Genomic DNA, 56,997 nt, shown 5'->3' on the forward strand with positions numbered 1-56,997 from the left:
TACGCCTCGATCAGCGCGGCGTCGTTCTTGAGATCGAGCAGTAAGCAATGCCACATGTCTTCAGCCTGTCGTTCGGTCGTACCCGGCGCCGATAGACCGCCGGTGACGCGGCTCCAATACCATGAGCGCCGACGCGCTGATCAAGCGGCACGGCGCAGCGTGATCCGCGTGATCTCGGGCGGCCGCCCCAGCCGGAGCGCAAAGCCGGGCCACAGGCCGGTGCCGTTGCTGACATAGAGCGTCATCGCCCCGACGACGTAGCGACCCGAGACGAAGCCGCCATTGGGGGCACGGAACAGCCGGTCCAGCCCGACGATCAGCCCGCCATGGGTATGACCCGACAGCTGGAGCCCGACCCCGCGTGCGGCGGCGGCGGGCGCGTTGCGCGGCTGGTGATCGAGCAGCACGATCGCCGCCCCCGGCGGCGCGCCGTCAAGCGCGGCGGCGAGATCGGGGCCGGCCTCGCCGGCGCTGCGCGCGGAAAGATCGGTGACGCCGACGATCACCAGCGTATCGGTGCCGCGCTTCATCACCGCATGCGCATTGGGCAGCATGCGGATGCCAAGCCCGCCAAGGTGCCGCATCCACGCCGCATAGTCGAAGAAATATTCGTGGTTGCCGGGGATGGCAACGACGCCGTCGGGCGCGCGAAGATCGGCGAGCGGCGCGACATCGGCGCGGCGCATTGCCACCGACCCATCGATGAAATCGCCGGTGATCACGATCAGGTCGGCGTCACTCGCATTGGCGCGGTCGACGACGGCGCGCGCCCAGCGTGCCGGGAACAGCCGGCTGATGTGGAGATCGGTGAGCTGGAGCAGGCGGTAGCCGTCGAACGCCGGCGCCAGCCCGGGGATCGCGACCTCGACATCCCGCATCGCCGGCACGCGGACGGCGCCGGCCACGCCGATCGCCGCGAGCAGCGCCGCGAGCGCGGCGGCAGCATAGCGGACGCCGTCCGGCAGTCCGATGGTGTCGCGATGGATGAGCATCGTCGCCAGGGTGACGAGATCGATCAGGATCTGGAGCAGCGCGAGCAGCATCACCGCGCCGAACGCCCAGTTTGCCAGCATCACGATCGGCCGTGGGAATTCGGGCGCGAACACCGAGCCCGACGACAGCCGGCTCCAGAAGTGGAATTGCGACGCCGCCAGCAGCAGCACCGCGATTCCCCCCTTGCTCCACAGCGGCAGGGACAACGGCAACAGCCAGCGGACGATGACGTAGAGGCACGGCGTCGCAAAGATCAGGTGGAAGATCATCATTCTCCTCGCGGTCGCGATACTGCCGCTGGCCACCGCGCCGGGTCGGCGGGGTGGAGATAGCCACGAGCGGGCGCCTTTCACACCGCCGCCGTTGAATAATCGGGATCGCAGCCTGCCGGAACAAAAGGCTCGGCGAGCGATTAAAAAGGGTCGGTCTTCTGGCCGGTAAAAACAGGGGTAATCACCAATGAAGAAGATGTTCGCTATCGGTATCGCGGCCGGTCTGGCCAGCCTGTCGGCCTGCCACTCCACCCCGCGCGAGCAAACCGCCGACAACATCGAGGCGAACACCGAAGCCGTTGCCGACAATCTCGAGGACGCTGCGGACAACGCCACCCCCGCTGGCGCAGCGGCGCTCGAGAATCGTGCCGACGCGGTCCGTGCGACCGGCCAGAACCAGGCCGAAGACATGCGCACCAACGACCCCGACACCAATCTCGCCAACGGCATGTAACGCCACCGCGATTTCGAGGTCAGGCTGAGCTGCTCCCAAGCGCGGCTCGCCTGGAGGGGGCGTTCGGGGCAACCCGGACGCCCTTTTACTGTGATCGTCGCGCTGACCTTCCGATGCGCCAGCCCCGTGCGGCCGTGGGCCGGCGGTCAGCCAGGATGTGCGTGGTGGATCGCCGGCAGGCTGTTCAGCGCCGGGCGCGCATACCAGAATCCCTGATGGTAGCGGACACCAAGATCGCGCAGCACCGCCGCCTCGCCTGCCGTCTCGATGCCTTCGGCGATCACCAGCGTCTCGAGCTCTTGGCACATGTTCACTACCGCGCGGACGATCGCGCGGCGCCGCGGGTCACGATCGATGCCGCGGACCAGTTCCATGTCGAGCTTGATCTCGTCGGGCACGAACCGCGCGAACATGTCCAGGCCGGAATGCCCGGCACCGAAATCGTCGATCGCGACCGAAAAGCCGATCTGCTTGTAGGTGTCGATGATCGACGCGACATGCTCGGGCGAGCCCATCTGCTCGTGTTCGGTAAATTCGAAGATCAGCCGGTCGATCGGCAAGCCGACGGTCCGGGCGGTCCGCAAGGTCAGCTGGATGCACGCCAGCGGCGAGTAGACCGCATTGGGCAGGAAGTTGATCGACAGGCGGGCGTCACCCTCCATCAGCCCCGCCGCGAGCGCGCTCTCGATCGCCTTGACCCGGCAGGCCTGGTCGAACGAATAGCGGTTGGCCTCGGTGACGCGCGACAAGACGGTGGCAGCACCCTCCCCGTCGACGCCGCGGATCAACGCCTCATAGGCAAAGGGCGTGCCGGTCTCGGTGTCGACGATCGGCTGGAACGCCATGGCGAAGGGCATCTCGAAATCAGCCCCGTCTTGGCATCCACGGCAAATGTTCTGCATCTCCATGGGTCGATGATGGCGGCAAATCTTTAACATTAGGCCACGCACCAGTACTTAAATGGATCAGTATGCAGCCATATCGCGGCGGGATTGCGAAGCGGCTCGGCGGCGGTCGAGCGCTGGTGTAGGGATGCCGGCCGCGGCGGCCACGGTGGCCGCCGCCCAGAGCAGGTCAGGCATGGCGCGCAAGCATCCGAAACACGGCCCCTATGACGAGATTCAGCCCGAGGAAGACGCGCCGGCACCGGCCGCGCCCTGCTGGCTATGCGGCCGCCCGACCGGCAAGACCATCGTCTGGCACCACCCCATACCCAAGAGCCGCGGCGGCCGCGATGTCGTGCCGATGCATCCGATCTGCCAGCAGACGGTGACGGCGAGCTTTACCAATTCCGAGCTGCAGCGCCACGGAATGGATGTCGAGGGCCTGCTCGCCGACCCGGCGGTGCGCAAGTTCGTCGACTGGGTGGCGAAAAAGGACCCCGATTTCACCGCCACCATCACCAAGAAACAGCGCTGATCGAGGCAGGCAGACACATGACCATCACCACCAAGGCGATACCGGCCTGGGACGGCGCACTGGTGCGCAAATGGCTGGAGGCCCGCATCGTCGCGTCACGCTCCGCGCAGGTCGCGGCGCAACGCGGCGGCTATCGCGAGCAGGACGATTGCGACAAGGCGACCGCGGAGGAAATGGTCTGCACCATCCTGCAGGGCAAGAATTCGGCGGACGACCCGACTGCCTTTACCGCGGAACTGCGCGCGCTGCTCGACCGCGACGACTATATCTGGGGCGGCGTCTACGACGACACGCGCTTCGACCGTCATGTCCGCACCTATCTGCGCAAGCTGATCAAGATGACCAAGACCAACGAGGGGTTCGAGAAGACCGGCCGCTTCCAGTAAGCGGATTCACCGGACGGCATGCTTGATCGCCGCGCCGCAACATGGTCTCTGCTGCGCTGATGACGCCTCTGGCCCTCGCCACCCCTGGTCCATTCTGGTGAAGGGCACACCTTGCTCATGAAAGTCGTTCCGATGCGCTATCTGCCCTGCCTTTCGCTCGCGCTGTTGCTCGCTGCGGCACCTGCCGAGGCCAAGACCGTGGTCGTCACGGCCGCGCACCTGATCGACGTGCTCGCCGGCAAGCGCGTCGACGATGCCGAGGTGGTGATCACCGACGGCCGCATCGTCAGCGTCGGCCGCCGCGGCGCGACCGTTCCCGCCGGCGCCGAGCGGATCGACCTTGGCAATCGCACGCTCGTCCCGGGGCTGATCGACATGCACGTCCATCTCACCAGCGATCCGACGCTGAGCGGCTACAAGTCGCTGGAATTTACCGACAGCTATTGGACGGTGGTAGGAGTTGCCAATGCGCGGCGGACGCTGAATGCGGGCTTCACCACGGTGCGCAACGTCGGCTCGGCCAATTATGACGATGTCGGCATCAAGCAGGGCATCGAGCGCGGCGACATCCCCGGGCCGCGGATCGTGCCCGCCACCTATGCGCTCGGCGCCACCGGCGGCCATTGCGACGCCACCGAATTCCCGCCGTCAGTCTCGGTGCCGGCACCGCAGATCGCCAACTCGCCGGACGGCTTCCGCGCCGCGGTGCGCACCGTGCGCAAATATGGCGCGCAAGTGATCAAGGTGTGCATGACCGGCGGCGTGCTCTCCAAGACCGACGCGGTCGGCGCCCAGCAGCTGAGCTACGACGAGATCAAGGCGATCGTCGACGAGGCGCACATGCTCGGCATGCGCGTCGCGGTTCATGCCCATGGTACCGAGGGGATCAACGTCGCGCTGCGCGCCGGCGTCGACACCATCGAGCACGCCAGCCTCGCCGATGCGACCTCGTTCAAGCTCGCCAAGGAGCATGGCGCCTGGTTCGACATGGACATCTATGACGACGACTATATCCTCGCCGAGGGCGCCAAGAACGGCGTCTTCGCCGAAAGCCTCGAGAAGGAACGCGTGGTCGGCCGCAAGCAGCGCGAGACGTTCCGTGCCGCCCATGCCGCGGGGGTAAAGATGCTGTTCGGCACCGATGCCGGCGTCTACCCCAATGGCAATAACGCGCTGCAATTCGCCAAGATGGTGGAATGGGGGATGACGCCAATGGAGGCGATCCAGGCCGCGACCAGCAGCGCCGCCCAGGCGCTCGACCGCACCGCGGACGTCGGCGCGATCGCGCCGGGCCGCTATGGCGATCTGGTCGCGGTCGACGGCGACCCGCTAGCCGACATCCGCCTGCTCGAACATGTCACCTTCGTGATGAAGGGCGGTGAGGTGGTGAAGGCGCCGGTCGGAATGCGCTGACCGATAGCGCGCCGCGCGGTACAGGGCGGCGCGCCTTTCCTCTGGCACCTAACGAAGGTAATCGGCCTCTCACCGGACGCCCGACGCTCACAATTTGACAAACAACTTTGTTTTTTAAATACTGCGGGGGTGGGCAGCGAGACGCTTGATCAAGCGCAAGGCCCGCGGAGGAGTGGATATGACGCCAGGGTCAGCAGCTGATCGACGCACAGGCGCCGATGCCCGTGGATTGCGCCGCCGCTGGGTGATGACCGCAGCCATCGTCGCGCTGTCGCTGCCGGTCCACGCACAAACCACCGCGCCCACGATCGCCAAGGCCCCAATCGACGAGGCCAATCCATTGGTCGGCACCGCACCACTCGACCGCCCCGAACTGATCGGCAACGCGCCGCCGCCCGGCGAACCCGTCTACTCGGGCATCACCTCCGCCGGCGCTCGATTGCCGCACAGCGCGACCGAGGCGGCGCCGGTCAACGTCAACCTCGATCTCAGCTACCCCAACGGCGTTCCCGCGCCGTACAATTATCCCAACCCGACGATGATCGGCTTCACCGGCGGCGGCGGGCCGTCCTATGGCGGCCGCGCACAACCGATGATCATGCCCGTGGTCGGCGACTGGACGGTGCCGCCGGCCTACAGCCAGGCCTATTACGACAAGAACCGCGAGATCGCCTCGCCGGGATATTATTCGGTGTTCCTCAACACCTTTCACACCCAGGTGGAGCTGACCGCGACCCGCTCGGCCAGCCTGATGCAATTCACCTACCCGGCCAGCGAGCGATCCAGCCTGATCGTCAACCTGCGCCGCGCCGGCGGCGAGGTGGAGGTGGTGGGCGACCACACCGTCCGCGGCATCGCGCAGGAGGACAGCGATCGCGAGCGCGGCCGCTATTTCGTCGCCGAATTCTCCCGCCCGTTCGCGCGGTTCGGCACCTTCCGCGGTCTCACCGATCGACCCGGCTGGGGCATCGGCGACGCCGATGTCGAGGCCGGCCGGCGCAGCATCAGCGGTGCCTTTGCGGGGAGCTATCTGACCTTCGCGACCAGGCAGGGCGACAAGGTGCTGATGCGCATCGCCCATGGCACCAGCTATGCCGATGCGGCCGCGCGGCTCCACGCCGAACTACCCAATTGGAACTTCGATGCCGTTCACCAGGCCGCGCGCTGCGACTGGGCGGGCCTGCTCGACAAGGTGCAGGTTACCGGCGGCACCGCCAAGCAGCGGATGCTGTTCTATTCGACGCTGTTCCAGTCGTTCGGCAGCCCGCGGCTGGTCGCCGCCAAGGGCGAGACCTTCACCGATCGCAACGGCAAGCTGCGAACGGCAAGCTACGATCGCTACGGCCCGGTGCCGTTCTGGGATACTGGCCGCAACCAGATCGTGCTGCTCCAGCTGATGGAGCCCGCGGTGATCCAGGACGTGATGCGCTCCGAGCTCGATATGGCGCGCGAGCGCGGCTACATGAACACCTCGTTCCACGGCGACAATGCCGTGTTCCTCTACCTCGGCGCGTGGAAGCGCGGCATCGCGTTCGATTACCCCGCGGTCTACGAGTATCTCCGCCGTAACGCGACCGATCCCAAGGGCCCGCGCGGCTATCTTGCCGAGTATCAGCGCCAGGGGTGGATCAGCGACGAGGTGCCCGCCGGCAACCCCAGCCCGCCCTATGCCGGCGGCAAGGCCGGCGCCGCGACGACGCTGGAATATGCCTGGGACGATGCGGCGATGGCCGAATATGCCGAGCGGCTCGGCAAGACCGACGACGCCCGCCTGTTCCGTGCCCGCGCCGCCAATTACCGCAACGTCTTCGACAAGAGCATCGGCTTCGTCCGCGGCCGCACCGCCGACGGCAAGTGGATCGCACCGTTCGACCCGCAGGAGCCCTATTACAACTTCATGATGAAGGAGGCGTCGGGCTGGTCGACGCTGTGGCTGGTGCCGCAGGACGTCGCCGGTCTCGAGACGCTGCTCGGCGGCCGCGCCCGGTTCAACGCCAAGCTCGATCACTTCTTCGCCACGCCCTACAATCCCAAGGGCATCTGCCGCGACTGCACCGGCATGGTCGGTCAATATGTCCAGGGCAACCAGCCTGACCAGCATGCCGCCTATCTCTATGCCTGGAGCGGCCAGCCGTGGAAGACCCAGGTGCTCACCCGGCGCATCCTCGATTCGCTCTATGGCAGCGATTTCTCCGGCTACGGCTATCCCGGGATGGATGATCAGGGCGCGACCTCGTCCTGGTACACGATGAGCGCGATGGGCTTCTATCCGGTCGATCCGTCGAGCGACGTCTATGTCCTCGGCAGCCCGGTGTTCGACCGGGTCAGGCTCGCGCTCGGCAACGGCAAGACCTTCGAAATCGTCGCGCGCGGCAATTCACCCACCAACGTCTATATCCAGTCGGCGACGCTCAACGGCCGGCGATGGACGAAGCCATGGTTCCGCCATGCCGACATCGCGGGTGGCGCGACGCTCGAGCTGGTGATGGGCGCCAAGCCCAACCCGGCCTGGGGCAGTGCCCCTAGCGACGCGCCGCCATCGCTTTCCGGTTCCGTCCACTGACGGGAAAGCCTGCGAGGATTTTCCTCCCCTGCTTTCCAGCCTCGCGGGAAGAATAACGCCCCGGGATCTGCATCCCGGGGCGTCTTTTTTGTCGGCAGCCGATCAGGCCGCGCCATGCCCGTAGGATGGCGGCCGGTCCTGCTTGGCGACGCCGAACCGTGATGGCTTGTCGCCCATCACGAACACCAGCTCGCCGCCGCGCACCAGATCGGCATGCGCGATCCAGTTCTTGGTCCAGGGCTTGCCGTTCCACCGCACCGATTGGACATAGGGGCGGTCGGGTGCATTGCCCTCCGCGCGCACCCGCAAGCTCTTGCCCTCGCCCACCCGCACCTCGGCGGCGTCGAACAGCGGCGAGCCGAACACATAGACGCCGCTGACCGGGTCGACCGGGTAGAAGCCCAGTGCCGAGAGCACGAACCAGGCGCTCATCTGGCCGCAATCGTCGTTGCCGATCACCCCGTCGGGTGCCGCCTTGTACATCTCGACGAGCAGCCGCCGCACCATCGCCTGCGTCTTCCAGGGCGCGCCGGCAAAGGCATAGAGATAGGCGACATGCTGGTCCGGCTCGTTGCCATGGGCATATTGGCCGAGCAGTCCCGAGATGTCGGGCGGCGCGTTCTTGGGCAGCGTCGAGGGCGCCGAGAACAGCGCGTCAAGTTTGGCTTCAAACGCCGCATCGCCGCCGAAATGCTGAATCAGCCCATAAGTGTCGTGCTGGTTGAGGAAGGTCGCCTGCCAGCCATTGGCCTCGGTATAGTCGCGCTGCTTCTCGACATTGTGGCCAAGCTCGATCGGATCATAATCTTTCCACCAGCTGCCATCGGCAAAGCGCGGCCGCGCGAAGCCGATCGCGGGGTCGATGACGTTGCGGTAATTGAGGCTGCGCTTGCGCAGCACGGCGGCATCGTCATGCGCGCCCGCCGCCTCGGCGAGCACCGCCATCGCCCAATCGTCATAGGCATATTCCTGGGTGCGGCTGACCGACTCCCAGACCTTGTCGGCGGGAATGTAGCCGAGGTCGTAATAGAAACCGCGGCCGAGCGTGCTGTCGATATCGGGGAAGTCGCGATCGAAGGCGCGGCGGCGGATCTGCGGCCAGGCGGCGGCATAATCGGCCTTGATGCCCTTGGCGCAGGCCTCGGCCAGCACCGACACGCCGTGCCAGCCGATCATGCACGCCGTCTCGACGCCCTGCAGCGGCCACACCGGCGGCCCTGCCGGGCTCTGCACCGTCTGGCGCACCAGATCGCGCACCAGCAGGCCGGCCTGCTGCGGCTGGACCAGCGTCAGCAGCGGGTGCAGCGCGCGATAAGTGTCCCATAGCGAATAGGTGCTGAACGCCGACTCGCCTGCCGGCACCTGGTGGACCTGGCGATCGAGCCCGACATAGCGGCCGTCACGGTCGGTGAAGAGCGTCGGCGACAGGAAGGCGTGGTAGAGCGCGCTCGCCATGATCGTGCGCTGGTCGGCGGTGCCGCCCTCGACGCGCACCGCATCGAGATAGGTCGCCCAGCGCCGCGCCGCCGCGGTGCGGGCGCCGTCGAAGTCCCAGCCCGGCGCTTCCGCCGCCAGCGCCGCCTTGGCCCCGTCAACGCTCACCGCCGAGATGCCGGTCTTGATCAGGATCGGCGCGCCACCCGCGGCATCGAAGAAGAAGGCGACCTTGACGCGATCGCCCTGCACCGCGGACGCGCCCTTGGCGGCGGGCTTGTCGGCGTCGCCGAAGAACACGACCCGGTCGGGCTTGCGCGACAGCCGCATCGCGAAGTGGATGCGGCGGCCCTTGGCCCAGCGATGGACGCGCCGGCTGCCGGTGAGCACGCCATCGGCATCGAGGCTGAGCGAGGATTCGTCGATCAGCTTGCCCTTGTCCCACGGGTCCTGGACCATATGGGCGAGATCGATGAGGATATGCCCCTCGCCCGCCGGGAAATGGTAGCGATGCAGCCCCGTGCGCTCGGTGACGGTCAGCTCGGCGAGCACGCCGGATTCGAGCTTCACCCGATAATAGCCGGGCTCGGCCAGTTCCTCCGAGAAGCGCTGGCGGTAGCCTTCTTCGGGGTGCTCGAGCGAACCCGGCACCAGCTTGAGCGGCCCACGCGTCGGTACCACCAGCACGTCGAGCATGTCGCCGATCCCGGTGCCCGAGAGATGGGTGTGCGAAAAGCCCATGATCGAGGTGTCGTCGCGATGATAGCCCGAGCAGGCATCCCAACGCGCGACATCGGTGTCGGGGCCGAGCTGCACCATGCCGAACGGCAGCGTCGGCCCGGGGAAGGTGTGACCATGACCACCGGTGCCGACGAACAGATCCGGCCTCCCCGCCGCAGGGCGCTGCGCCCAGCTTGCCGCCGGCAGCGTGGAAGACAGCGTCGCGAGGCCGGTACCGACCAGAAGCTGCCGGCGGGTGGCGGTGGTCATCACGTGGTTCCTTGAAGCTAGATACAGGTAAGAAGACCGCTCAACCGGCAGCGCTGGAGCTTGAAGCCTCAATAACGCTGCGCGAGCAAGGCCGGCTTGCGCTTGGCGAGATCGACGATCAGCTCGCCGAACAGGCCGTTGGTCCAGGCGAACCAGGTTCGCGTGAACGTGCTCGGATCGTCCTTGTCGAAGCTTTCGTGCATGAAGCCGGTATGCGCGTGGGTTGCCTTGAGCCAGCGCAGGCATTGCGCGATCGTCGCATCGTCGTCGCTGTTGCGCGCGTGGATGATGATCGACATCGGCCAGATCTGTCCCTCGCCCACATGCGGCCCGCCGATGCCCTTGGCGGCGCTGCCCTCGAAGAAATAGGGATTGCGCGTGCTCCACGCCGCCGCGGCGGTGCGGCGGAACAGCGGGTCGTTGCGGTCCGCGGCGCCGAGCTCGGCGAGGCCCGACAGGCTCGGCACATTGGCGTCGTCCATGAAGATCGCATTGCCGAAGCCGTCCACCTCATAGGCCCAGACCTCGCCGCCCTGCCCGTCCGCCATCTTGCCATGCGCGTTGAGCGCGGCTTCCACCTCGCTCGCCAGCGCCAGGCAATCCTGCGCCGCGGCGGCGTCGCCGCGCGCTTCGCGATGCACCTGGGCGATCTGGCGCAGCGCCGAGACCGCGAACAGATTGGATGGGATCAGGAACGGCAGCGTCGTCGCATCGTCCGACGGGCGGAAGCTCGAATGGATCAGCCCCACCTTGCGGGTCGGCGCGCCATAACCGTCCTGCAGCGTCTCGCTCGGCTGCGGCGCGCTGCGCTGGAAGCGATAGGGGCCGCGGCCGCCCTTGCGCTGCTGCTCGCGGAACGTCGCCACCGCGCGCGCCATTGCCTGGGCCCAAGTGTCGTCGAACGGCGCCTTGTCGCGCGTCGCCGTCCAATAGCCGTGCGCGAGCCGCATCGGATAGCAGAGCGAATCCACTTCCCACTTCCGCTCGGCGACGCCCGGCTTCATCTCGGTCTTGTCGGTCTGCGACCAGTCGAGATCGGTCTTGGCGGCGGGATCCTCCATGAACGCATTGGCGTATGAATCGATCAGGATGCAGCGCGCCTGACGCTGGATCAGCCCGTGGAACAGCCGCCTCAGCGGCGCATCCTGCGGTGCGAGATGGACATAGGTCTGCATCTGCGCCGAGCTGTCGCGCAGCCACAGCGCCTTGATGTCGCCGGTGATCACGAAGGCATCGGGCTTGCCGTCGATCTCGCCGACCTTGACCACGGTGGTGTCGAGCGTGTTCGGGTAGCAATTCTCGAACAGCCAGGCGATCTCGGGATCGGCGATCTTCGCCTTTACCGCCCTGATCTCCGCCTCCACCGCCTTGCTGACGAAGCGCCGCGCGCTCACCGGCGGCCGCTTGGAGGCAAAGCCTCCCGCCCCTGCCCCCACCTGCGCCGCCGCCGGCACCGCCGCCGCTACCGCCAGCGCGCCTGCGCCATTCATCACGTCCCGCCGGTTCAACATGGCTTTCCTCACTTGGCTGCCGGTGCGCTCATCGAGAAAGGCGCATTCGCCTTCGCCGTCGCCCAATTCGTGTTGGGCGTCGAGCCCATCACAAAACGTAACGTGCCGCCGGCCTGGAGCATCTCGCGCGACAGCCACGGCTTGTTCTGCGGCTTGCCATTGTAGCTCAGCGACTGGACATAGACGTTCTTCGCGCTGTTGTTCGCCGCCTCGATCGTCAGCGTCTTCCCGCCCGGCATCGTCACCCGCACCGAGCGGAACAGCGGGCTGCCGATCGCATATTGGCCGACGCTCGGCGTCACCGGGTAGAAGCCCAGCGCCGAGAACACGTACCAGGCCGAGGTCTGGCCATTGTCCTCGTCGCCGGGATAACCGTCGGGCGTCGCCGAATAGAGCCGCGCCATCACGTCGCGGGCGTGCGCCTGCGCCTTCCACGGCTGGCCGGCCCAATCGTACAGATAGATCATGTGCTGGATCGGCTGGTTGCCATGGGCATACTGGCCCATGTTGACGATCTGCATCTCGCGCGTCTCGTGGATCACCGAGCCATAATAAGCATCGTCGAACAGCGGCGGGCGTGTGAAGACGGAATCGAGCTTGTCGGTGAACGCCTTGTCGCCGCCGCTGAGGTCGATCAGCCCCTGCACGTCCTGCATCGCCGAGAAGCTGTAGTGGATCGCATTGCCCTCGGTGAAGGCATCGCCCCAGGCGTAAGGGTTGAACGGCTGCATCCAGCTGCCGTCCTTGTTGCGACCGCGCATCCAGCCGGTGCTCGCATCGTAGATCTTGCGATAGTTCTGCGCCTGAGCAGCATATTTCCTCGCATCATCGGTCTTGCCGAGCGCGGCGGCGAGGCGCGACAGCGAGAAATCCGCCGTGGCATATTCCAGCGTGCGCGCCGCGCTTTCGTTGATGCCGGCGTCATAGGGCACATAGCCGAGCTGGTTGTACAGCTCGACGCCCTCGCGACCGACGGCGCTGATCACATTGCCCTTCTTGTCCTTGGGGCGACCTTGCGAGGTGGTCGCGTTCTTGACCATCGCCTCGTAGAGCGTCGCGACGTCGAAGCCGCGCACCCCGTTCAGATAGGCGTCGGCGATGATGTTGGTCGAGTTGGACCCGATCATCACGTCGCGCTGGCCGGGGCTCATCCATTCGGGCAGCCAGCCGCCTTCCTTATACGCATTGGCGAGGCCCTGCATGATCTGCCCGTCGAGATCGGGGCGGACCAGCGCAAAGAACGGGAACACCGCGCGCCACGTGTCCCAGAAGCCGTTGTCGGTGAACATCGGGCCGTCGTGCACCTTGCCGTCATAGGGGCTGTAGTGGACGGTCTGGCCGCGCGCGTCGGTCTCGTGGAACATGCGCGGGAACAGCAGCATGCGGTACATCGCCGAATAGAAGGTGCGGCGATTGTCGAGGCTGGGATCGCTCACCTGGATGCGGCCGAGCTCCTTCTCCCACGCCGCCTTGGCCTTGGCCTCGGTCTGCGCATAGCTGTCGGTGCCGATCTCGCTGTCGAGGTTGCGCGCCGCCTGCTCGGCGCTGATGAACGACGAGGCGACCTTGACGCCGACCTGCTCGCCGGCCTGGGTCTTGAAGCTTACCACCGCGCCGACATGACCGCCCTCGCGGCTGGTCTCGGCGGTCATCTGCCAATTGTCGTCCCAGGTGCGGCTGACGGTGAAATCGTGGTCGAACTGGGCGACGAAGTAATTGTGGAAATTGTCCGGCACGCCGCCGTGGTTGTTGCGGACATAGCCGCTGATCCGGCGATGGGCCGCATCGATCGTGACCATCGAGCCGCCGGCTAGGCCATCGAGCAGGATGTGGGCGTCGTCGCTCTTGGGGAAGGTGAAGCGGAATTGCGCGGCGCGGTTGGTCGGCGCGACCTCCGCAGTGACGTCATAGTCGGCGAGATAGACCTTGTAGTTGTACGGGTGGCTCTCCTCGGCCTTGTGGCTGTACCAGCTCGCGCGCTCGTCTTCCTTGAGCTTGACCGGGCCGGTCTCGGCAAACAGCGAGAAGGCCGCGTAGTCGTTCATCCACGGGCTGGGCTGGTGGGTCTGCTTGATGCCGTTGATCTTGAGATCATGGTACATATAGCCCCAGCCGCTGCCGGGCTTGCCGGTCACCGGCGTCCAGAAGTTCATTCCCCAGGGCACCGCCACGGCGGGATAGGTGTTGCCATAGGACAGCTCGTAGGTGGAATCGGTGCCCATCAGCGGGTTGACCAGATCCGCGACCGACACGTCCGCCGGTGCCGTCGGCCGGGCGTCGCGGGCGAAGGCCGAGGTGCCGAGCAGCGCCGTGCTCGCCAGCAGCGCAACCGTGCCGCGCAGCGCGGGAACGAGAGTCTTCAACGCATGTCTCCCTTGGAACTCGTGGAATAGCTTGTCACGGCCGCGCAGCCCGTCACCGCGCCTGGCGCAGCGGCCGCGGCGCAATGCCGGCATCGGTCATCACCACCGGCTTGATCGTGCCATCGGCGGCAAAGGTCATGCGGTCGATCGCGACCTGGCGATGCTCGCCGATGTCATCGGTGAGCGGCCGGCGATGATAGACGATGTACCAGTCGTCGGTGCCCGGCACGTTGACCACCGAATGGTGCCCCGCCCCGCGCGCGATCTTCTCGTCCTGCGCGAGCACGGTGCCCATCGGCTTGAACGGCCCGGTCGGGCTCGGCCCCATCGCATAGGCGACGCGGTAATCCGCCCCGGTCCATTCGCCTTCGGACCACATCAGATAATAGACGCCGCGCCGCTTGATCATGAACGATCCCTCGACATAGCCAGGCGGCGTGATCTCCTTGTAGGTCGTGCCATCAGCGAACGGCAGCACATGGCGCAGATCGGCGCTCAGCCGCACGACGTTGCAATGCCGCCAGCCGCCGTAGAACAGATACACCTGCCCATCGTCGTCGCGGTAGACGAACGGATCGATCGGCTGCGCGCCATTGTGGAAGGCACCGATCAGCGGCTTGCCAAGCGCATCCTTGAACGGGCCGCCGGGACGATCGCTGACCGCAAGGCCGATCCCGCCTTGTTCGGCATCGCTCTGGACATCGTTGGCGGCGAAGAACAGATAATATTTGCCGCCCGCCTCGATCGCCGATGGCGCCCACACCGCATAGGCCGCCCAGGCGACATCGGCGACGTCGAGCACATGCGAATGCTTGGTCCAATGGACCATGTCGGGCGAGGAGAAGGCGTTGAAGAAGGTCTGCTTGCCATAGGATGGCCGCACCGTGTGGCGGGTGCGTGCCTTGGCCTGCGCGGCCGAGAAATGCGGCGACACGTCGGGCGTCGCGGCATCGTCCGAATAGGTCGGGTAGATCCAGTAGTTGCCCGCGAAGATGCGGATCTCGGGGTCGGCATACCAGCCGGGCAGCACCGGGTTGCGGGCGTAGACGGCACCCGCCGCCAGCAATGCGGCAGCGGTGGCGAAAGCGGTCCGGATCCTGTTCATCACGCTCCGCTTACATGCTGTTTGGTAATGCTGCATATCAACCAGGGGATTCCCCCGTCACCCCGGATGTGGTCCGGCATGACGGGGGGATGCAAGCCCGACTTAGGTCGGTCAGCAGCTCAGAACTTGAACGCTGCGCCGAGATAGAAGCGGCGTCCCGAATAGACGTTCGAGATAAAGCGATCATTGGTGTCGTTGCCGAGGTGCGCTCGCTGTTCAGACTTGGTGAGGTTGACGACCGAGCCGGTGATCTGGAAGTTCTTGAACACGTCGAACGCCGCATTGAGATCGACCTGCTGGTACGGATTCTCATAGACGTTGAGCCCCGAGGAAAGCCCGTCCACCTGCTGGCCCTTGCGGTTGTACGAAGCGCGCAGCAGCACCGGCCCATGTTCGTAGAACACCGAGGCGTTGACCTGAGTCTTGGCGCTGCCCACCAGCGGCGAGGTGCCGAGCTTGGTGCCGTTCAGCGACACGTCGGCCTGTGAGGTGTCGTTATAGGTGAAGTTCACCTGCACGCCGAGACCGAAGTCCAGCGTGTGCTGGGCATAGACTTCCACGCCCTGCGACACCGCCTTCGAGCCGTTAGCCTGGGTGGAATATTGCTGCACCGTCACCGTCTGGCCGGCAACGTCCTGCGGCAGATCGACCACCACCGGGACGATGAAGTCTCCCACGTCCTTGCGGAACAGGGTGAACCCGACCACCGAACCCGGGTGGAAGTAATATTCCGCGCCCACGTCATACTGCCAGGCATTGAACGGCTTCAGCTCGAAGTTGCCGCCACCGCCAAACCAACCGGGCAGCGCGCCGAACTGCGCGCGATCGAACACGAACGGATCAGCGTTGAATGTCAGCGATCGCGCGCCGGCCAGATCGCCATAGCCCGGACGGGAGATGACTTTCGACGCCGCGGCCCGTAGCAACAGCTTCTCGGTCACGTCCCACGAGATGTTGAAGCTCGGCAGGAAATCGGTGTAGCTTTTCGCCTCACGATTGGGACTGAAGACGCGAACTTCGCGCTGGTTCTGTGGAATAACCGAGCAATTGCCGTCTTCCCCCCGCGGCACGTTGGGATCGAACGCCCCGCCGGGGCCATTCAGGCAGTAGTCGTTCTCGTAATACAGCGTGTCGGTCGACGTACCGTCCTGCTTGGTGTTGACCACGCGTAGGCCGATGTTGCCGCGGATGTTGTCATGCTTGTAGTTAAGCTGCGCATAACCTGCCCAGATCCGCTCGGTGATGTTGTACAGGTTTTGCGGCTGAGGCACCCGGATCGGGCCGTTATAGGTCTGATTCAGATAATCGATGTAGTTGGAGATGTTGATCGCCGGGAAAGCGGTCGTCTGGAAGCCACCGGCGATGTTGCCCAGCGAATTGGGATAGAAGATCTGCGGCAGTGCCAGCGCGCCACCGGGCGTGTCCTGGAAACGCAGCGTGTTGGCGGCATCCGAATACCAATCGAACTCGCCGGTCTCGCGATGCACATAGGCGTCGCGCCACTTGGCGCCGAGCTGGATCGAGTCGAGGATTGGCGAATCGAAGTGCCGGGTCAGGTCGACTTGGGCGTAGCGCTGCGAGAGCGTGCTGTTGGTAAAGCCGGACCCGGTCGAGCCGAGATCGATCTGCGCGATGCCGTTCAGCATATTTTGGATGATGTTGGGCGAGAATTGCATCGCCAGCGACTGGTTGGTGAAGTTCCAGGCGCTGAGCATGTTGCCGTTGACGCTGCCGTTGCGCGGTTTCGCCTGCGCGTAGAACTGGAAGGATGGACCGCCGGTTGCCTTCGTCTTGCCGAAGACGAAGTCGACATCCAGCCGGCCGACTTTCCAGGCACCATGGACGTCGTAGGTGTTGGAAATGCTCTTCTGGCGGACATAGGTGTCCTGCGGTGCCGGGGTCTCCATCGTGCACAGATTGCCCGGCACGCGGCAGCCGGTGCCTTCCGGCGGGACCTGGAAGGTGGCGCCGGTCAGCACCGTGCCGCTCTTGTCGAACGTGGCATCGGTGAAGAAGTTGCCATAGCCCCATTCCGGCACCTTGATGGTGCTGCTGAACGCATCGTTGTTCAGCTGGAACCGGAAATAGTTCGCGGTGATCTCCAGATTGTCGAACGGCTTGGCCTGCAACGTGGCCTGGATGCCGAGGCGCTTGCGCTTCTCGTCGGTGATGTTCTCGCCGACCGACTGGGGCGCCCAGTAACCGCTGTAATGCGTACCGCTGCGGGTGGTGGTACCGCCGCCATTACCATCGTTCCAATAGTCGATCGCCGAATCGTTGGCGAAGGTCTTGCCGTTGACATCGGTGGCCGGCTGAGTGGTCTTGTCGTCGGTCCACCAGTGCCAGCTGTCGGCCGACGCGCTGAGCGAACGGTTGGTGCGCACCTGATAGGTCCCGCCGACCAGGAAGCCCAGCGTCTTGTCCTCGTTGTGCCACGAGATCAGCCCGGACAGATTGGGCTCGACCTTCTTGGTGACATCCGCATCGGTGCCTTCGGCAGAGACGCTGCCCGACCAGGGGTCTAGATCGAACGGCACCCGGGTGTGGTTGATGATCACACCGCCGACGCCGCCTTCATCCAGGCGGGCCTCCGATGACTTGAACACCTCGACCCTGCCGATCAGGTTCGATGGCAGCAACACATAGTTGAACGAACGCGACGGATCGCCGCTGTCGGCCGAGGCGATGAAGTTGCCGTTGAGTTCGGTCAGCGTCAGATCCGAGCTGAGGCCACGGATGCTGACCCGGCTGCCTTCGCCGCCGTCGCGGCTGATGATGACGCCCGGCACACGCTGCAACGAGTCAGCGACGTTCTTGTCCGGGAACTTGCCGACATCTTCGGCAGTGATGACATCGATAAACGCATTGGCTTGACGCTTCTGCGACAGGCTCTGCTCGATCGACTGGCGATAACCGGTCACGACGATGTCGGCGGCGTCGGCCTGTAGCTGCCCGGGGCTGGCGAGCGTTTCATTGGCAGCCGGCACCGACACGTCGCCGGCAGTACCGCTATTGTTCTGCTGGGCATCGGGCTGCCCCCCGGCCGTCTGGGCCGCCGCGGCAGTGGAAGGGCTGGTCTGCTGTGCCTGGGCATTGCCGGCGATGCCGGCAATCAGGCTGGCGGACAGGAGTAGCCGCGCAAGGGTGTGACAACGGCGCGATGCAATACCACGCTCAACGTAACGAGCAGCCATTTCTTCCTCCTCCTATGGGTTGGATACCTGCCGGCTCCTTCCCTTTTTACCCCTCGTCATCCGGTGTAGGTCCCAGCCGATGGACTGCTGCTGCCGTGATAACCCGCATATTTCGCAATACAGAAAACAAATTGTCAATTGAAATGTCCGCGGTGTATCTGAATGTTGCTGGCGCGCCTCTGTGATACAGCGATGAGGCGGTAGAATTGCGGGATAGCCGGAAGAGAACCATAGCTTGCAATGGTTGATCCCGGAACGTGGCAGGAGACCTGGTCGGCGAAACCATGCTGCGTCCGTTGAATTAGCCAAATTGATGTAATAACAAGCAGCATGACTACAGCAGGTGTGACCGAGCTCGAGTGCGGGCCGGTACGGAGGGGAGAGGGGCAGTGTTGGAACAACTGACAGCAACAGCGGACGCCCTCATGGCGGGAGTCGAACTGGGCGGCACCAAATGCGTCTGCACCCTCGCCGCCGGGCCTGGCGCGATCGTCGATCAGCGCGTGATCCCGACCACGACGCCCGGGGAAACCCTTCCCGAGATTGTCGCGACGCTGCGGGCGTGGGACGAGGCGCACGGCTTCGAGGCGATCGGCATCGCCTCCTTCGGCCCCCTCTCCCTGAACCCCGCCGATTCGCGGTTCGGGCGGATTCTCGCGACCAACAAGCCGGGCTGGCGCGATGCCGATATCGTCGCCGCGATCACGCAGCCGTTTGATCGCCCCTTTGCCCTGGACACCGATGTCAACGGCGCGGCGCTGGCTGAAATGCGCTGGGGATGTGCGCAGGGACTGCAGGATTTCGCTTATGTGACGGTCGGCACCGGCATTGGCGTCGGCCTGATCGTTCATGGCCAGCCCACCCGCGGCATCGGCCACAGCGAAGTCGGCCATATCCGCGTGCCGCGCCTGCCCGGTGACACCGTCGCCAGCGCCTGCCGCTACCATGATGACTGTGTCGAAGGGCTGGCGTCCGGCAGCGCGCTGGTCGCGCGGCTGGATGGCCGGGCAATCGACACGCTGGCGCCCGATGATCCGGTCTGGGCGCCGATGGTCGCGGCGCTCGCGGCGATGGCGCATGCGCTGATCGCCACCACGGGGCCGTGGCGGATCGCGATCGGCGGCGGCGTGGTCACGCGCCAGCCGCATCTGCTCGCGCAGATCGAGGCCGAGCTCGAGCGAAGCCTCGCCGGCTACATGGCGCTGCCCGACGGGCCGATCATCGTCGCGCCCGCGCTCGGCGATCTCGCCGGGCCGCTCGGCTCGATCGCGCTGGCACTCGAGGCGCGCGCGCGGCAATGATCCGGGCGCGTCGGCAGGCCGGCGCCAGCTCGCCCCTTGCGCCGCCTGGATCGGCCGCAGCCGCCAGGCTTGAGCCGTCCACCACTGCAAGGAGAAGGTCATGACCATCACCGCCTGGCGCCACGCCGTCCTGCCGCTCGCGGCGCTGCTCGCCGGCTGTGCGCCGTCGCTCAAGGTGATGACCTTCAACGTTCGCTATGCCTCGGATCAGCCACCCCATGCATGGCCCGAGCGGCGGCCGGTGATGATCGACCTGATCAGGCGGGCGCACCCCGATGTGATCGGCACCCAGGAGCTGCTGCAACGGCAGGGCGACGATCTGGTCCAGGCCCTCCCCGCCTATCGCTGGTTCGGCCGCGACCGGCACGGTGGCCATGCCGACGAGCATATGGGCATCTTCTACCGTCCAGATCGGCTGCGCATCGTCGACCAGGGCGACTTCTGGCTATCCGACACGCCAGACGTGCCCGGCAGCATGAGCTGGGGCACCGATCTTGCCCGCATGGCCAATTGGGCGGTGTTCGAGCCGCTCGGCCATCCGTCGCGTCGCTTCCTGTTCCTCGATACGCACCTGCCCCACCGCGACACCGACGACGACGCCCGCGCCAAGGCCGCCGCGCTGATCCTCGCGCGGCTGCCGGCGCTCGCCCATGGCCTGCCGGTGATCCTCGCCGGCGACATGAACGCACGTCCGACCACCAGCGCCTACGCAACGCTCGCCGCCGCATTGACCGACGTGCGCGAGCAGGCGACGCGACGCCGGGGCCCCGACAACACCTTCCACGATTTCACCGGCACCGCCGACCGGCGGATCGACTATCTGTTCGTCCGCGGCTTCCACGCCACCGCGGTGGAAACAGACACCTATCACCGCGGTGCCACCTACCCGTCGGATCATTTCCCGCTGTGGGCGAAGCTGACCTACGACCGCGCCGGCACGCCCTAACGACGCCGGCGCAGCCTCGGCCGGCCTATTTGTGCGCCGCCCACTTTCGCCACATCGCCGGATCCGCAAGCATCTTCATGTAGACGCCGCCGACCACCGCGCGCGCCTGGAAACCGACCTGGGTACCGTCCTTGGTCTCATACCAGTCGCTCAGCGGCACGCGGGTGGGTGATTCCAGCATGTAGCGGTGGAGCGGCGCGATCAGCTGGGCGAAGGCCGCCTTGTCATCGGTCAGCGTCGCGCTCCAAGTGATCCAGTCGAGCTTGGTGTAGGTCTTGCGGCTGTCGAGCGGCAGGCCGTAGGGACCCTGCTGCGTGAGATAGAAGCTCACCTCGTCGCGCAGCAGCGTCTGGGGGAACAGGTGGTGGCCGAGCACCTTGTCCCAGACCAGATTGTACTTCTGGCTCCACGTGCCCGGCCGGTCGAAGGCGAGCTTGGTATGGTCGCCGTCCTTGGCCATCACCAGCCACTTGGCCGCCATCTGCCGCGCCGCCGCGCCGTAGCGCGCCGCCTCGTCCTTCTTGCCGAGCATCCGCGCCAGCTCGGCATAGCCGTCGAGCGCGCTGATCGCCTTGACCGAGAGATTGCTGTTGTGGGCGAGATGGCCGGCGAAATCATCGGTGCTGAGCTGGTTCTCCGGATCCAGCCCCTTCTCGCGCAGGTAGCTCGCCCAGCGCTGCAGCAGCGGCCAGTAATGGGCGGCGAAATCGGCATTGCCGCGGATCTTGGCGAGCGCGTCGATCATCAGCAGCATGTTGCCGCTCTCCTCGACCGGCATCTGATCGTCCTCGGTGCGCTCGCCGCCGCCGTACACCTGGCCATTGGCCTGCGGATAGGTGCCGAGATCGTGTGGCGCGAACGGGAAGCGCCAGCGCGGCATTGACGCATAGTCGAGGATCGGGCGCATCTGCGCTTCGAGCAGATTGGGGTTGAACAGCAGGAAGAACGGCGACGTCGGGTAGGTGATATCCACCGTGGCGATGCAGCCGTTGCTGAAATTCTCCTTGGAGAAATACAGCGGGGTGCCATCGATGTCGGCGACGAGCTTGTGTGCCGCCAGCGTCTGCCGATAGGCGGCGATCGCGAGCTCGGCATAGTCGCGCCCGCCGACCCGCTCGAGATCGGTGATGAGCTCGCGATCGAACGCCGCGCCGCGCTGGCGCAGCGCGCCTTCCTCGGCCTCCGCCTTCACCAGCAGCTCGGCCATCGTCATGCCGTTGCGGCGCCAATAGGCGGGCAACCGCCGCTTGAAATACTCGATCGCGTCGATGTCGTCATAGGCGAGCATCGCCCGCCGCGTCGCGGCATCGGCGCCGACGCTGCCGAAATCGGCCTGCATCGTCATCAGCGGGCGGTCCTGATGCGCGAGCCGCGGCATGGCGAGATCGTCCGCCACCGGCAGCACGCCCTTGTCGAGCAGCACGCCGTGCGCACGGTCGCCGATGATCGCGGTCGTCGTCCCGGGCTGGGCGGGCACGGCCAGCTGTGCCCATCCCCAGTCGATCCGGACATTGTCGCCGACCTTCTGCAGCACCTGCTGGCTGTTGGTGCCGAGCCGCATCACCGCCATGTCGCCGACCCGGCTGGTGCCCCAGACGACGCTCTGCTGGTCGTTGTCTACCGCGAGCTGCGCGCTGGCGTCGAAGTAGAGCTGGACGGCATGACGGCCGCCGTCGATCGCCTGCACCGTCCAGCTGAGGTAGGTCACCGGCCGCGACAGTACGTCGAGATCCTGCGGCAGCGCCGGCGTGAAGAAGGTCGCCGTCAGCCGGATTCCCGCGCCTTCATAGGTATAGGCGGTCCGCGTCGGAGTCAGCGCGCGCGCGCGCTGCGGCAGCACATCGCCACGCCCAGAGCCCATGAACCGCAGCAGCTTGCCGTCGATCCGCACCCAGCCGTTCATCTGCTGCTCGGCGCCGGTCCAATGCTTGGTCGGCTGGTCGCTCAGCGTGTCGCCCATGCTCCAGATGCTGAAATAGGGATCATGCGCGACCAGCGGCGTCGCCGGCGTGCGGCTCAGCACCGCCTCCTGCGCGCGCAGCGGCGCGGTGCCGGCCGCGACGCACAACAAGGCGGTGGTGAGATGGAGCGACAGCCGCTTGATCGATCGGGACGTCAGCATGGCAATTCCTTGTACGTTGCGCCTGATCGTGCAGGCGACACTCCACGATCAGTGGAAGGAGGGCGGCGGCACCGCGGTCGCCCAGGCGCGCGCCGGCTCCTTGACGAGGGTGAAATCGAGCGTGCCGCCACGGGCGACGAAGTCGGCGGGCAGCCAGGCGTGGTCGCTGGATCGCCCGTCCACCCGCAGTGCACGGACATAAGGCGCATCCGCCGCGGCACCGCTGGCACGGATGGTCATCCGCCCGCCCGCCCGGTCGATCGTCGCCGCCGGAAACAGCGGGCTGCCGATCACCAGCTCGGCGCGACCGGGATAGAGCGGGTACAGGCCCAGCGCCGACCACACGTACCATGACGACATCTCGCCGAGATCGTCGTTGCCGGAGATGCCCGCCGGCGTGTTCGTCCAGATCTGGCGCATCGCCGCGCGCACCGTCGCCTGCGTCTTCCACGGCTGGCCGACGAACAGATACAGCCAGGGCGACGCGATCGACGGCTCGTTGTCGAGCTCCGCGTGCAGCGGCCCCGATTTGGTCACCGCCCAGCCGCCATCCGGCGTGCGGAAAAAGTCGTCGAGCCGGCGGATCGCCGCGTCGCGGCCGCCAAGCGCCGTGATCAGCCCCGCCGGATCGAACGGCACCATCCACAGATATTGCGCGCCGCTGCCTTCCACGAACTCGTCATCGGCCGCGGGATCGAACGCCGGCCAGCTGCCGTCGGCCTTGCGCGGCTGGATATAGCCACCCTGCGGCGTTGCCGTCGGGTTGAACAGATTGCGCCACCAGCCCGAGCGCTCGGTGAAGCGGCGTTCGCCCGCCGTATCACCGGCCATCCGCGCCAGCTGGGCGAGGCCGAAATCCGCCGCTGCCAGCTCCAGCGTGTCGGCGGCGCTGCCCCAGCCGGGGGCGCCTGCCGGCATGTAATGCAGCCGCAGCCAAGCATCGAGGCCGGGGCGCTGGCCGATGCACATCACCGGGCAGCCCTTGCGGCTCAGGTCCTTGGCGGTGGGCACGGTCGCTGCCTGCTTCAGCGAGGTATAGGCATGGCCGAGATCAAAGGCACGCCCGCCGAACGCGCGCACCGCCGCGAGCGACGGCGGCGAGGGATCGCCGTTCATCACGCTCGTGGTACCGGTCAGATGGGTCCAGCGGTCCCACACGCCGCCATTCTGATCGGCCTGGTTGAGCAGCGACTGGGCAATGTCGGACCCGCGCTGGGCATCGAGCAACGTCACCAATTGCAGCTGCGATCGGTAGACGTCCCAGCCCGAGTAATTGGCATATTGCGCATGCTGGCCGGCCGACAGCGGATGGGTCTTGCCGTCCATGCCGCGGTAGCGGCCATCGCCGTCGCTATACAGCGTCGGGGTCAGCAGCGAATGGTACAGCGCCGAATAGAAGACGGTGCGGTCCGCGGTCGCCCCGCCGGTGATCGCGATCTGGCCGAGCGCGCGGTTCCACGCCGCACGGCCCGCCGCCTGCACCGCCTCCATCGTCGTGCCCGCCGGGCTTTCCCGCTCGAGGTTCGCGCGCGCGCCCGCCTCGTCGACATAGGAAATGCCGATGCGGGCGGTCACCGCCGCGCCATGCTGGGGGTCGAAGCTGATCCAGCCGCCGCTGCCCTTGCCGGCGAGGGGATGGCCCTGCGGTCCATAGCCGGTGCCCCCCGCGCCGGTCGTCGCGCCCTTGGCGATCGTCTCGTCACGCCAGGTGCCGCCGACCGCGAACGGCTGATCGAACACGGCGACGAAATGCAGCGTGTAATAGCTTTCGCGCCGATCCTCGGCGAGATAGCCGCAGAAATTGCCGCTGGTCACCGAGCCCGAGACGGTGCGCGTCGCCGGGTCGATCCGGATCGTCGCGGCGGTGCTGCCGACCTCGCTGTCCGAGGTGCGGAACAGGAGGTTGGCGGGCTTGTCGGCGGGAAAGGTGAAGCGGCCCACCGCGGTGCGATCGGTCGCGCCGAGTTCGGCGACCACGCCATTGTCCAGCGTCACCGCATAGCTGCCGGGGTGGGCGCGTTCCTTGGCATGATCGAGCAGGCTGGCGTAGCCGAGCCCGGCCTGCACCGAGGAGGGCGATTGCGCCACCGGCACCGTCACCGGCATGATCGGCACGTCGCCGCTCGCGCCGGTGCAACCGGTGCCCGAGACATGGGTCAGGCTGAAGCCTTTCACCCCATTTGCACGCCATTCATAGCCGCCTGGGGCCGATATCGGAAAGCGCTTGCCCGGCAGCGGCGTCTCCTCCGGACTAAACGCCACCATCCCAAACGGTCGCGTCGCGCCGGGAAAGACGTTGCCGCCGTTGGTGGTGCCGATGAACGGATTGACCTCGGCCGCGACATCGGATGCCGTGCCGGTGCGCTCATCCTGCGCGGCGGCGGCAGAGGCGGCGAGGCAAAGGGTAACGGCAACCAGGTTGCGGATCGAGCGCATCGCCGTCTCCATAAGTAAAGACGCTTTGCTTAATGCTCGTCGTCACCTTAGGTCAATCCGGGTAACACTTGATTGCCGCTGGTGACCGCCCGCCCGCGGCTCACGTCATCCTGGCGAGCAGGTCATCAACGCTGCAGCTGGCGAAGCTCGCGAAATTATCGGCGATCCCGTACGGCAGCAGCAGCGTGCGGCCATGCGCGATCGCGCCGCAGCTATAGACCACGTTGGGCACATAGCCGCTGCGCTCGCTTACGCTCGGCCGCATGATCGGCTCGGGGGTGCGCGCCAGCAGCTTGCCCGGGTCCTTCTTGTCGAGCAGGCAGGCTCCCATGCAATAGTTGCGCATCAGGCCGACGCCGTGGGTGAGCACCAGCCAGCCCTCGTCGAGCTCGATCGGCGAGCCGCAATTGCCCATCTGGATGAATTCCCATGGATAGCGCGGGCCGATCAGCTTGGCGCCGCCATTCCAGGTGGTGATGTCATCGGATTCGATCAACCAGAGATTCTCATTGTCCTGACGACCGAGCATTGCGAAGCGGCCGTCCACCCGGCGCGGGAACAATGCCATCCCCTTGCTCATCGGCACCGAGCCCTTGAGCGCCGTCATCTCGAAGGTGTTGATGCCGGTGCCGCGGAACAGCTCGCAGCGCGCGTTGCGCCCGTCGAAGGCGGTGTAGGTGCCAAGGAAGCTGGGGCTGCCGTCCTCGTCGGTGAACCGCACCATGCGCAGGTCCTCGATCCCCTGTCGCTGGCTGGCGGTGACTGGGAACAGCACGCTTTCCGCAGGATCCTGACTGCCTTCGCAGATCACCCGGGTCGTGCCCTCCTGCCCGCTGGCGTCCGGCCCCTCGATCCGCGGCGAGGTCACCCAGGGGCTGGGTTCGTCGACATGGAAGCCGTTGCTCGCGCTCCAGCTGCCGGTGCGGAAGGTGACGGAGGAGACATGGCCCTCGCCGATGCCGCGCAGCGACAGGATGAAGTTGAGCCCGTCATCGGGCGCGCCATCCTGGTTGAGGCGCATGACGATGCTGGGGTTGAACAGCGCCGCCGCCTCGAACGAATATTCGGCGCTGAGATAGGCGCCGATCAGCAGCTGCTGATCGGGATCGGCCGTCACCTTCTCGGAAAGGCTGTCGCTCACTTCCTCGAAGCGGCGGACGAGCATGGCCTCGACATTGCGATGCCGCTCGGAGAGTGAGCTGATAGCGGTGACGCACATCTCGCGCCGGGTCGCGGCGTCGAGCGACAGCACCCGCTCTATCACGTTGCGCATCCGCGGATGATCGGCATCGCGGAAGGCTTCGGGATAATCGACGTTGAACGGCTTGATTACGGTGCGCGACGGGTCCGGCCGGAGGTGGAGCTCCGACAAAGCGAGCAGATCGTCACTCATGCAGGTCGTCTCCGGCTGTGCCGCGCAAGATGCGAAAGGTGCGGATGGGGCAGCGGCATGTCGGGGCGCTAACGAAGCGCCCCTTGTTAAGCTCCCGCCGCCCGACCGCTGATCGCGGCCGGGCGGGGCTGACCGTGTCAATTAGGCTTGCGCCGTCAGTGAAGCGGCATCGAGGTCGACCTTCATTTCGCGCGGCCAGTAGCGGAGACTGCGGCACGTCTTCACGAACGTCTTGGCGTCCTTGCCCTTGCTGAGCGCGACGAAACCCGCGTCAAGCTCGGGCACCCGCGCGGCATCGAACAGCGTGGTAGCCGCAGCGCTATAACCGATGAACTTGCAATGGCCGAACGCGTCGGCGACGAAGTCCTTCGACGCGGCGTCCTTTGCAAGCATCGCCCCGCCCTGCTCGGACGGCAGCACCGCGACCGCGTCGAACAACACCGACGGGCCTCCATCGATCTTCTGCTTGGCGGCGACCTTGGTGCCGTCATCGAGCGTGACGCCGCCGATCTTGGGTGCGACCACCTCCCACATTGCGCCTTCCGCATCGAGCGCCTTGGTCAGCCCGTTGAACAGGTCGGCGCTCGAGCCGTCGGTGAGGAACAGGCCCATCTTGCGGCCCTTGAAGGTGCCCGGGCCGTTGGCGAGGATACTGAGCTTGGCCGAGGGCGGCAGATCGAGCGTCGGCTTGGCCGCCCGCGCCGCCTCGGGCAGATCCATGCCGAGGCCATCGGCCACGGTGGCGGCGAGGCCGTCGTCAATGTTGCGCAGGTGCGACACCGCCCGCGCGCGGATGTCGACCCGCTCCACCTTGGAGAGTTCGAACACCAGCGCATCGCCGATATGCTTCTGCTCGATCGGTTGCTGGCTGATGAAGAACTGGCGCGCCTGGCTGTAGTGATCGGCAAAGGTCTCGGACCGGATCCGCTGCTTGGTGCCCTGCACCTCGGCCGGGAAGCTGCGGTAGCCGATCTCGGGGTTCTCGCGCGGGCCGCCATCTGCACCCCAGCTGTTCGGCTCATAGTTCGCCCGCCCCTTGGGGTTGCGCATCGCCATATGGCCGTCCTGCTGGAAGTTCATCACCGGACAGCGCGGCGCGTTGACGGGCAGATGCGTGAAATTGGGGCTGCCGAGCCGCTTCAGCTGGGTATCGAGATAGGAGAAGTTGCGGCCGTGAAGCAGCGGGTCGTCGCTGAAATCGATCCCGGGCGCGACATTCTGGGTACAGAACGCCACCTGCTCGGTGCTGGCGAAGAAATTGTCGACGTTGCGGTTGAGCGTCATCGTGCCGATGATCCGGACCGGCACGTCCTCTTCGGGGATCAGCTTGGTCGAATCGAGGTGATCGAACGGCAGGCGGTCCGCAGTCTCCTGGTCGAACAGCTGGACGCCGAGATCCCATTGCGGGAAGTCGCCGCTCTCGATTGCCTGCCACAGGTCGCGGCGGTGGAAATCGGGATCGGCGCCGTTGATCTTGACCGCCTCGTTCCACAGCACCGATTGCAGGCCCTGGCGCGGCTTCCAGTGGAACTTGACGAAGGTCGACTTGCCTTCGGCAGTGACCAGCCGAAAGCTGTGCACGCCGAAGCCTTCGATGGTGCGGAACGAGCGCGGAATCGTCCGGTCGGACATCTGCCACATCACCATGTGCCACGCCTCGGGGCTGAGGCTGGCGAAATCCCAGTAATTGTCATGCGCCGACTGCGCCTGCGGGAAGGCGCGGTCCGGCTCCTGCTTCACGGCATGGACGAGATCGGGAAACTTGATCGGATCCTGGATGAAGAACACCGGGATATTGTTGCCGACTATGTCCCAATTGCCCTGCTTGGTGTAAAATTTCACCGCAAAGCCGCGCACGTCGCGCGCCAGATCCGACGATCCCTTGTTGCCCGCGACCGTGGAGAAGCGGACAAACACCTCAGTCTGCTGGCCGACCGTGCTCAGCACGTCCGCGCGGGTATACTCGGCGAGGCTGTCGGTGAGCTCGAACACGCCATGCGCGCCATAGCCACGGGCGTGGACCACGCGCTCGGGGATGCGCTCGTGATCAAAGTGAAAGATCTTCTCGCGCAGGATGAAGTCCTCGAGCAGCGTCGGCCCTCGCTGGCCGAGCTTCAGGCTGTTCTGGTCGTCCGCGACCGGGATGCCCTGCTGGGTGGTCATCGTCAGCGCGGCATCCGTAGTGGTCTGGTGGGTCTCGCCGCCATGACCCTGCTGCTCGGCATAATGGGTCGGCAGATCCGCGCCTGCGGGTGCCGGCGGCACCTTCGCGGGGCTCTCACCCTTCACTTTACCGCTGTCGCCCTTGCTGTTCTTGCGTGCCATCGTCGATCCTTCCGTTTGGTCCAGACTGCCATCAGAACAAGCGCGGGGCGAGGAGCATATATTTGAATGTGAGGGAACTTATTGCATCACCATCCATAACACAGGCTCACCTGCACCACCCCGGATAAACTTTCCGAAGACCTTCCAACTTCCGGCTGACCACGGCGACAACATGCGATAGCGATGACGACCCGGGTGCCGATGGCACCGGAGCGACCATCGCATCCGGCACCAAGCCGGTTGAACTGGAGACGAGCCCTGCCCGACACCCTGCCGGTCATCATTTGCGTTCCGGCCAGGAACGAGGAACAGGCGCTGCCGGTGATGCTCGATGCCCTGTCTGCACTCACCGTCACGGCAGGGCGGCTGACGGTGTGCATCCATCTCGACGGCTGCGACGATGGCAGCCACGCCATCCTCGATCGTGCCGCCGCGGCCTCCCCCTTTCCACTGATCGTCGCGGCCGCGGAAACCTGCGGGGATGCCAATGCCGGCGCTGCCCGGCGGGCGGCGATGGCAATGGGACTGGCCGTGCTCGGCGGCGCCGAGGGGGCGTTGTTCACCACCGATGCCGACAGTCGCCCTCGCCCCGACTGGATCGAGGCGGGCGCCGCCGCCCTGCAGGTTGCGGATGTGGTCGCCGGCCGGATCGTCCGACTCGATGGCGCGGCCGATCCCGACCAGTCGCGGATCGAGCGCTATTATGATCGACTGCACCTTTACCGCCGCCTGATCGATCCCGTGCCCTGGGAAGCACGCAGCACGCATCATTTCACCGGCGGCGCCAACATGGCGATCCGTGCCTCCGTCTACCGCGCGCTCGGCGGTTTCGCGCCGTTGCACTCGGGCGAGGACGCGGCGCTGCTCGACGACGCGGCGCGCGCAGGGTTTCGCGTGCGCCGCGATGGCGCGATGGTGGTCGACACCTCGTCACGGCGCACCGGCCGCGCCATCCACGGCCTGGCGAGCGCCTTGCTCGCGCTTGATGCCGGCCGCCTGCCGATAGTCGCGCATCCCCAAGCGGCCGCCTGGCAATGGCAGGGCCATGCCGCAGCCCGACAGGCGTTCGCGGCAATCCCGCAACTCGACGTCCGCGCCGATCTCGGCCGGCGATTGGGCCTAACGGCCGACCATGTCCTCGGCGTCGCCCGCGACTGCCCGAACGCGGAAGCCTTCGCGATGCGGATCGTGCCTGCCTCGCCGATCGCCCCCGGCACCGTCAGCCTAGCCGTCGCGGAAGAAGCGCTCGCCGCGCTCGAAGCCGGCTGGAGCGAGGTCGCAGCATGACCATGGCAGACCAGCTTACCGCCGCCATCGCCGGCACGGGCTGGGATCGAGCGCCTGCGCGCGACCCGCAGGACGCGGCGGAGAGCCTGGCAATTCTGGCGCCACTGTACGCCATGGGCCGGCGAGACCTGCCGCTCGGCCGCTTGCTGGAGGGCCATGTGGACGCCGTTCAGATCGTCCAGCGCTATGGCAGCACCGCGCAAGTCGGTCGATTGCGCCAGGCGCTCGCCGGCGGGGCGAGGCTCGGGGTCTGGAACGCGGCATTGCCAGACGAACCGCTGCTGCTCGAAGGCGGCCGATTGCGCGGTGGCAAGAGCTACGCATCGGGCGCGGGGGTGGTGACGCATGCGCTGGTGACCGCCCGCGATGACGCCGGCACGCGGCTTATCCTCGCCGATCTGGCGAGCACGCCCCCCGCGATCGATCGCGGTTGGTGGCGGACCACGGGGATGCAGCGCTCCGAGACGCATCAGGTCCGCTGGTCGGATGCCGCAATTGCCGATGATGACATCATCGGCGAGCCGGATGTCTACGCCCGCGAACCGTTCTTCAGCGGCGGCGCGCTGCGCTTCGTGGCGGTGCACGCCGGCGGAACCGCCGGGCTGTGCGATCAGGCGCGTGACCATCTCGTCGCCGCCGGGCGGGCCGACGATCCGTTTCAGGCCACCCGCCTCGCCGAACTATTCTGGCTCGCTGATGCCGCCGCCGCTGTCGTGCGGCGCGCTGCCGTCGCCTGGTTCGACACCGACGGCGAGGAGCGGCTGGCACGGGTGGCTGCGGCGCGCATCGCCGTGACCGATATAGCCGAACGCGCCATCGCGCTTGCCCAGCACGCCGTTGGGCTAGCCGGCCATTTCGTCGATCACCCGCTGGCGGCGCTGCTTACCGACCTGTCGGTGTATTTGCGGCAACCCGTGCCGGATGCCCAGCGGCTGCGGGTCGGCCGCGCGGTCAAGGACGGCCTGCTGGTGCCGTCGCTGTGAGGCTGCGCCTCACCGGCGTGCGGCATGCGGTGATCGTCGCACCGCATCCCGATGACGAGGTAATCGGCGCCGCGGCGCTGATCGCCGCCCTCAGGTCGCATGGCACGCGAGTGACGGTGGTGGTGGTCAGCGACGGTGCGGCCTCGCATCCCGCCAGTCGACAATGGCCGCGCCAGCGGCTGATCGCGGCACGACGGCGCGAAAGCCTGATCGCGCTGCGCCGGCTCGCCGTACCTGCTGGCGATGTCCGCTTCCTCGGGTTGCCAGACGGAGCGCTGCCGCAGCAATCCGATCGATGCCGTCGCCGCGTGCGACGCGCGGTCGGCTTGGCCAAGGGCGTCGATCTGATCGTCGGGCCGGCCCCGAGCGACGCGCATCCCGATCATCGCGTCGTCGCCGCTGCGCTGGCGGGCGGGTTCGGCACCGCGCGGCGCCTCGCCTATCAGGTCTGGCCGCCCCGCGCCGGCCTGGGCGGGCGGGAGGGAACGATCGCGATGCGCGGCGGCCATGCGGCCAAGCGCTCGCTGATCCGGCTGCATCGCACCCAGCTTGGCGCGATCACCGATGATCCGAATGGTTTCGCCATCGCTCGCCATGAGCTCGCCGCCTTTGCCCACCCGGTTGAGACCTTCGTCGAGTGGCGGCGGTGAAGGCGATCGGCCTTGCTGGCTTTGCCGACAAGTTCGCCGATAGCGGCGACCCGTGGGGAACCTTCACCAACCGCGACGAAGCCGTCAAACGCGGAGCTATCCTCCATGCCCTGGGCCCGGGGCCAATCGGCCGCGTGCTCGAGCTCGCCAGCGGCAATGGCTCGAACAGCCGGGCGATTGCGCCGCGGGCGCTGCGCCTAGACGCAACCGAAGGCACGGAAGAAGGCACCCGCCTCACCGCTGAGGCGATCGCCGGCTGTGATGGCGCGCGCGCGATCCGGCTGGCGCTACCCGCACCGCTGCCACGTCCGCGGTACGATGCGGTGATCATCGCGGAGCTGCTTTATTACCTGTCGCCGGCCGACATGGCCCGCGTCGCCGCCGATGTCGCGGCTGCGCTGCGCCCTGCCGGGCGACTGGTGCTCGCCCACCATCGGATCGATTTCTACGACTTCGCGCAGCATGCGCGCGGCATCCAAGAGCGGTTCCTGCGCCTGACGGGCGCAGCGTGGCGGATACGATCGGTAAGAGCATCCCGCCGCTGGGCGGTGATCGTCGCGGTGAAGGTCTCCGACCGCAGCTCGGGCCAGGGCGGCCGGTAAGGCAGCTTTAATGACGCGCAGGCGGACCCATCCTCATGACAACTCGTTCGCAGCACGGGATTTATCCCAAGCGAGAGGATGATTTTGATGGCCATCAAGTTTGCCGGAACGATGAACGCGATCAATCGCGGGCTGGAAGAGACCAAGCCTGCCAAGGGCGCCGACATGGTGGAAGATTGGGAAGCCGCGCTGGCCGATGTCGACGTACCGGGCGCCAAGGGAATCCTTCGCGACCTCGGGTCGCTGCGCAAGCAGCTGGAAAAGGACACGCCCGATGAGGATCGCGTCCACGCCCTGCTCCACCGTCTCGGCGTCGCCACCACCAAGATCGCCGACAAGGCCGACAAGTCGCAGGACAAGCTGAAGGCGCTTGGCGAGGCGCTGACCGAGGCCGGCGAGGATCAGCCGGACGAGGAAGAGGATACCGCCGCCGCTGCGGCGCCGAAGCGGGCGCGCAAGAAGAAGTGATGCGCACGGCCGGGCGGTTCAGCTGACCGTCCGGCCGCCTGCCTGCGAACTGCATGAATGCGCCTGCCGGATTGATCGAGGCGACGCCTGCTAGCGGGATCGCCGCTTCGGCCATTTTGGCGGGCCGCCATTCTCCTCGGCGGCAAGCTTGCGCCAGCGCTCGAACCGCGCCGAGGTCAGCAAGCCTGCCGCGATCCCTGCCTGGACTGCGCAACCCGGCTCCGCGCCGTGCGCACAATTCGAGAAACGGCAGTCCTGCGCCATCAGGATGAAGTCGTCGAACACCTCGGCAATGCCCGTCGCTGCCTCGGCCAGCTGCAATTCGCGCATGCCGGGCAGGTCGAGCAACCAGCCGCCATGCTCGAGGCGGTGCATCTCGCGTACCGTCGTGGTGTGCCGGCCGGTATCGTCATGGTCCCGGACCGCCTGGGTGGCGATGCTGTCCGAGCCTCGCAGCGTGTTGACGAGCGTCGACTTACCGACCCCCGACGAGCCCAAAAAAGCGACGGTTTGGCCGGGGGCGCACCAGGAGGCGAGGCGGATGACGTCGGCGGGGTCGCGGCCGTTGACGGTTTCGACCACCAAATTGGCCTCGATCGCGCGTGCGGCTGCAGCGAACGTCTCGGCACTGTCGGTCAGATCGGCCTTGGTGAGGACCACGACCGACGGCACGCCTACCTCGCGCGCGAGCACCAGATAGCGCTCCAGCCGCGCGACGCTGAAATCCTGGTTACACGAGGCGACGATGAACACCGTGTCGACATTGGCGGCGATCATCTGCTCGGTACGCGGATCGGCCGGCGAGCGCCGCTTGAACAGGTTCATCCGCGTGAGCACCCGCAGCGGTTGCAGCGTACCGCCATCGATCAGCAGCCAATCGCCCACCGTCGGATGATCGCCCGACGGCCCGGCACCGGGAATATGGGGATCGATCAGGCGCTGCCCGTCCGCGCCGGCAACGGCGATCTTGCCGCGATGGACCGCCATGACCCGCACGGGATGATGGTGGAGGGCCTCGTCGGCGGAGAGCTGCTGGCTGAAATGAGCGGTCCAGCCGAGCGCCGCCAACATGTCGTTGGAGGATCTCATGAGGTCGTGCCGCAGCAACGCTTGGCTTTCTTGCCCGACCCGCAGCGGCACGGGTCGTTGCGGCCGATCTTCGACGCGCTTTCGCCAGCCGGCGCCACCGACGCCATTCCGCCTTCACGCTGGCGCGCGACGTACAGCCGCAGCACGACATCGGCGAGCTCGGCCGGCGCCCGCTCGTCGAGCGTGTTAATCTCCATACTGTCGAGCGCGCTCTCCTCGCGGGCTATGGCGATCAGCATCGACAGCCGCGACAGCGCATCGGCGGCGTCCGCATCATCACCCTCGGCCCAGGCATCCCACAGCTCCGGGCGCAATTCCATGGCCTCGGCAAAGCCGTCGACCCACAGTTCCCACAACAGGTCGCCATTACGTTCGTCGACGTCGAAGATCGGCTGCGGCTTGCCCCGGCCAAGATCGCGCGCGATCTCGCCGTACCGCGCGAGCACCGCATCGGCGAACCATTGCACATCGAGCGGATCGTCGAAGGGCGGCACCCCGCCATCGTCGGCGCCCCACACGCTCGTCAGCCACTCGACCGGCAGGATCGGCTCGGGCGAGACGAGGATGCCGGTGAGGAAGCCATCGAGCTCGGTGAGCAGCATCGGCTCTTCGAGCGGGAGATCGGCGAGCGCACCGTCCAGCCGGCGCAACCGCGAGGGCAGCTGCCTCATGCGACCGCGCCCGTCGGCATCGGCGCCACGTATGTAGCGCCGGCCAAAACAGGTGCGCCGTCGCCGGAATCTTCGCTATCTACCGCGCGTGGTATGGCCCATGGAATTAGCATGGCAGGTGAGTAGCATGGCATGATCGCAAATGGCAGCGCCGGAGCCGTCGACCCCGATCCCGATCCCGACACCGAGCCTCGCCCGTCGGCCGGCGATGCCCGCAGCGAAACGCTTGCGCTCCTCGCCCGCCGCGCACCTGCGGCGACCGTCTGCCCCAGCGAGGTGGCGAGAGCATTGGCCGCCGCGACGCCGACGGCGCCCTCATGGCGCGAGGCGATGCCCGCGGTTCACGCCGCGATCGACCGGCTGGTGGACGAGGGGCTGGTGACACTGAGCTGGAAGGGCACGCCGCTTGCCGCGCGAGCCGGACCGTATCGTATCAGTCGTGGCCCAGGAGGCTAGGCACAGCGATCGGGGTCCTTCCGCCGGTCATGAACGGATCGTCATGGAACATCGCCGATCGCGCGTCGCTATGAACCTACCGAATTTGTACCCGAGGATATTCCATGCGTCTGCTTCCCCTCCTGGCCCTTCCCCTGATGATTGCGACCGCATCGCCGGCGCTGGCCAAGGGCTGCATCCGCGGCGCGGCCGCGGGCGGCGTGGCGGGCCATTATGTCGGCAAAGGCCATGCGGTGATGGGTGCGGCCGCCGGCTGCGTCGTCGCGCATCATCACTACGCCAAGCAGGCCCGCGCGCAGAAGGCGGCGCAGCAGCACAGATAATCCCGTCCGGCCGCACGCCGGCGAAGCACACCGGGTGGCGCCGTCGTCCGTATCGACGCCGCCAGTGTGGACAAGCTCTCCCTCCCCTCGCTACCCTGCGCCAACGATCATGCAGCAGGGTGATGTCTGATGGATTGGAAGATTGTGGCGAGCGCAGCCATGTTGGCCTTTGCGGGCGGCCCCGTGTCGGCTCAGGTCGCGCCGAGCGGCTTGTCCGATCGGTTCACTGCTTGTGCGGCACGGGCGCATGGCAACACCGTCCAGGAGGGTATCTGCGCCCAATCCGAGATGGCGTCGCAGGATGCGCGGCTGAACAAATCCTACCAGCAGGTCATGAAGCAGCTGGCGAGCCAGCCGCAGAAGCGCATCGCGCTTCGCGATGCCCAACGTTCGTGGCTGAAGGCGCGGGACTATGAGTGCAAGGTCGATCAGGAGACGATCAACAGCGGCTGCCTTGTCATGAAGACGGCAGCCCGCGCCAACGAGCTGGAAAGCATGATCCGCTTCTAGACCCAGGCGGCGGCGGACGTCCGATCCGCCGCCGCCGCGATCATCAGAACTGCGCGCGCACGCCGAACAGGATGGTGCGGCCGTAATTGTTGATCTCGCCGAACTGCAGCTCCTTGTCATTGTAGCTGTAGGTATTGGCATTGGCGATGTTGATTGCTTCGACGCTGAAGGTCAGCTGTTCGGTAGCGCGGATCGACAGGTTGCCGTCGAGCGAACCAAACGCTGCCATATAGGTCGGCACCTGGGTAGTGCTGCCGATCCCGGTGAGATATTTGTCGCGCCAGGTGTAGGAGATCCGCGCCGACAGCGGTCCCTTGTCGTAGAAGCCGACCACGTTGAAGCTGTTCTTCGACAGGCCGATCAGCTGATCCTTGATCGGACGCGCGCCCGCCGTGTAATCCGCCTCCACGGAGGTGTGGGTATAAGATGCCTGGAAGCCAAGCCCGTCAAACGGCGCCGGCAGAAAGCTGAACACCTGGTTGTATGCGGCCTCGGCGCCATAAACCTTGGCACTGCCGCCGTTGACCTGGGTGCTGAGCAGCACCGTGCCACGACCGGGGATCTCGATGTTGATGTTCTGCGCGGTAATGTAATCGTCCATCGCCTTGTAGAACAACGCGCCGGTCAACGAGCCGGAGCGGTTGAAATACCATTCGAGCGAGCCGTCGAATTGGGTGGCGAGGAACGGCTGCAGCGCCGGGTTGCCGCCGCTTGCGGTGGGCTGGTCGGTGGAGACACTGATCTGTGGCGCGCTCTGGGTGACGTTGGGGCGGGTCAGCACGCGGCTGGCGGCAAGGCGGCCGACCAGGTCATGGGTCAGCTCGGCGCGCAGGTTGAAGCTCGGCAGCCAGTCGCTGAAGGTCTGCGGATAGCTGACCGGGGTGGGCACGCTGCCCGTCGTCAGGGTGCCGCTCGCCACCTGGTCGGTGTGCACATAGCGGACGCCGACATTGCCGGTGACCGCGACGCTGCCGAGCGGGAAGGCATAATCGGCGCGGACATAGCCGCCCGCGGTTTTCTCGGTGACGACGTAGGAGGCGCGCATGTCGCCGGCCGCGAGCGGCGCGTTGGCGATCGCATCGGTGAACAATTTGTCGTAGAACACGTCGGTGATCGGCACGATCCAGGTCCGCGGATAGTTGCCGCCCACGCCCGACAGGAAATCGTCGAACGGGATCTGCTCATAGCCGTTGGGCGCGAAGCCGTTCAGCGTGGTGCCCGCCGCCGGGGTGACGGTAAAGTCGCGGCGCCGGTAATCGCGCTTGCGCCAATGGTATTCGCCGCCCGCACTCAGCTTGGTGATGAAGCCGTCCATCTGGTGATCGACATCGAGCCGCACGTAGCGGTCCCAATCCTTGCTGTTCTTGGGCGCGATGTTGAACGGATAGAGGGTGTAATTGGCCGGATCGAGCACGTTGGTGGGGGTCGAGATCGTCGGCAACACCTTGTAGCCGCCCGAGGCGTCATAGGTGAGCGGCGCGAAGAACTGGATGCGGCTGCGCACCGTGCCCTCGGCATAGCTCGGGTGGAAGCTGTGCGCATAGGACCAGTTGGCGTTGGCGACGACGTGCCAGCCTTCGGGGTTCCACGCCTGCTTGAGGCCGATGGTGATCAGATCGTGGCGGTTGAGGCTGTATTCGCGGGTGCCCATGAAGCGCACGTCATTGATCGTCGCGGCGACCACGGTGTTGCCGTCGAGCTTGACCGATCCCGGCACCAGCGTTGGCCGGTGGCCGGCGACACTGGTATCGTCTGGATAGATGTCGAGGCCGAATTCATCATAGGCGACGTCGAGCCTGGTCGCGAGCACATCGAGCGTCGTCTCGAGCTCGGGGCTTGGCCGCCACTGCGCCGAGATCATGCCTGACAGCCGCTTGCGGTCCTCCGTCTCGACGGTCGGGCGGGTGCGGCCCGGCGTGTAGAAGCCGGCGCCGAGCGTCGAGGCGAACACCGGCGCGATATACCAGCCGGTGTTGTACGAGCGGTCATTGCGCACCTCCTTGCCCCAATATTGCGCGGCGGCGAGGATGCCGAAGGTGCCGTCGTCATTCTTGGCGCTGGTCAACGCCGTGGCGTTGGGCTTCACCTTGTCGGTGAGCGTCGTGTAGGTGCCGCGCAGGTTGAGCGTGGTCTTGTTGCCCACCTCGAGCGGGCGGAAGGTGTGGACGTCGATGTTGCCGCCGAGCGCGCCCTCGGTCATGTCCGAGGTCGGCGTCTTGACCACGTCGATCTGCGACACGAACTCGGCGGGCAGCATCTCGAAGCGGAACTGGCGGCCATTGGCGCCGCCATTCTCGATCAGGTCGTTGATCGCGACCGGGCGGCCGTTGAGCAGCGTGCTTTGGAACTGCGGCCCGAGCCCGCGCACGCTGACGTACAGCCCCTCGCCGCGCGGCCGGGTGATGGCGACGCCCGGAACCAGCTGCAGCGCCTCCGCAACGTTCTGCGCCGGAAATTTGCCGATGTCGGTCGCGTTGATCGCGTCGACCCCGAACGCCGCCTGGCGCTTGGTCTCGGTCGCTGCCGCCAGGCTCTCGGCATAGGAGCCGGTGACGACGATATCGCCATCTGTGCCGGGGGCGGCGTCAGGCGTCTGCTCGCCGGCGGTGGATGCGCTGGCATTGGTCTGTGCGCAGGCGGGCTGCGCCATGCCCAAGGCGACAAGGGTAAGCGGTAGCGTCGCCTGCAACAGGCGTGAATAGCGTGACATAATGGATCTCCCCCCGGCGTTGACGCCGTTGGGGGGCTCCTAGGTTGCCGAAGTTTCGACGCGGCGACGTTTACGTTACGTATCCGTTACAAGGGGACGCATTGTTGCGGCCCCGCAGCCAGCCGATCCAGTGTGCGGTACCAATTGAGTCAACCGGTAGCCAGACGTTACCGACGATGCGGCATGGATTGAGAACTGCCGCTGATCCATGGCAACAAAGCTTGATAAGACGATGGTTGAAGGAGGACGATGAAAATCTGGATCGCGCTGGCATGCGCCGCCGGGATTGCCGATACGGCGAGTGCGCAGGACGTGACACTCAAACCGCTGCTCGATGCACGGCTGCGCGCGGAGGGGGTCGACCAGGACGATCTGCCGGACCGCTCGCAGGCGGTCACCATGCGCATCCGCTCGGGCGTGCAGGCATCCGACGGCCCGTTCTCCGCGTTGATCGAGAGTGAGGCGACACTCGGCATCGACAATGGCTATAACGACGGCCTCAACGGCCGCACCCGCGATCCGCTGATCGCCGATCCGCAGAACATCGAGCTCAACCGGGCCCAGCTGCGCTATGCCGTGCCCGCCGGCAGCGTCACCGTCGGCCGCCAGCTGCTCGAGCTCGCCGACCAGCGCTTCGTCGGCTCGGCGAGCTTTCGCCAGAACCAGCAGACCTTCGATGCGGTGCGCGTCCAGTGGAAGGGCATCAAGCATCTGACCGCCGACATCACCTATGCGTGGAGCGATCGCACGATCAACGGCATCAACGGCACCGGCACGCGCCAACAGGCGGTGTCGGGGAACAACTTCTTCGGTCTGCTCGGCTATGAGACGCCGATCGGCACGCTGACCGGCTTCACCTACATTGTCGATCAGGACGAGGCCGCCGTCCAAGGCTTTCGCCTGTCGAGCCAGACCTATGGCGGCCGCTTCGCCGGCAGCCAGCCGCTCGGTGCCGGGATCAAGCTCGCCTATACCGGCAGCTTCGCGCGGCAGAGCGACTATCATCGCAACCCCAACGACTATTCCGCCGATTATTACCTCGGCGAGGTGGCGCTGAGCCGCAAGGCACTCAGCGCCACCGGCGGCTATGAGGTGCTCGGCGCCGACCGTCGTGGTGCCGGCGGCGTCGCGCTGACGAGCTTCCAGACGCCGCTCGCCTCCTTGTTCAAATTTCAGGGCTGGAACGACAAGTTCACGACCACGCCGGCCAACGGCATCCGCGATGCCTATGGCACGCTCGGCTCGGACTGGAAGCGGCAGGGCCTGGTCCGCGACGTCGCGCTGACCGCAACCTATCATCGGTTCGACAGCGACCGCGGCGACACCCATTATGGCAATGAGATCGACCTGCTCGCCGCGGCGAAGATCGACCGCTACACCGTCTCGGCGCGCTACGCCCATTACGATGCCGACCGGTTCGCCGCGGATACCGACAAATTGTGGCTGACCGCCGAGTTCAGCCTGTAGGCCGAAGCTGACGATCGGCCACGAGCGACGGCACGGGCACAGATGGCGCCCCTGCCCCCGCTCGCGCCGGTCTCAGATCTGCGCGAAACCGCCGTCAGGTCGCCCGTGTCTTCGCCGAATGCGCCAGCTGGACCAGCGGACCGCGCTGATGGCATGGGATACATCGACGCGCGCCGTTACCGCGGTTGCCGGCCGCATTAACCGCCTGATATCCCTTCATCTGTTAACACCCCGCCATGCGATTGGCGACGATCACCAATTGGGCTTACGGGGCGACGGTCGCGCTGACCCTCGCGGCCGGGACGACGATGCTGCTGGCGGCATCCGCCGAACAGAACGAACGGGCCGCCGTCGCCCGGCGTTATGCGCTCGATCGGGCCACCGCGACGGTCGAGGACGAGGTGGTCGCGTCGAGCGAGGCCGCCCGCCAGTTCGTCATCAGCGGCGACGCCGCCGATCTGCTGAACTACCAGCGCGGAATCGCGACGCTGCGCCCGGTCGAAGCGCGGACCCTGCACATCCAGGATGCCGGTGCCTCGCCCGACGAACTGCGCAACCTGCAGCAAGCGCTACGCTGGGCGGACGCGCTGCAGGCGCAGCAGCGACAGGCGGTGGAGGCCCACCGCCGCGGCGACGGGGCCAGCGCGCGACGCATCCTGTTCGCCCCCGAATATGAGCGCGAACTCGATCGCTCGCGCGCCGCCGTGGAGCGCTTCCAGTATCGGCTCGACCAGCGGACGCAGGACGAGCTGCGCGCGGCCGAACGCACGGCCAAGCTGTGGCGCACCACATCCGAGATCATGCTCGGCGCCACCGGCCTGCTGTTCCTCTTCGTGCTGTTCTTCGTCTTCCGGCGGCGCGTGCTGCATCCGGTGGTCAAGCTCAGCGACGTGGTGAGCCGCCTTGCCGCGCAGGATTACGATGCCGAGCCCTATGTCTACGATCAGGTCGACGAGATCGGCGACATGGCGCAGGCGCTGCGCGTCTTCCGCGAGAACGGGATCGAGCGCCAGCGGCTCGAGCGCGAGCGCGACGCCGACCGGCTGATCCGCGATCTGCTGTCGCGCATGACGCAACGGCTGCAGAGCTGCGACACTGTGGCCGAGCTCATCCAGGTGGTGCGCGGTTTCGGGCCTCAGGTGATGCCGCACCTCGCCGGCCGGCTGTACCTCCTCGATCACACCCGCAACGTGATGGTCGAGGGCTGCTCCTGGCTGGGGCCAGTGCATTCCGCCGATGAGTTCACGCCACTGGCCTGCTGGGGATTGCGCCGCGGCTCGCTGCATCGCCCGTCACTGGAAAGCTTCGACGTGCCATGCGGGCATGTCTGCGTGCCGGGCGGCGCCGAAAGCCTCTGCCTGCCCCTCACCGGGCAGCACGGATCGCTGGGCCTGCTCTACTTCGAGGGGCGGGTGACCGGCACCGGCGGCGAACCGAACGATCGCTACCTCCAGATGCTGGCCGAGAACATCGGCCTGGCGCTCGACAATCTGCGCCTGCGCGATGCGCTGCGGGCGTTGGCGATGGCAGACCCGCTGACCACGCTCGCCAATCGCCGGCAGCTGGACGAGGTGCTGACCCGCGAACTGGCGGACGCCGAGCGGCTCGGAACGTCGGTATGTTGTGCGATGATCGACGTCGATCATTTCAAGCACTTCAACGACGAGCACGGCCATGAAGCGGGTGACGAGGTGCTCCGGATGGTCGGCAAGACCCTCAAGGATGCCGTCCGCGACGCCAATCTGGTGTTCCGCTATGGCGGCGAGGAATTCCTGATGCTGCTGCCCGGCATGGAAGCCGAGGCTGGGGTGACGCGCGCCGAAGAACTGAGGAAGGGTATCGCCGATCTTCGCGTCCAGCACGAGGGCCAGGACCTTGGCCCGGTGACAGTGTCGATCGGCCTCGCCTGCGCGCCGCTCCACACCGATTGGCAAACCTTGGTGCAAACCGCGGATGCGGCGCTGCTGCGGGCCAAACGCGCCGGTCGCAACCGGGTGTTCACCGCCGTAACGCGCGCGAGCCAACGGATCGCGGCCAGCCGATAATCGCCGCGTGGCTGCTCCATGACCTGGGCGATGGCGGATCAACGCCATCCTTGTGCAGGATGAACCAAGGTCCTCCCTGTGATGGGTCGATCCATCGCCGATAGCCTATATCATAGATTATATACTTCTTCGCCATTTGCCGGGATTTTTGAGCAACTTAGCAATTTAGTATAGGGATAATACTGCGTCGGATTGGCATAGATCCAAGTAGTCGAGTGGTAGCGCCGAGGAGCGTTCTTGGATATGTTGCCTGGTCACGTACTGTTGGATCATCATGGTGCCATCATGCAGGCTGATGATTGTTTTGGCGCCTTGTTGATGACACCGGCGGCGCGGTTGCATGGCTGTGACGTGCTGTCGATCACTGCTCCCGCCGATCGCGAGGAATGTTGCCAGGCCATTGCGGCGTTGAAGGCGACCGGCAAGCCATTCGACATCGTCAAGCGCTTCATCCGGCCTGACGATACGGTATTGTGGGTGCGCAATTCGGTGTCGCGGATGCTGATCCAGCAACAGGATCTGATCGTTGCGACCTGCACCCCGGTGCTGGAGCCGATCGCCCGCCACGCGCCCGGCGACCTCCTTCATACCGCGCAGGTGCAGGCGCAGATGGTGGAAGCGCAGAGCAGGATCTGCCACCCCTTCCCGCTCGCAGGGCCGAGCTGGCCCGCGCTGCTCCAGGTCTACATTGCTGAAGCCGAAGGCCGGATCATGGATATCGACATGCTCGCGGCGAGCCTCGGTCAAAGCCGCACATTGATCACGCGGTACGTCAATGCACTAGTCGGCTCGGGCGTGCTCGAGGTCGAAACCCGCAGCCTCGATCCAAACGTCGCCAAGGCCTATCGCCTCACCACCGGTGCGGTCCACCGGATGGAGGATTACCTCCTCAAGTTCGCCGCGCCAGTCGTGCGCTGAAGCGGAGCTGCCGACGCGCCGACGTATCCGTCAGGCTGAAGCGCCAACGCGGCATTGGGCGATCAATCCCCTGCGCCTTGCGTCGCGGTGGAGGCCGAGCGTACCGCGATCGTCGCGACCTCCCCGTCCTGGATGCGGACGGCGGTGAGCACCCCGGTCGAATAGGCGCCGGTGTCGATGCCGATGCGGTGGGCCAGGAAGGCGGGCTGATCCGTGCTCCACGTATGGCCGTGGACCACGATACGGTATACCCCTCCGGAACGCCAAGGAACTCCTCCCGGATCCACAACAGGTCCGCCTCTGACTGATCGCTCAATTGTTTGCCGGGACGAAGCCCGGCGTGAACGAACACGAAATCGCCGATGGCCAGCATCAGCTTGAGGTCCTTGAGAAACACCAGGTGGGCGACCGGCAGCCGTTCGAGAAGATCGTCGCGGGCGTCGACGTGCCGGGCCACATCGTCATCCACTGCTGGCGGAGTCACGCCATAGGACCGTAAGGTCTCCGCCCCGCCGAAGCGCATCCACTCTCGATGCTCGCCGGGATTGGTGAGATACCCCAGCATCACATGCTCATGATTGCCCTTGAGGAAGTGGACGTCGTATGGAGCATGGCGCTTCAGCCAGCATAGAGCGTCGAGGACGCGTGCCGAGTCCGGGCCGCGATCGATGTAATCACCGCAGAAGATGAGGATCGGCCGCTCCGCAGTGTCTGCTGTTGCGTCATGCTCGATCCTGCCGAGCAGATCCTGCAGCAGGGCGTAGCAGCCATGCACGTCGCCGACGGCATAGACCCGTTGTCCATCGACGCTACCGTAGCGGTGGGACGGCGATGCGGCAGGAGCATAGTCTGGGTCAGCGGCCATCAATCGTCCCGGTCGTTCGCGCGCTGATCGTCAAGCAGATCGAGCAGGTCGAGGCGAAGGTTGCGGTAGCCGACCAGCGCTGCGTCTGGGTGGCTGTTCGCCTTGCGCTGCACTGACGCCCACTGGCCGCGCAGACGGCCGAGCGCACGGCTGTCGACGCCGGCCCGGCGCGCCTGATCGTACAAGCGGGTAAGCTCGCGGTTGGCCGCAAGCACGCGCGGGCGCAGGCACCAGGCCCGCGCGTTGGATTCGGCCTCGCCGCACCGCACGCCCCGCCCTGCATCCGGGCGGGACCGTAGGGGTCGATCGGCTTGGGCAACGCTGCGGACGGTGTGCGATCCGCGGAAAACAGGCCGGGGTTCACGATCGTTCATCGCCACTGCGGCGGCCGGGCGATGTTCCTGGCTGGTTGCGCCCAGCTTAGCGATCACGGGCGCATCGGCGGCTGGCTTGCCCGGCGCGTGGATCGTTGGGGTACTCGCTTTGAGCTGCCGTGCCGTGACGACGGCTGGCGCACGCCCGGCAGCCTTGGTCGCTGCCGGTGGCGATCCGTAACCCAGCAACAGCGCCGCCGCCGCCACGGCCAGTGCCGTTACGACCAACCCCACGAGCAGGATCCACCGCCAGGAAGATCGGCCGTCGCGCGATGGGATAACGGCGACCGCGGTGCCCTTGGCGGGACGGCTGCGACGGTCACCGAAGATCGCGCCGAGGTCGCGCGCCACGCTCTCCTGCCGCGACGCAGGTGTAGCGCCGCTGAATATGCCTGGATGATCCGTCATGATCGCTAGGTCGCAGGCTCGCTCTTGAAGGGTCGATTTTGATGCGGTTGAGCCATGCCTATCGAGGGTAGCAGATGAACAACATGCTAACCGCGGCGTATCGCATTTACCTTCCGCGGCATCTGCACCCAATCGATCGAAACCCCCAGGAACTATGGATCCAGGCACCTACAATCCGATCCTCGATGTCGAGGGTCGATCGCGCAAGATCGTCAAGATCGCCGCCAACATCTCTCGCCAGGTGGCGCTGGATTGCGAGGTGCAGCAGCGACTGGTGGAAGGCCGGTATTTTCACGCGGGACTGGAGCATGGCGACCGCCGGCTGAAAGCCACGATGGTGAGTTGCGCCAGATCGTCGCCAGCGTCGGCGCGGTCACCACGCAGATGATGCAGCGGTCGCCCGCGCGAACATGAAGCTCGGCGACCGGCGGAGCGGGCGATTTATCTGAATGCCAGCCAGCCAAGCACTGCGATAATCCCCAGCGCATACAAGCCGCCCTGGGCGCGCAACAGATAGGCGACGCCGAGTACGCCGGTCGCCGCCAACGCGCCGGCCACCACCTGACGGGGTGCAATCCGATCCAGCACCACCAACCCGCCGATCAGATTGGCGGCCGCATTGGCGGCGATCCACAGATAGGACGGCATCGCCCCGATCGATCCCCACAGCGGCAGCTTGATGGTGGCAAAACCACGCATGGTGTTCGGGAACATGTCTGCCGCGAGATGACAGCCGATCCCGAAGCCCAGCCCTGCCGCGACCGGCCAGGTGCGTCGATCGAGCAGCGCTACCGCCACCGGCAGGATGCTGTGGACCAAGGCGCTGCGGTGACCGAGCCGCAGCGGCGTATCGAGATCAGGGAGCCTGGTGCCCGCCGCCGCCGCCAGCACCACGGTGGCGATCAGGATCCACGATCCGCTCCCTCCCGTAAACGCCAGCACCACCGCAAAAAGTAGGAACAAGGATGCCGCCATCGACGCGCGTTAACCATATGTACTCGTTATGTCCAACGAGTTGAGACACAGGCTGGTACGACAAGCCAATGACAACAAAGAACATATGCTGGCTGAGCGGGTCGGCGGCTGATTGGCCCTGACGCAGCTAGCCGATCGTCGAGCTGGCTTTCCCAATGGGCCGCGACGCTCTACCCGGCACGCGTCGACGCAGAGGGGAATGGTCGTGCAGGATGCAACCGATCGGCGGCGGCGGCTGCAAGGGGCGCTCGCCCTGCCTACCTTGGGCTGGTCAGGCCAGGCATCGGCGATGACACGGTCAGTCCGGCCGGCACTCCTGCTTGGGCCGGGCATTGCGCTGGCGCTGGCGCTCGCGCAGTGGCGGGCAGCGCAAATTTCCGACATTCGTTATGCCCTCCGCCTCCATGTAACTGCAGCCAATCGCGCCACGGGGCGGGTCACCACCGGCTTTGCCCGGCGCGCCGACAGTGGCGATCTTGGGCCAGCGAGAGCCTTGGCGCCTTCAGTGCGGCAGAGCAGGCGAGGCTCACCCAGCCGTTCCTGCGTTTCGCGCTCGACCGGCTGCTCTGGATCCGGCAGAACCGCCGCATCTTCTTCCTGCCGGCATGGATCGATGCGTTCATCGGCGGCCAACTGAGCGGCGAGGCGCTTGCCATCGTCGATGACTTCCTTGCCGCCCAACGCGACCTGCCGATCGACGTGCGCCGCAAGATCCTGCTGGCGCGCGACGAGCTCGAGCTCACCGTGCGGATCAGGCGTGCAGCGGGAAGCGTGGTCGGCGACACAGATTAAGGGATCGAGATCGGTCCTGCCGCCTGATGGGGGAATTGCGCGAGCACCGCATCGGCGAGCGTCTTGGCGACGACATCGGTGGCTCCCGTTGCCGTGCCCGTGACCCGTGCGGTGACCGCGCTGCCGGACCAGACGATCTGGGCGTTGCTCCGCCGGGTGATGGTGATCTTGAGCTCGGTCACGATCAGGTCACTCAGGCGGCCGCCGCCTGCCGGCATGCTGAGGCTGACGCCGCCGGTCAGGGTGGCGAGCGGCGGCGGCGCCGGCCGCGACCCGGCGGTCACGACCCCGCTCGATTTCTGCGTCACCGCGATCGTCGCGGCATAGAGGCCGTGGCCCTGGCCGGGGAGCGGGGTGAAGCGGGCGTCGAGCATCGCCTGCCGCACGGCATCATCGAATACGGCGGGCAGCGCAGCGTCGGTCGCCGACGCGATGGTGATCGTACCGGGCATCGGCACAGCCCGAGTTGCAGCGATGCCGTTTTCCTGCGCCATCAATGCGACGGCCGCAGCACCGATCAGAGTAAGCATGGGACGATGATTCCTTGGCAGGTGGCGTCTCGAGGCGACAGTCGGACAGGATCGGATCACGCCCGGCAGCGCCAATCGTGTCGATCGTCAAGCGACTGTCGTGTCCTCTCGGTTCCCTGCACGAGGCTCGCCGCAAGGCAAGCCGGCGTCGATCAGTGGACGGCGCCGGCTCCGTGGCGGGCGATGATGCTGTCGAGCACCTGCGCCGGCAAAGGATGACTGAAGTCCACGCCGATCTCGCCGCCCTTGTGCCAGGCCACCCATCCGGCAAGCTCGGCAAAATCGGCGATCGCGATGGTCACCTGCGCCCCCACGGTGATCGGGCTCGTCAGCTGCACGCGACAGCCAAGATGGGTGATGTCGACGATGCGGCAGGCTTCGTCAGCGAATTTTCGCGAGCTGATCGATGCAACCCAGGAGACGGCGACGCGATCGGCAGTACGCTCTTCATGAGCGAGCCATTCGGGACGGGCGGACGGAGCAAGCTTGCTGGCCATGGCCCCGGCATAGCCGGACGAGGTTAAGAGTTGATGAGCCTCGCGCCGACGCCGGCGCTTTAAACCACCCAAACAATTAATCTTTCGCCGGCAAAGCCGCCGTAGGAGCAAAGACTTCGAGTTGGCGTACGGGGAGTGTGCCGGCGCCCCGTCCGCGATTCGCGCAGCGGCGGGGCGCCATGGCTGTGCCGAAAAGGGGCAGTCGCCCGTCTCGGGACGCGTTGCCAGCGAGATGCCGAGCGCCCAGTCTGTCTCGTCCCGTAGTGACCTGCGCCTCGCCTCCGCCAGCCCGTGAGCGCGAGGCGTTTGTCCTGATCGCCAGCGGCCATCGGCTTCCGACCGTTATTCAAAGCTTACTTCGCCCTCCAGCCCGGCGGCCTTGCCCGCGAGACCCGGCACTTCCTCCAGCTGCCGCAGGGCAGTGAACCCGCCTCGCTCCGATCTGTAGCGGACGATTTCGAAGCCATGCCCCTGCAGACCAGGGATGGCGTCGATGTCAGCCGCGGTGGCGGTGTTCAAGTTGGTCGGCATGGATTATCCTCTGGTGGTTGAGGCCAAGCTGAACGCGCGGGTCGGCGGTCGAGCCCAAGGCACGAGGAAATTCGCCATAGTTGTCGCGGCGTCGCCTGGGTGATGTCACCGGCGCCGCTGCATTGCCGGTTCGGCACCCCTCTACCGTATTACTCGCACATTTCAGCCGATAGCGTTTGCCAAGCTCGGCCAGCCTACGCTTGGCTGTCCTCACCTGAGACAATAACGAGGTGAGTAGATGCGTATGACGATGGCAAAACAGGCATCGGTGGCGATGATCCTGATCGGCTCGGTCGGCCTCGGCGGCTGCGCCACCAAGGGCTATGTGAACCGGCAGATCGCGACCGTGAACCAGCGGATCGACGGGATCGACGGGCATCTGCGCACCGTGGAAGGCACGTCCGGCCAGGCGCTGACCCAGGCCCAGGCGGCGGCCGGCCAGGCCCAGCAGAACAGCCAGCGGATCGACCAGCTCAACGGCCGCGTGGACGGCCTCGACCAGCAGGTGCAGCAACAGCAGCAGCGGCAGCGCAAGCCACGGGGCTGAGCATTTCCACGGCAACGGCCGCGCATCGACGGGCAACGCCGTTGCACAAGACGATCATCGCTGCAGCGCTGTTGGCGCTGGTGCCGTCGCCGGCTTGGCCGGCGGCGGCCGAGCGTGCGCCGCGGCATGGCAAGGCGGCGACCGTCGCCAAGCCTCGGCCGGTCGCTGCCGAACCGGCGCCGCCGCTGCCCGAACCTGAACGTACGGCGGCCGCCAGCCGCATCATCGCCTGGGTGGCCGCAGCGCACGACAACGGCGCCAAGCCCTACATGGTCATCGATAAGCCGTCGGCCGCGCTGTACCTGTTCAATGGCAAGGGTGATTTTCTCGGGCAGACCCCGGTGCTGCTCGGCATCGGCGTCGGCGATGATTCGTCGCCTGGCGTCGGCGCCAAGAGCCTCAACGATATCGGACCTGCCGAGCGGACGACCCCGGCGGGCCGGTTCGTCGCCAAGTTTGGCCGCGCGTTCGGCAACCAGCGCGTGCTGTGGGTGGATTATGCCGATTCGGTCGCGCTGCATGCGGTGATTACTACGCATAAGGAGGAGCAGCGGGTGCAGCGGCTGCTCTCGCCCAGCCCGGACGATAATCGCATCTCCTTTGGCTGCATTAATGTCGGCACCAGCTTCTACACCAAGAAGGTGCGGCCGCTGTTCCAGAAGGCGGGCGGCATCGTCTACATCCTGCCCGACACCAAGCCGCTCGAGGACGTGTTCCCGCGCGTGCGGCTGCTGCCGTATCTGAACGCCGCAGCGCCGGGTTGACGCGCGGCCGGCGCTGGTCTTCTGCCCAGGGCGGTCGAATGACCTGGAGACGATGATGATCCTGTTTCTGCTTGCGGCTGCCGTGACCACGCCGCCGCCGGTGGTGGTGAGTTCCCTGCAGACCGAGCAGCTGGTGGAAAATTGCCGGGGTAAGGACAATGATCCCGCCGCGACCTTTTGCACGGGCTACATTCTCGGCGTGTTCGACGCCCTGTCGTTGTTGCACGTCATTTGCGTGGCGCCCGATCAATCCTCCACGATCAAGGCGGTCGCCGCCGCGCGCAGATATCTGCGCACCCATCGCAAGAAGTGGGGCAACGCGCCCGCCTTCGTCGTCCGCGACGCCCTGCGTGCCACCTACCCGTGCAAGCGCGGCTGATGGCCCGCCCTCGTAGACCATCGCGCCGGAACACGTTATCCAAGGCCCTGCGCGCGTTGGCGCTGCCGCTCGGGCTGATCGCGGCGCCCGCGGTGGCGCAGACCGCCCCGCTCGGCGCCGATCTGGAGCGGTTCGACTATCCCTATCCGGTTCACTGGTTCGAGACCCGCTCGGCGGGCCAGTCGGTGCGGATGGCCTATATGGACGTCGCCCCAGCAGCGGCGGCAAACGGCCGCGTCGCCGTGCTGCTCCACGGCAAGAACTTCTGCGCCGCGACCTGGGGCGACACCGCCAAGATGCTGGCGGCCCATGGCTATCGGGTAATCGTGCCGGACCAGATCGGCTTCTGCAAATCCGCCAAGCCCGCCGGTTATCAATATAGCCTCGCCGCGCTCGCCAGCCTGACGCGGGATCTGCTGCGACAGGCCGGCGTAACCCAGCCGATCCTGGTCGGGCACAGCACCGGCGGGCTGATCGCGATGCGTTATGCGCTGCTGTTCCCGCATGAATTGTCGTCGCTGGTGCTGGTCAACCCGCTGGGGCTCAACGATACCGTTGCCGAGGGCGTGCCTTATACGCCGCTCGGCGGCCTGCTCGACGAGAAGGCCAAGACCAGCGCGGCGACGATCAAGGCCTATCAACTGCGCTATTATTATCATGGCGAGTGGCGCCCGGCCTATGATCGCTGGGTGGCCATGCTCGCCGGCCAATATGCCAGCCGCGATGGCGCGGTGGTGCGCGACGCCCAGGCGCGGCTTTCCGACATGATCGAGACCCAGCCGGTTGCCGGCGAGATTCCCCGGATCGCGGTGCCGACCACGCTGATCATCGGCGAGGCCGATACTACCGCGTTCCGCGCGTCGAGCGCACCCGTCGATACGCGCGGCCGCATCAGAACCGTGCCGCAGGCGGCGCAGGAGGCAGTCCGCCGCTTTCCCCACGCACGGCTGGTGCCGTTGAGTGGGCTCGGCCATGCGCCCCAGATCGAGGCGCCGGAACGCTTCGCGCCAGCGCTGCTCGCGGCCCTGGAGCGGCCACGTTGAGCGGCCGGGCGTCGCCACGGTGAGCCACGACAGCCAGCCGGTGACACCGGATGGCCGCTATTTCGTCGTTCGCGGGCGACTCTGGCGGCGATCGGATCCCTCGCTACCGGACGAGCGTCGCGCGGGGCTGGTGAGCGAGCTGATGCAGGCGAGACGCGCCGTTGGCGTTGCCTTGCGCCATGACGATCAGCCCGGCCTTGCCGAAGCGCGCGCGGCGGTGGATCGCGCCAAGGTCGCGCTCGGCGAACGGGGGCCGGTATGGTGGCACGACGGTGCGCCCGACCTCAATCGCCGCATGGTCGCCAACACCTCTTATGCCGAGTGGTTCGAGCGAGTGACCGACAGCACGGGCTGAGCCGCGGTCGGCGTGCGGCTCGCTGCTGCCACCACGCTGGCAACAGCTCCGGGCTAGGCAGCTGTCGGCGGCCATGCCGGCCGCGGGAGCCCCCATCATGCTGACGCTGTTTCACGCCCCACGGTCGCGATCGACCCGGATCATCTGGCTGCTCGAGGAAACAGGCCTGCCCTTCCAGCTGCGCTACGTCTCCATTCGCTACCGGGATGGCAGCGGCGACGGGCCCGACGCCGCCAATCCGCATCCCGACAAGAAGGTACCCGCGCTCCTCCACGACGACCGGCTGGTGACGGAAAGCGCGGCGGTGGCGATCTATCTGGCCGATCTCGCCACCGAGGCGGGGCTAGCCCCGGCGATCGGCGATCACGACCGCGGCGCCTATCTCACCTGGATCAGCTGGATCGAGGCTGAATTCGGCCCCGCGATCTTCCAGCGCCTGGCGGGCGGCACCGAGGCGCCGGCGCCGGCATCATTCGCGGCGGCGCTGCGTCGGCTGGATGAGGCACTGACGACGGCTCCGTTTCTGCTCGGCGCGCGCTTCAGCGCCGCGGACGTGATGCTGGGCGGCACGCTCGGCTGGGCGCGTGCGATCCTGCCGACGACCGGGCCGATCCCCGCCTATTTCACCCGCCTTGCGGCCATGCCCGCCTTCGCCCGAGCGATGGCTCGCGACGCGGCCCCGGACCAAGCCGCATGACCGCCGCGACGGCTGGCTGGGCGCAACCGGCTTCCTGCTGACCGCCGCGCTGCTCGCGCTTGGTCATCCTGCGGTACTCGCGCCGCTGACCGCCGGCCTGTAGGTTCATCGGCATGCGCCGCGCCGACCGCCTGTTCGAGATCGTCCAATTGCTGCGCCGCGCGTCCGGGCCGCTTACCGCGGACCTGATCGCCGCGGAGCTGGAGACCAGCCGGCGGTCGGTGTACCGCGACATCGCCGCGCTGACGGCCCAGCGCGTGCCGATCCGTGGCGAGGCGGGGATCGGCTATGTGCTCGAGCGCGGCTTCGACATGCCGCCGCTGATGCTGACGTCCGACGAGGTGGAGGCGGTGGTGCTCGGCGCGCAATGGGTGCTGGTCCATGCCGACGAGGGGCTCGCCCGCGCTGCGGCCGACGTGCTCGCCAAGATTGCCGCGATCGTTCCGGACCGGCTGCGTGACCAGATCGACGATCCATCGGTGATCATCCCGCCCAGCTGGAGCGAGCGGCTCGATGCCGGGGTGGATGTGGCACGCCTGCGCGCATGGAGCCTGCAGGGCCGCAAGCTGCACATTCGCTACGCCGACGAGGGTGGCCGCGAGACCGCGCGCACCGTGTGGCCGTTCCTGATCGGCTATATGGACCAGGTGCGGATGCTGATCGCCTGGTGCGAGCTGCGCGGCGGCTTCCGGATGTTCCGGACGGATCGGCTCTCGGCAGTCGAGTTCCTCGACGAGCGCTACCCGGAACGCCGCGCCGCACTCAGGCGCCGCTGGCTGGCAATGATGACCGAGCGGCGCGCGGAGGCGGCGGCGACGGACGCGCCGGCCTGAACCGCCTGCCCGTCGTTCGCCGCCGCGTCCGAGTCCGCGTGCGCCGCGTCAGCGCCAGCCGAGCGCGGGGGCGACGTGCGTGAGGATGCTATCGAGCACATGCGCATTGTACTCGACGCCGAGCTGGTTGGGCACGGTGAGCAGCAGCGTGTCCGCCTCGGCGATCCCCTCGTCGGCGCGCAGCTGCGCGATCAGTTGCTCGGGCTCGGCCGCATAGGACCGCCCGAACACCGCGCGCATGTTGTCGATCACCCCGATCTGGTCGCTGCTCTCGCCCCGCCCGAAATAGGCACGGTCGCGATCGTTCATCAGCGCGAAGATCGAGCGCGACACCGATACGCGCGGCTCGCCCTCATGCCCCGCATCCTTCCAGGCCTGGCGGTAGAGCCTTATCTGCTTGGCCTGCTGCACGTGCAGCGGCTCGCCGCTTTCGTCCGCCTTGAGGGTGGAGCTCTGCAGGTTCATGCCCTGGCGCGCGGCCCAGACGGCCGTCGCGTTCGACGACGAGCCCCACCAGATGCGCTGGCGCAGGCCCGGCGCGTGCGGCTCGAGCCGCAACAAGCCCGGCGGGTTGGGGAACATCGGATTGGGACTGGGCTGCGCGAACCCCTCGCCTTTCAGCAGCTCGAGCAGCACCTCGGCGTGGCGCCGGCCCATCTCGGCATCGCTTTCGCCCTCCGCCGGTGCATAGCCAAAATGCCGCCAGCCTTCGACCACCTGTTCGGGCGAGCCGCGGCTGATGCCGAGCTGCAGGCGGCCGCGGCTGATCAGGTCGGCCGCCCCGGCGTCCTCGGCCATGTAGAACGGGTTCTCGTAGCGCATGTCGATCACGCCGGTGCCGATCTCGATCCGGCTGGTGCGGGCGCCGACGGCGGCGAGCAACGGGAACGGCGAGGCGAGCTGCTGCGCGAAATGGTGGACGCGGAAATAGGCGCCATCCGCGCCCAGCTCCTCGGCGGCGACGGCGAGATCGATCGACTGGAGCAGCACGTCCGACGCCGAGCGTGTCGCCGACTGCGACGAGGTCGACCAATGGCCGAACGACAGAAACCCGATCTTCTTCATGGCACACTCCTGCTGCCGGCCGATGCCCCTGTCCGGAGGCGATCAGCCCGGCGTCATCAGGCTAGATAGGGCCCTCCTCGCCCCGCGTCGCGGCGCCGCCGCGAAACGCATCTATTCCGCTGGGGGACCCTCACGTCGCTCCGACGCTCTCACAGGTCGAACTCCAGACTCGCCAACAGCGTCCGCGGCGCGCCCGCATAAGCGGTGTTCGCGCCGGGGCTGCCGACGATGGTGCCGTCGGCGATCGACGAATAATAGCGCTTGTCGCCGACGTTGATCACGTTGATCCGGAAGGTCTCGTGATGATCAAACAGCGCGGCATTGTAGCGCGCGCCGAGATCGAACGTCGCATAGGCGGGCGCGAAACTATTGTTGATGTTGGTCGCGGCGCGATCGCTTTCGTAGTGAACGGCGCCGGTCACCGCGACGCCGTGTGCCACCGCAGGATGGAAATCGGCGGACATGTCGCCCTTGAACCGCGGCACGCCGACGACGCGCTTGTCGTTGGTCGTCGCCACGCCGGTGTCGATCAGCCGCGCGTCGAGATAGGTGACGCCGCCGAGCAGGCTCAGCGATGGCGTCACCGAACCCTGCCCGAACAGTTCGCCGCCCCAGTTGCGCTGGGTGCCGACCACCGCGAAGATGTTGGACGTGGCATCGGTGGTCGCGAGCGGGCGGGTCATGCGAAACCCGGCGGCGGTGACCAGGAAATTGGGCGTCAGCTGATATTTGGCGCCGGCCTCATATTGCCGGTCTCGATAAGGCGAGAGGATCTGGTTGGCATTGGCCGTCCCCGCCGGCGCGCTTTCGCCTTGCTCCACATTGTCGGCATAGGTGGCGTAGAGCGTGAGCCGGTCGGCCGGCGTGTAGATCAGGTTGACCGTCGGGCTGAGCACGCCGTTGCGGCTGTCGGAACTGGTTACCTGGCCGGCCGCGGACCAGCTCTTCGACGAGAGGAAGGACGTGCTGAGCGTGCCTGCCACCGCGAACCGATCGGTGAGGTGGACCGTGTCGCCGACGACGATCGACTGCACGAACAGCCGGGCCGATCTGTATTGGCCGCCGGTGGATGGCATGGCCTTGTTCGGCAACACGGTCGGATCCGACAGATTGCCGGTGCCGAGCGTCACCGCAATCGAGTTGCGCGAGCTGTACTGGCCGTTGACGAAGCCGTTGGTGCCGAGCGCGACATCGTTGGCGAGCCCGAACAGCGCCAGCGTTCCCGTCAGCGATGCCGTATTGCTGGCGACGGTGAAGCGCGGCACGGCGTTGAAGTTCTTGGTGACGGTATAGTCGCCGGCATTGTCGGTGAGCGTGTTGGTGATGCCGTACAGGCCGCGGTCGGCATTCTGGTAGAGGCCGCCGATCTCGAACTGCCAGCCATGGCCGAGATCGTGCTTGAGCTTGGCAAGCGCGGTATCGGTCTGCAGATCAACGCCGGCGCCGGGCTGGCCATAGCCGACCCGGGTGGGATCGATCGCCGCCGGCAGCACCGTCTTGCCGCCGGTGAAATAGACGATGCTGCCGGGCAGGCCGTCACCCGTCGTTTCATAATGGCTGAGATCGGCCTCGAGGACGGTGCGGTCGTCGAGGTGGAGGTCGATATCCGCCGACAGCAATGTACGGTTGACGTGGCTGCCGTCGACATAGCTCTCGCCTTCGCCATGCACGGCGTTGAACCGATAGCCGATCGCCCCCTCGGTCGCGCTGGCGTCCACCTGGCCGGTCCACAGCCCCTGCGAATCGAAGCTGCCGATCATGCGCAGCAGCGGCGCCGCGGTCGGCCGCTTGAGGCGATAGTCGAACACGCCGGCGGGCGATTGCGGGCCGTAGAGCGCGCCGCTGAGGCCGTTCAGCACCTGGATGCTGCCGAGGTTCTCCGCGGGGATCGCGGTGGTGCCGATGATGTTCAGCCCGTCCAGCCTGGTGTCCTGGACGATGCTGCCCTGGAATCCGCGTGACTGCGGGCGTGATACCTCGAAGCCCTGCTGGTCGCGCACCTCGACCGACGGCAGATAGCGCAGCGCATCGTTGACGGTGCGCACCTGGTTGTTGACGATCAGGTCTTCGGGGATGGTCGTGATCGAGGCCGGCGTATCCTTGATCGGGCGATCGCCGAGCGGCCCGAGGTCCACCGTCCTGGCGCCATAGACCGGGTCCTCGCCATAGCCCGCGTCCGCCGTCACCACGATTTCGCCGCGGCTGTTGGTGGTGGAGGTTTGCGCGGTGACGGGTGCAGCGAGTAGGCAGGCGACAGCGACGAGGCTGACATCGATGGCGAGCGAGGCGGCGAATGACCGGCGAGACAAAGGCAATTTCCTGGGTGCTATATACGAACGGACATAGCCCCTCGCCGCCACGCAAACCCAGGTCCAATAAAAAAGCCGTCATGTTGAAGCGTTTCCGGGTCGCACGGCGTCTCACGGCGAGCAAGTCGGGAGCCACTCCGATGCAATCGGCGCTCCTCGGTTTGGCGGCCGGCGTTGCGGCGATCTCAGCCGGCCCGGTCACGGCCGCAGCGCCTGGAGAGCGGGTCGAGATCTATGCCGCAGGCAGCCTGCGGCCGTTGGTGGGACGTGTGGCCGTGGATGCGGAAAAGGCCGGCATCACGATCGTTCCTACCTTCGGCGGCTCCGGCGATCTCCGCACGCGGATCGAAAAGGGCGCGGCCCCCGACCTGTTCCTGTCGGCGGACATGGCGGCGCCGCAGGCGCTGATGGCCGAAGGGCGGGCGATCGGCGCACCGTTGGCCTTCGCGCAGAACCGGCTGTGCCTGATCGCCCCTGCATCGCTTGGACTGACCCGGCGCAACATGGTGGACAAGTTGCTTGATCCGGCGGTTCGCCTGAAAACCTCACGCCCAGTAGCCGATCCCTCCGGCGATTATGCCTTCGCGATGTTCGGGCTGATCGACCAGCGCCACCCCGGCGCGGCGGCCCGGCTTCGCGCCAACGCCGAGCGGCAGATGGCCGTCACCGCGCCAGCGGCGGGCGCCGGAGCGAATGCCACCGCCGCACTGTTCAACAGCCATCTCGTCGACATCGCCGTGACCTATTGCAGTGCCACGGGCGAGGTGACCCGAGCGGCGCCAGGGCTGGTCGCCATTGCGGTGCCCGCACGGTTCGACCCGAAGCCGGTGTTCGGCCTGATCCTGCTCCACGCCAACCCGGCAGCGTCGCAGATCGTGCGCTTGTTGCTGAGCAAGGATGGCCAGGCGCTGGTCGCCGCTTCGGGGCTTCTTCGCGCGACAAGGTGAGCCGACGGCCGTTCGAGCGCCGAGCCGGAGCCGCGGCGACTGCCGTCTAGATCCGTCCATGCCTCAGGCAGCACCGGTGAGCCAGGGTCCCGTCGTGCCAAAATGGCATCGGCACGCCAGCATCGTGCGCAGCGGGCGACTTGCGGCACGCCCAACAGTGTACTAGCTAGTACACGAGAACGGTGCGGCCGTCGTGTGGTTCGGCAATGCGGGTCCCCTGTCGTCCCGCGAACCCTGCGTTCCTCCAGCGCATCGAAGCCAAAGGAGGTGCCGCGTGTCGGGCACGA

General features: G+C 66.6%; 52 protein-coding genes (2 of these 52 cut by a window edge). 29 read left to right on the forward strand and 23 right to left on the reverse strand.

Annotated elements, in window-relative coordinates:
- Positions 1–56 carry the beginning of an L-rhamnose mutarotase gene (locus AC07M8_RS09140; protein ID WP_495174027.1) on the reverse strand. It extends 304 nt beyond the left edge of the window, so only the first 56 of its 360 coding nucleotides appear in the window; the start codon lies at positions 54–56; its stop codon lies beyond the left edge, outside the window.
- 84 nt (positions 57–140) lie between these two features.
- Complete coding sequence (locus AC07M8_RS09145; RefSeq protein WP_495174028.1) at positions 141–1,265, reverse strand: metallophosphoesterase; 1,125 nt, start codon at positions 1,263–1,265, stop codon at positions 141–143.
- A 187-nt stretch (positions 1,266–1,452) separates the two neighbouring features.
- Between AC07M8_RS09145 and AC07M8_RS09150 the strand changes: the two genes are divergently transcribed.
- Complete coding sequence (locus tag AC07M8_RS09150) at positions 1,453–1,719, forward strand: hypothetical protein (RefSeq protein ID WP_495174029.1); 267 nt, start codon at positions 1,453–1,455, stop codon at positions 1,717–1,719.
- Positions 1,720–1,865: 146 nt separating this feature from the next.
- On the opposite strand, the gene AC07M8_RS09155 is transcribed toward AC07M8_RS09150, so the two are convergent.
- Positions 1,866–2,621 (reverse strand): EAL domain-containing protein, encoded by a 756-nt coding sequence (locus tag AC07M8_RS09155; RefSeq protein WP_495174030.1) that lies wholly within the window; start codon positions 2,619–2,621, stop codon positions 1,866–1,868.
- 178 nt (positions 2,622–2,799) lie between these two features.
- On the opposite strand from AC07M8_RS09155, the gene AC07M8_RS09160 reads away from it, so the two are divergent.
- The 4 genes from AC07M8_RS09160 to AC07M8_RS09175 all read left to right on the forward strand — a co-directional run bounded on the left by AC07M8_RS09160 (position 2,800) and on the right by AC07M8_RS09175 (position 7,500).
- Complete coding sequence (locus tag AC07M8_RS09160) at positions 2,800–3,138, forward strand: hypothetical protein (RefSeq protein WP_495174272.1); 339 nt, start codon at positions 2,800–2,802, stop codon at positions 3,136–3,138.
- A 17-nt stretch (positions 3,139–3,155) separates the two neighbouring features.
- Entirely contained in the window at positions 3,156–3,524 is a 369-nt protein-coding gene (locus AC07M8_RS09165; protein ID WP_495174031.1) for a hypothetical protein, read from the forward strand.
- Positions 3,525–3,656: 132 nt separating this feature from the next.
- Positions 3,657–4,937 carry a Xaa-Pro dipeptidase gene (locus AC07M8_RS09170; protein WP_495174032.1) on the forward strand — a complete coding sequence of 427 codons (1,281 nt, stop codon included), beginning with the start codon at positions 3,657–3,659 and terminating at the stop codon, positions 4,935–4,937.
- A 247-nt stretch (positions 4,938–5,184) separates the two neighbouring features.
- Entirely contained in the window at positions 5,185–7,500 is a 2,316-nt protein-coding gene (locus tag AC07M8_RS09175) for a GH92 family glycosyl hydrolase (RefSeq protein ID WP_495174033.1), read from the forward strand.
- A 102-nt stretch (positions 7,501–7,602) separates the two neighbouring features.
- Here AC07M8_RS09175 and AC07M8_RS09180 read toward each other — a convergent pair whose 3' ends face one another.
- The 5 genes from AC07M8_RS09180 to AC07M8_RS09200 form a co-directional block, all read right to left on the reverse strand.
- A complete protein-coding gene (locus AC07M8_RS09180; RefSeq protein WP_495174034.1) occupies positions 7,603–9,924 on the reverse strand; it encodes a GH92 family glycosyl hydrolase in 2,322 nt (773 codons plus the stop codon).
- A gap of 68 nt (positions 9,925–9,992) precedes the next feature.
- Positions 9,993–11,435: a glycoside hydrolase family 125 protein gene (locus AC07M8_RS09185; protein ID WP_495174035.1), complete on the reverse strand. Its 1,443-nt coding sequence runs from the start codon at positions 11,433–11,435 to the stop codon at positions 9,993–9,995.
- A gap of 8 nt (positions 11,436–11,443) precedes the next feature.
- Positions 11,444–13,798, reverse strand: coding sequence for a GH92 family glycosyl hydrolase (locus tag AC07M8_RS09190; protein WP_495174036.1), 2,355 nt, complete (start codon positions 13,796–13,798; stop codon positions 11,444–11,446).
- A gap of 52 nt (positions 13,799–13,850) precedes the next feature.
- Complete coding sequence (locus AC07M8_RS09195; RefSeq protein WP_495174037.1) at positions 13,851–14,903, reverse strand: glycoside hydrolase family 43 protein; 1,053 nt, start codon at positions 14,901–14,903, stop codon at positions 13,851–13,853.
- Positions 14,904–15,022: 119 nt separating this feature from the next.
- A complete protein-coding gene (locus tag AC07M8_RS09200; protein ID WP_495174038.1) occupies positions 15,023–18,097 on the reverse strand; it encodes a TonB-dependent receptor in 3,075 nt (1,024 codons plus the stop codon).
- 425 nt (positions 18,098–18,522) lie between these two features.
- On the opposite strand from AC07M8_RS09200, the gene AC07M8_RS09205 reads away from it, so the two are divergent.
- A complete protein-coding gene (locus AC07M8_RS09205) occupies positions 18,523–19,398 on the forward strand; it encodes an ROK family protein (protein ID WP_495174039.1) in 876 nt (291 codons plus the stop codon).
- A gap of 100 nt (positions 19,399–19,498) precedes the next feature.
- Entirely contained in the window at positions 19,499–20,344 is an 846-nt protein-coding gene (locus AC07M8_RS09210; protein WP_495174040.1) for an endonuclease/exonuclease/phosphatase family protein, read from the forward strand.
- A 25-nt stretch (positions 20,345–20,369) separates the two neighbouring features.
- Here the strand turns inward: AC07M8_RS09210 and AC07M8_RS09215 are convergent, their stop codons facing one another.
- From AC07M8_RS09215 to AC07M8_RS09230, 4 genes are all read right to left on the reverse strand, one after another.
- The gene (locus AC07M8_RS09215) at positions 20,370–22,466 is read right to left on the reverse strand and encodes a glutaminase family protein (RefSeq protein ID WP_495174041.1); all 2,097 of its coding nucleotides are present in this window, start codon (positions 22,464–22,466) and stop codon (positions 20,370–20,372) included.
- Between the two features lie 48 nt (positions 22,467–22,514).
- The gene (locus AC07M8_RS09220) at positions 22,515–24,902 is read right to left on the reverse strand and encodes a GH92 family glycosyl hydrolase (protein ID WP_495174042.1); all 2,388 of its coding nucleotides are present in this window, start codon (positions 24,900–24,902) and stop codon (positions 22,515–22,517) included.
- A 100-nt stretch (positions 24,903–25,002) separates the two neighbouring features.
- A complete protein-coding gene (locus AC07M8_RS09225; protein ID WP_495174043.1) occupies positions 25,003–26,295 on the reverse strand; it encodes a glycoside hydrolase family 130 protein in 1,293 nt (430 codons plus the stop codon).
- A gap of 141 nt (positions 26,296–26,436) precedes the next feature.
- On the reverse strand, positions 26,437–28,620 hold the full coding sequence (locus AC07M8_RS09230) for a catalase (RefSeq protein WP_495174044.1): 2,184 nt from the start codon (positions 28,618–28,620) through the stop codon (positions 26,437–26,439).
- A gap of 240 nt (positions 28,621–28,860) precedes the next feature.
- Here AC07M8_RS09230 and AC07M8_RS09235 point away from each other — a divergent pair, with 240 nt between their 5' ends.
- The 5 genes from AC07M8_RS09235 (at position 28,861) to AC07M8_RS09255 (ending at position 32,610) form a co-directional block, all read left to right on the forward strand.
- Complete coding sequence (locus tag AC07M8_RS09235) at positions 28,861–29,907, forward strand: glycosyltransferase (RefSeq protein ID WP_495174045.1); 1,047 nt, start codon at positions 28,861–28,863, stop codon at positions 29,905–29,907.
- The gene (locus AC07M8_RS09240) at positions 29,904–30,890 is read left to right on the forward strand and encodes an acyl-CoA dehydrogenase (protein WP_495174046.1); all 987 of its coding nucleotides are present in this window, start codon (positions 29,904–29,906) and stop codon (positions 30,888–30,890) included. The genes AC07M8_RS09235 and AC07M8_RS09240 overlap by 4 nt, the downstream gene beginning before the upstream one ends.
- The gene (locus AC07M8_RS09245) at positions 30,887–31,540 is read left to right on the forward strand and encodes a PIG-L deacetylase family protein (RefSeq protein WP_495174047.1); all 654 of its coding nucleotides are present in this window, start codon (positions 30,887–30,889) and stop codon (positions 31,538–31,540) included. The genes AC07M8_RS09240 and AC07M8_RS09245 overlap by 4 nt, the downstream gene beginning before the upstream one ends.
- Positions 31,537–32,142 (forward strand): class I SAM-dependent methyltransferase, encoded by a 606-nt coding sequence (locus tag AC07M8_RS09250; RefSeq protein ID WP_495174048.1) that lies wholly within the window; start codon positions 31,537–31,539, stop codon positions 32,140–32,142. The genes AC07M8_RS09245 and AC07M8_RS09250 overlap by 4 nt, the downstream gene beginning before the upstream one ends.
- An 87-nt stretch (positions 32,143–32,229) precedes the next feature.
- Positions 32,230–32,610: a hypothetical protein gene (locus AC07M8_RS09255; RefSeq protein WP_495174049.1), complete on the forward strand. Its 381-nt coding sequence runs from the start codon at positions 32,230–32,232 to the stop codon at positions 32,608–32,610.
- Between the two features lie 90 nt (positions 32,611–32,700).
- Here the strand turns inward: AC07M8_RS09255 and rsgA are convergent, their stop codons facing one another.
- Both rsgA and AC07M8_RS09265 read right to left on the reverse strand, forming a co-directional pair.
- Complete coding sequence (gene rsgA / locus AC07M8_RS09260; protein WP_495174050.1) at positions 32,701–33,699, reverse strand: ribosome small subunit-dependent GTPase A; 999 nt, start codon at positions 33,697–33,699, stop codon at positions 32,701–32,703.
- Positions 33,696–34,370 (reverse strand): UPF0149 family protein, encoded by a 675-nt coding sequence (locus tag AC07M8_RS09265; protein WP_495174051.1) that lies wholly within the window; start codon positions 34,368–34,370, stop codon positions 33,696–33,698. The genes rsgA and AC07M8_RS09265 overlap by 4 nt, the downstream gene beginning before the upstream one ends.
- Before the next feature lie 132 nt (positions 34,371–34,502).
- On the opposite strand from AC07M8_RS09265, the gene AC07M8_RS09270 reads away from it, so the two are divergent.
- From AC07M8_RS09270 to AC07M8_RS09280, 3 genes are all read left to right on the forward strand, one after another.
- Entirely contained in the window at positions 34,503–34,826 is a 324-nt protein-coding gene (locus tag AC07M8_RS09270) for a DUF3253 domain-containing protein (RefSeq protein ID WP_495174052.1), read from the forward strand.
- 104 nt (positions 34,827–34,930) lie between these two features.
- Positions 34,931–35,149: a hypothetical protein gene (locus AC07M8_RS09275; protein ID WP_495174053.1), complete on the forward strand. Its 219-nt coding sequence runs from the start codon at positions 34,931–34,933 to the stop codon at positions 35,147–35,149.
- A gap of 129 nt (positions 35,150–35,278) precedes the next feature.
- Positions 35,279–35,659, forward strand: coding sequence for a lysozyme inhibitor LprI family protein (locus AC07M8_RS09280; protein ID WP_495174054.1), 381 nt, complete (start codon positions 35,279–35,281; stop codon positions 35,657–35,659).
- A 43-nt stretch (positions 35,660–35,702) separates the two neighbouring features.
- On the opposite strand, the gene AC07M8_RS09285 is transcribed toward AC07M8_RS09280, so the two are convergent.
- Positions 35,703–38,369 (reverse strand): TonB-dependent receptor, encoded by a 2,667-nt coding sequence (locus AC07M8_RS09285; protein WP_495174055.1) that lies wholly within the window; start codon positions 38,367–38,369, stop codon positions 35,703–35,705.
- A gap of 249 nt (positions 38,370–38,618) precedes the next feature.
- Here AC07M8_RS09285 and AC07M8_RS09290 point away from each other — a divergent pair, with 249 nt between their 5' ends.
- The 3 genes from AC07M8_RS09290 to AC07M8_RS09300 all read left to right on the forward strand — a co-directional run bounded on the left by AC07M8_RS09290 (position 38,619) and on the right by AC07M8_RS09300 (position 42,799).
- Positions 38,619–39,836: an alginate export family protein gene (locus tag AC07M8_RS09290; RefSeq protein ID WP_495174056.1), complete on the forward strand. Its 1,218-nt coding sequence runs from the start codon at positions 38,619–38,621 to the stop codon at positions 39,834–39,836.
- Between the two features lie 236 nt (positions 39,837–40,072).
- Positions 40,073–41,881 carry a sensor domain-containing diguanylate cyclase gene (locus tag AC07M8_RS09295; RefSeq protein ID WP_495174057.1) on the forward strand — a complete coding sequence of 603 codons (1,809 nt, stop codon included), beginning with the start codon at positions 40,073–40,075 and terminating at the stop codon, positions 41,879–41,881.
- Positions 41,882–42,166: 285 nt separating this feature from the next.
- Positions 42,167–42,799: a PAS domain-containing protein gene (locus tag AC07M8_RS09300; protein WP_495174058.1), complete on the forward strand. Its 633-nt coding sequence runs from the start codon at positions 42,167–42,169 to the stop codon at positions 42,797–42,799.
- Here the strand turns inward: AC07M8_RS09300 and AC07M8_RS09305 are convergent.
- On the reverse strand, positions 42,771–43,664 hold the full coding sequence (locus tag AC07M8_RS09305) for a metallophosphoesterase family protein (protein ID WP_495174059.1): 894 nt from the start codon (positions 43,662–43,664) through the stop codon (positions 42,771–42,773). The genes AC07M8_RS09300 and AC07M8_RS09305 overlap by 29 nt on opposite strands.
- Positions 43,664–44,389: a hypothetical protein gene (locus AC07M8_RS09310; RefSeq protein WP_495174060.1), complete on the reverse strand. Its 726-nt coding sequence runs from the start codon at positions 44,387–44,389 to the stop codon at positions 43,664–43,666. Before AC07M8_RS09310 ends, AC07M8_RS09305 begins: the two co-directional genes overlap by 1 nt.
- Before the next feature lie 211 nt (positions 44,390–44,600).
- Between AC07M8_RS09310 and AC07M8_RS09315 the strand changes: the two genes are divergently transcribed.
- A complete protein-coding gene (locus tag AC07M8_RS09315; RefSeq protein WP_495174061.1) occupies positions 44,601–44,834 on the forward strand; it encodes a hypothetical protein in 234 nt (77 codons plus the stop codon).
- 53 nt (positions 44,835–44,887) lie between these two features.
- On the opposite strand, the gene AC07M8_RS09320 is transcribed toward AC07M8_RS09315, so the two are convergent.
- Positions 44,888–45,421 (reverse strand): hypothetical protein, encoded by a 534-nt coding sequence (locus tag AC07M8_RS09320; RefSeq protein ID WP_495174062.1) that lies wholly within the window; start codon positions 45,419–45,421, stop codon positions 44,888–44,890.
- A gap of 357 nt (positions 45,422–45,778) precedes the next feature.
- Between AC07M8_RS09320 and AC07M8_RS09325 the strand changes: the two genes are divergently transcribed.
- Entirely contained in the window at positions 45,779–46,213 is a 435-nt protein-coding gene (locus AC07M8_RS09325; RefSeq protein ID WP_495174063.1) for a hypothetical protein, read from the forward strand.
- Here the strand turns inward: AC07M8_RS09325 and AC07M8_RS09330 are convergent.
- The 3 genes from AC07M8_RS09330 to AC07M8_RS09340 all read right to left on the reverse strand — a co-directional run bounded on the left by AC07M8_RS09330 (position 46,210) and on the right by AC07M8_RS09340 (position 47,771).
- Positions 46,210–46,743 carry a hypothetical protein gene (locus AC07M8_RS09330; protein WP_495174064.1) on the reverse strand — a complete coding sequence of 178 codons (534 nt, stop codon included), beginning with the start codon at positions 46,741–46,743 and terminating at the stop codon, positions 46,210–46,212. The genes AC07M8_RS09325 and AC07M8_RS09330 overlap by 4 nt on opposite strands.
- Positions 46,744–46,895: 152 nt before the next feature.
- Positions 46,896–47,240 (reverse strand): PilZ domain-containing protein, encoded by a 345-nt coding sequence (locus tag AC07M8_RS09335; protein ID WP_495174065.1) that lies wholly within the window; start codon positions 47,238–47,240, stop codon positions 46,896–46,898.
- Positions 47,241–47,582: 342 nt separating this feature from the next.
- The gene (locus AC07M8_RS09340; protein ID WP_495174066.1) at positions 47,583–47,771 is read right to left on the reverse strand and encodes a ComEA family DNA-binding protein; all 189 of its coding nucleotides are present in this window, start codon (positions 47,769–47,771) and stop codon (positions 47,583–47,585) included.
- Between the two features lie 238 nt (positions 47,772–48,009).
- Between AC07M8_RS09340 and AC07M8_RS09345 the strand changes: the two genes are divergently transcribed.
- The 7 genes from AC07M8_RS09345 (at position 48,010) to AC07M8_RS09375 (ending at position 52,389) form a co-directional block, all read left to right on the forward strand.
- Positions 48,010–48,318, forward strand: a complete 309-nt coding sequence (locus tag AC07M8_RS09345) for a hypothetical protein (protein WP_267396702.1) — start codon at positions 48,010–48,012, stop codon at positions 48,316–48,318.
- Between the two features lie 41 nt (positions 48,319–48,359).
- Positions 48,360–49,082 (forward strand): hypothetical protein, encoded by a 723-nt coding sequence (locus AC07M8_RS09350; RefSeq protein ID WP_495174067.1) that lies wholly within the window; start codon positions 48,360–48,362, stop codon positions 49,080–49,082.
- 55 nt (positions 49,083–49,137) lie between these two features.
- Positions 49,138–49,461 (forward strand): Rap1a/Tai family immunity protein, encoded by a 324-nt coding sequence (locus AC07M8_RS09355; protein ID WP_495174068.1) that lies wholly within the window; start codon positions 49,138–49,140, stop codon positions 49,459–49,461.
- Between the two features lie 56 nt (positions 49,462–49,517).
- Entirely contained in the window at positions 49,518–50,504 is a 987-nt protein-coding gene (locus tag AC07M8_RS09360) for an alpha/beta fold hydrolase (protein WP_495174069.1), read from the forward strand.
- Positions 50,505–50,523: 19 nt separating this feature from the next.
- On the forward strand, positions 50,524–50,859 hold the full coding sequence (locus tag AC07M8_RS09365; RefSeq protein ID WP_495174070.1) for a hypothetical protein: 336 nt from the start codon (positions 50,524–50,526) through the stop codon (positions 50,857–50,859).
- A 97-nt stretch (positions 50,860–50,956) separates the two neighbouring features.
- Positions 50,957–51,556 (forward strand): glutathione S-transferase family protein, encoded by a 600-nt coding sequence (locus AC07M8_RS09370; protein ID WP_495174071.1) that lies wholly within the window; start codon positions 50,957–50,959, stop codon positions 51,554–51,556.
- 113 nt (positions 51,557–51,669) lie between these two features.
- Complete coding sequence (locus AC07M8_RS09375) at positions 51,670–52,389, forward strand: helix-turn-helix transcriptional regulator (protein WP_495174072.1); 720 nt, start codon at positions 51,670–51,672, stop codon at positions 52,387–52,389.
- 48 nt (positions 52,390–52,437) lie between these two features.
- On the opposite strand, the gene AC07M8_RS09380 is transcribed toward AC07M8_RS09375, so the two are convergent.
- Both AC07M8_RS09380 and AC07M8_RS09385 read right to left on the reverse strand, forming a co-directional pair.
- On the reverse strand, positions 52,438–53,454 hold the full coding sequence (locus AC07M8_RS09380) for an LLM class flavin-dependent oxidoreductase (protein WP_495174073.1): 1,017 nt from the start codon (positions 53,452–53,454) through the stop codon (positions 52,438–52,440).
- Positions 53,455–53,603: 149 nt separating this feature from the next.
- Complete coding sequence (locus tag AC07M8_RS09385; protein ID WP_495174074.1) at positions 53,604–55,763, reverse strand: TonB-dependent receptor; 2,160 nt, start codon at positions 55,761–55,763, stop codon at positions 53,604–53,606.
- Between AC07M8_RS09385 and AC07M8_RS09390 the strand changes: the two genes are divergently transcribed.
- Positions 55,748–56,710, forward strand: coding sequence for a substrate-binding domain-containing protein (locus AC07M8_RS09390; RefSeq protein WP_495174075.1), 963 nt, complete (start codon positions 55,748–55,750; stop codon positions 56,708–56,710). The two genes, AC07M8_RS09385 and AC07M8_RS09390, sit on opposite strands and share 16 nt — an antisense overlap.
- A gap of 274 nt (positions 56,711–56,984) precedes the next feature.
- Positions 56,985–56,997 carry the 5' end (the start) of a membrane-bound PQQ-dependent dehydrogenase, glucose/quinate/shikimate family gene (locus AC07M8_RS09395; RefSeq protein ID WP_495174076.1) on the forward strand. Its footprint extends 2,435 nt past the window's final position, so 13 of the gene's 2,448 nt are visible here — the first part of the coding sequence; the start codon lies at positions 56,985–56,987; its stop codon lies beyond the right edge, outside the window.

The organism is Sphingomonas sp. GW821-FHT09E03, assembly GCF_059416225.1.

Bases quoted from the DNA above. Each gene is read 5' to 3' on its own strand.
- AC07M8_RS09355 (WP_495174068.1), top strand. From the start codon at position 49,138: ATGATCCTGTTTCTGCTTGCGGCTGCCGTGACCACGCCGCCGCCGGTG.
- rsgA (WP_495174050.1), bottom strand. From the start codon at position 33,699: ATGAGATCCTCCAACGACATGTTGGCGGCGCTCGGCTGGACCGCTCAT.
- AC07M8_RS09165 (WP_495174031.1), top strand. From the start codon at position 3,156: ATGACCATCACCACCAAGGCGATACCGGCCTGGGACGGCGCACTGGTG.
- AC07M8_RS09370 (WP_495174071.1), top strand. From the start codon at position 50,957: ATGCTGACGCTGTTTCACGCCCCACGGTCGCGATCGACCCGGATCATC.
- AC07M8_RS09265 (WP_495174051.1), bottom strand. From the start codon at position 34,370: ATGAGGCAGCTGCCCTCGCGGTTGCGCCGGCTGGACGGTGCGCTCGCC.
- AC07M8_RS09295 (WP_495174057.1), top strand. From the start codon at position 40,073: ATGCGATTGGCGACGATCACCAATTGGGCTTACGGGGCGACGGTCGCG.
- AC07M8_RS09330 (WP_495174064.1), bottom strand. From the start codon at position 46,743: ATGCTTACTCTGATCGGTGCTGCGGCCGTCGCATTGATGGCGCAGGAA.
- AC07M8_RS09275 (WP_495174053.1), top strand. From the start codon at position 34,931: ATGCGTCTGCTTCCCCTCCTGGCCCTTCCCCTGATGATTGCGACCGCA.
- AC07M8_RS09155 (WP_495174030.1), bottom strand. From the start codon at position 2,621: ATGCAGAACATTTGCCGTGGATGCCAAGACGGGGCTGATTTCGAGATG.
- AC07M8_RS09375 (WP_495174072.1), top strand. From the start codon at position 51,670: ATGCGCCGCGCCGACCGCCTGTTCGAGATCGTCCAATTGCTGCGCCGC.
- AC07M8_RS09280 (WP_495174054.1), top strand. From the start codon at position 35,279: ATGGATTGGAAGATTGTGGCGAGCGCAGCCATGTTGGCCTTTGCGGGC.
- AC07M8_RS09205 (WP_495174039.1), top strand. From the start codon at position 18,523: ATGGCGGGAGTCGAACTGGGCGGCACCAAATGCGTCTGCACCCTCGCC.
- AC07M8_RS09390 (WP_495174075.1), top strand. From the start codon at position 55,748: ATGACCGGCGAGACAAAGGCAATTTCCTGGGTGCTATATACGAACGGA.
- AC07M8_RS09255 (WP_495174049.1), top strand. From the start codon at position 32,230: ATGGCCATCAAGTTTGCCGGAACGATGAACGCGATCAATCGCGGGCTG.
- AC07M8_RS09345 (WP_267396702.1), top strand. From the start codon at position 48,010: ATGCGTATGACGATGGCAAAACAGGCATCGGTGGCGATGATCCTGATC.
- AC07M8_RS09160 (WP_495174272.1), top strand. From the start codon at position 2,800: ATGGCGCGCAAGCATCCGAAACACGGCCCCTATGACGAGATTCAGCCC.
- AC07M8_RS09380 (WP_495174073.1), bottom strand. From the start codon at position 53,454: ATGAAGAAGATCGGGTTTCTGTCGTTCGGCCATTGGTCGACCTCGTCG.
- AC07M8_RS09290 (WP_495174056.1), top strand. From the start codon at position 38,619: ATGAAAATCTGGATCGCGCTGGCATGCGCCGCCGGGATTGCCGATACG.
- AC07M8_RS09320 (WP_495174062.1), bottom strand. From the start codon at position 45,421: ATGGCGGCATCCTTGTTCCTACTTTTTGCGGTGGTGCTGGCGTTTACG.
- AC07M8_RS09150 (WP_495174029.1), top strand. From the start codon at position 1,453: ATGAAGAAGATGTTCGCTATCGGTATCGCGGCCGGTCTGGCCAGCCTG.
- AC07M8_RS09240 (WP_495174046.1), top strand. From the start codon at position 29,904: ATGACCATGGCAGACCAGCTTACCGCCGCCATCGCCGGCACGGGCTGG.
- AC07M8_RS09215 (WP_495174041.1), bottom strand. From the start codon at position 22,466: ATGCTGACGTCCCGATCGATCAAGCGGCTGTCGCTCCATCTCACCACC.
- AC07M8_RS09185 (WP_495174035.1), bottom strand. From the start codon at position 11,435: ATGTTGAACCGGCGGGACGTGATGAATGGCGCAGGCGCGCTGGCGGTA.
- AC07M8_RS09210 (WP_495174040.1), top strand. From the start codon at position 19,499: ATGACCATCACCGCCTGGCGCCACGCCGTCCTGCCGCTCGCGGCGCTG.
- AC07M8_RS09220 (WP_495174042.1), bottom strand. From the start codon at position 24,902: ATGCGCTCGATCCGCAACCTGGTTGCCGTTACCCTTTGCCTCGCCGCC.
- AC07M8_RS09315 (WP_495174061.1), top strand. From the start codon at position 44,601: ATGGATCCAGGCACCTACAATCCGATCCTCGATGTCGAGGGTCGATCG.
- AC07M8_RS09305 (WP_495174059.1), bottom strand. From the start codon at position 43,664: ATGGCCGCTGACCCAGACTATGCTCCTGCCGCATCGCCGTCCCACCGC.
- AC07M8_RS09335 (WP_495174065.1), bottom strand. From the start codon at position 47,240: ATGGCCAGCAAGCTTGCTCCGTCCGCCCGTCCCGAATGGCTCGCTCAT.
- AC07M8_RS09285 (WP_495174055.1), bottom strand. From the start codon at position 38,369: ATGTCACGCTATTCACGCCTGTTGCAGGCGACGCTACCGCTTACCCTT.
- AC07M8_RS09195 (WP_495174037.1), bottom strand. From the start codon at position 14,903: ATGAACAGGATCCGGACCGCTTTCGCCACCGCTGCCGCATTGCTGGCG.
- AC07M8_RS09270 (WP_495174052.1), top strand. From the start codon at position 34,503: ATGATCGCAAATGGCAGCGCCGGAGCCGTCGACCCCGATCCCGATCCC.
- AC07M8_RS09145 (WP_495174028.1), bottom strand. From the start codon at position 1,265: ATGATGATCTTCCACCTGATCTTTGCGACGCCGTGCCTCTACGTCATC.
- AC07M8_RS09230 (WP_495174044.1), bottom strand. From the start codon at position 28,620: ATGGCACGCAAGAACAGCAAGGGCGACAGCGGTAAAGTGAAGGGTGAG.
- AC07M8_RS09175 (WP_495174033.1), top strand. From the start codon at position 5,185: ATGACCGCAGCCATCGTCGCGCTGTCGCTGCCGGTCCACGCACAAACC.
- AC07M8_RS09225 (WP_495174043.1), bottom strand. From the start codon at position 26,295: ATGAGTGACGATCTGCTCGCTTTGTCGGAGCTCCACCTCCGGCCGGAC.
- AC07M8_RS09200 (WP_495174038.1), bottom strand. From the start codon at position 18,097: ATGGCTGCTCGTTACGTTGAGCGTGGTATTGCATCGCGCCGTTGTCAC.
- AC07M8_RS09180 (WP_495174034.1), bottom strand. From the start codon at position 9,924: ATGACCACCGCCACCCGCCGGCAGCTTCTGGTCGGTACCGGCCTCGCG.
- AC07M8_RS09300 (WP_495174058.1), top strand. From the start codon at position 42,167: ATGCAGGCTGATGATTGTTTTGGCGCCTTGTTGATGACACCGGCGGCG.
- AC07M8_RS09170 (WP_495174032.1), top strand. From the start codon at position 3,657: ATGCGCTATCTGCCCTGCCTTTCGCTCGCGCTGTTGCTCGCTGCGGCA.
- AC07M8_RS09340 (WP_495174066.1), bottom strand. From the start codon at position 47,771: ATGCCGACCAACTTGAACACCGCCACCGCGGCTGACATCGACGCCATC.